We start from the raw sequence: 57,671 nt of genomic DNA, 5'->3' as shown, positions 1-57,671 counted from the left end.
CCCCGCGGGTCCGGGGCGGGTGGCCGGCGGCGTACGGGCCTGGGGCCCACTGCCCGGCAGGACGGGTGCAGCGCCCGGCCGCGCCGCCGCCGGGGGAGCGGCGGACGGGTCCCCGCCGGGCCGGTACGCACGGAGCCCCCGTACGGCCTCCCGGCGCCGGGCCGGCGGAGGTCGTACGGGGGCTCTGTGAGGGCCGGGTCAGTCCTTCGGGGCGGCCGCGCAGTCCGCGCAGGTGCCGAAGATCTCGACCGTGTGGGCCACGTTCACGAAACCGTGCTGCGCCGCGATCGCGTCCGCCCACTCCTCGACCGCCGGGCCCTCCACCTCGACGGCCTTGCCGCAGCTGCGGCACACCAGGTGGTGGTGGTGCTCGCCGGTCGAGCAGCGCCGGTAGACGGCCTCGCCGTCGCTGGTGCGCAGCACGTCCACCTCGCCCGCCTCCGCGAGCGACTGCAGCGTGCGGTAGACCGTGGTCAGCCCCACCGAGTCGCCGCGGTGCTTGAGCATGTCATGCAGCTCCTGCGCACTGCGGAACTCGTCCACCTCGTTCAGCGCCGCCGCCACGGCGGCGCGCTGCCGGGTCGACCGGCCGCGTACGCCGGATCCTGCCGTCGCCACAGGTGTCTCCTTGCCCTCGGCCCGCTCGTTCACTTCGGTCGTACGTCGGGCCATTCTGCCAGGCCCGGCGCAGGGGCCCGCCGGGCGTGCATCAGACCCGCACTTCGTCCGCCTCCCCGGCCGCCCGGGGCGCCGGGTGCACCGCGGCCTCGGCCGCTCTGGCCCGGCGCCGGGCCAGCGGCGCGGCGAGGGCGGTGAACAGGACGAAGACGCCGAGCGCCAGCAGCACGATCGTCGCCCCGGGCGGCACGTCCTGGTAGTACGTGGTCACCGTGCCGGTCAGGGTGACCCCCACGCCGATCAGCACCGCCACCGCGAACGTCGCCCGGAAGCTCCGCGTGAGCTGCTGCGCCGCCGCGACCGGCACCACCATCAGGGCGCTGACCAGCAGCAGGCCGACCACCCGCATGGCGACCGTCACGGTCACCGCGGCGGTCACGGCCACCAGGAGGTTCAGCGCCCGCACCGGCAGGCCGGTGACCCGGGCGAACTCCTCGTCCTGGCTGACCGCGAAGAGCTGGCGCCGCAGCCCCAGCGACACGGCGACGACGAACGCGGCCAGCAGGCAGATCGCGACGACGTCCTCGTCCGAGACCGTCGACAGGGAGCCGAAGAGGTACGTGACCAGCTTCGCGTTGGAGCCCGCGTCGGAGAGGCTCATCAGCATCACGCCGCCCGCCATGCCGCCGTAGAACAGCAGGGCGAGGGCGATGTCGCCGCGCGTCCTGCCGTACATCCGGATCAGCTCCATCAGCACGGCGCCGGCGATGGAGACCAGCGCGGCCGTCCACACCGGGTTCGCGGACATCAGGAAGCCGAGGCCGACGCCGGTGAGCGCGATGTGGCCGATTCCGTCGCCCATCAGGGCCTGCCGGCGCTGGACGAGGTGGATGCCGACGGCGGGCGCGGTGACACCGACCAGCAGGGCGGCGATCAGGGCCCGCTGCATGAAGGCGTGGTCGAGGAATTCCATGGTCAGGTCAGCAGTCCCGTGCGGAGCGGCTCGCCGGCCGCGTGCGGATGGACGTGGTCGTGGCCGGGCAGGGCGTGCTGCCCGACGGCTTCCGGAGGCGGCCCGTCGTGGACGACGCAGCCGTCCCTGAGCACCACTGCGCGGTCGATCAGCGGCTCCAGCGGGCCCAGCTCGTGCAGCACGAGCAGCACCGTGGTGCCCTGGGAGACCTGCTCGCGCAGGGTGGCGGCGAGAACCTCCTGGCTGGCCAGGTCGACCCCCGCCATGGGCTCGTCCATGATCAGCAGCTCGGGCTCGGAGGCGAGGGCCCGGGCGATCAGCACCCGCTGGTGCTGGCCGCCGGACAGCGCGGACACGGAGTCCTTGGCGCGGTCGGCGAGGCCGACGAGCTCGATGGCCCGCTCGACGGCGGCCCGGTCGGCGCGGGAGGGCCAGCGCAGCCCCGTGCGGGACAGCCGGCCGGCGGCCACCACCTCGCGGACGGTCGCGGGCACCCCGCTGGCCGCGGTGGTGCGCTGCGGCACGTACCCGACGCGGGCCCAGTCGCGGAACCGGCGCAGCTCCGTGCCGAACAGCGAGACCCGGCCGCCGGTGAGCGGCACCTGGCCGATCACGGCGCGGACGGCGGTCGACTTGCCCGAGCCGTTGGCGCCGAGCAGCGACACGACCTCGCCGCGCCGTACGGCGAAGTCGACTCCGCGCAGGACGGGACGGGAACCGAGGGCCGCGGTGGCGGCCTCGACGGATATGACGGTCGGCTCGCTGTTCACCGTGCCTCCAGGGGGTTGCCGGGGGAGCGCGTCACTTCGCGCCGAGCGCCTTCTGCAGCGCGGCGAGGTTGGCTTCCATGACCTCGAAGTAGTCAGCGCCCTTGGACTTCTCGGTGATTCCCTCCAGGGGGTCGAGGACGTCCGTCTTCAGCCCGGTGTCCTTGGCGAGGGTCTTGGCCGTCTTGTCGCTGGCGAGCGTCTCGAAGAAGACGGTGGTCACCTTGTCGCGCTTGGCGACCTCCTGGAGCTCCTTGATGCGGGCCGGGGTCGGCTCGGACTCGGGGTCGAGCCCGGCGATGCCCTCCTGCTTCAGGCCGTAGCGCTCCGCGAGGTACCCGAAGGCGGAGTGGGTGGTGATGAAGGTCTTGGTGTCGGTGTTCTTCAGCCCGGCGGTGAACGTCGCGTCGAGCGCCTTCAGCTTCTTCACCAGGGCGTCGGCGTTCTTCTTGTAGTCGGCCGCGTGGTCGGGGTCGGCCTTGCCGAGGGTCTCGCCGACGCCTTCGGCGACCTCGGCGTACTTCAGCGGGTCCAGCCAGATGTGCGGGTCGGTGCCGGCCTCGGTCTCGTGGCTGTGCCCCTCGGCCTCGCCCTTGTGCTCGTCGGAGTGGCCCTCGGCCTCGTGGCCGTGTCCGTCGGCCTCGGCCGCGTGCCCGTCGGAGTGGGCCTCGCCCTCGTGGCCGTGCTCGCTGTGCGCCTCGCCCTCGTGGCCGTGCCCCTCGGCCTCGCCCTTGTGCTCGTCGGAGTGGGAGCCGCCGTGGTCGTGGCCGTCGCCCCCGGTGCCGTGCACGTGCAGCTCGGTGAGGGTGGCGGCGTCCACGGTGTGCTTGACGCCCGCTTCCTTGATCGCGTCGTCGACGGCGGGCTGGACCCCCGTGAGGTGCAGCACGTAGCCGGCGCTCTCCAGCTCGACCCGCTGGCGGGCGGTGATCGTCTGGTCGTGGGGGTCGGTGCCCGGCTCGGTGAGCGTGCTGACCGCGACGTGCTCGCCGCCGACCTGCTCGGCCAGGAACCGCATCGGGTAGAAGGACGTGACGACGTCCAGTTTGCCGTCCTTGTTCTGCTCGCCCGCGGCGGAGGAGCCGCTGCAGGCGGAGAGCGTGACCAGGGCGAGGGCGGCGGCCCCGGTGGCGGTGGCGGCGGATATGGAGCGTCGTACGTTCATGACACTCATTTTCAACTTTGCTGGAAACGATTGTCAACAAACGGGTCAAGTGGCCCGCACCACCCACCGATTTGATCCCGGGGCCGTACGCGCCGCTAATGTGAGGCATTCGCTTCGTCGTCGTCGTAATGAAGAGAGCACCGTGGCCGCCGACAAGATCGACACCATCGTCAGCCTCAGCAAGCGCCGTGGCTTCGTCTACCCCTGCAGCGAGATCTACGGCGGTCAGCGTGCCGCCTGGGACTACGGGCCGCTCGGCGTCGAGCTGAAGGAGAACATCAAGCGCCAGTGGTGGCGCTACATGGTCACGTCCCGCGAGGACGTCGTCGGCATCGACTCGTCGGTGATCCTGGCCTCCGAGGTGTGGGAGGCGTCCGGTCACGTCGCCACCTTCACCGACCCGCTCACCGAATGCACCTCCTGCCACAAGCGCTTCCGCGCGGACCACCTGGAGGAGGCGTACGAGGAGAAGCACGGCCGCCTGCCCGAGAACGGCCTCGCCGACCTGAACTGCCCGAACTGTGGCAACAAGGGCATGTTCACCGAGCCCAAGCAGTTCTCCGGCCTCCTCTCCACCCACCTCGGCCCCACCCAGGACTCCGGCTCCGTCGCCTACCTGCGCCCGGAGACCGCGCAGGGCATCTTCACCAACTTCGCCCAGGTGCAGCAGACGTCGCGCAAGAAGCCGCCGTTCGGCATCGCGCAGACGGGCAAGTCCTTCCGGAACGAGATCACTCCGGGCAACTTCATCTTCCGCACCCGCGAGTTCGAGCAGATGGAGATGGAGTTCTTCGTCAAGCCGGGCGAGGACGAGCAGTGGCACGAGTACTGGATGGAGCAGCGCTGGAACTGGTACACGGGCCTGGGTCTCCGTGAGGAGAACATGCGCTGGTACGAGCACCCGAAGGAGAAGCTCTCCCACTACTCGAAGCGCACCGCCGACATCGAGTACCGCTTCCGGTTCGGCGGCAGCGAGTGGGGCGAGCTGGAGGGTGTCGCCAACCGCACCGACTACGACCTGAACGCGCACTCCCGCGCCTCCGGCCAGGACCTGTCGTACTTCGACCAGGAGGCCGGCGAGCGCTGGACCCCCTACGTGATCGAGCCGGCCGCCGGTGTCGGCCGCGCCATGCTGGCCTTCCTGCTGGACGCGTACGTCGAGGACGAGGCGCCCAACGCCAAGGGCAAGCTGGAGAAGCGCACCTCGCTGCGGCTCGACCCGCGCCTGTCGCCGGTGAAGGTCGCGGTCCTGCCGCTGTCCCGCAACCCGGAGCTGTCCCCGAAGGCCAAGGGCCTCGCCGCCGACCTGCGCAAGCACTGGAACATCGACTTCGACGACGCGGGCGCCATCGGCCGCCGCTACCGCCGCCAGGACGAGATCGGCACGCCGTTCTGCGTGACCGTCGACTTCGACACCCTGGAGGACAACGCGGTCACCGTCCGCGAGCGTGACTCCATGAAGCAGGAGCGCGTCTCCCTCGACCAGGTCGAGGGCTACCTCGCCTCCCGCCTGATCGGCTGCTGACGCGCCGCAGGCGTACGGCTCAGGCCCCCGGTTCAGGAAGCGGAACCGGGGGCCTCGCCGTATGCCGGTCCCGCGGGGACGCCCGGTTCCGCAGGACCGGAAAAACGGATGCCTGCCGGTCGCTGCACCGGTAGCGTGCGGCGCGTGTACTCCTTCCTCCCGATCTACGAGTGAGAGTGCGCCGGGCCGCCTGAGCCCGTGACGCCCCACCTGATGTGTCCAGGACCACTTCTCACCCCGAAGGGAGACCCCGCCATGGCCAAGAACCGCAACAACCTGCTCGGCGTGGGCGGGCAGCGCAAGAAGCTGTCCCGCGCGCAGCGGCAGGACGGCGGCACCGCGTCCGCCGCGGACCGCAGGGCCGCTGACGAACAGCGGCAGGAACTGCTGAGGAAGATGCGCGAGCGCGCGGCGCAGGACTGACGCGCGGCCGCGCCGGCGGCAGGGCGAGGGGCGGGGACCGCGGCGGTCCCCGCCCCTCGCGGCGTTCCCGGCGCCACGGCGGCACTCCGAGCCCGCGGCCATGCACGCGACCACCCGCCGACCGCGGCCCGGTGCCCGGCGGCCCGCTTGCTGCCCGGAGCGCGGGCCACGGACGGACTGCCTGATGCCCGCGGCCTGGTGCGTGTGGGACGGGCTGCCTGCCCGGTGCGGCCCGTCGCCGGCCTTGCCGGTGCCGCCCGCCGTACCCATGCCCATGGCCGGCCCGGCCTGCCCGGTGCGTGTGGACCACCTGCGGACTGCCTGATGCCCGCTGCCGCCCGCCTGGTACGCCCTGCGCGCCGCCCGCCCCGCCGCGGGTCCGCCCCGCCGTGTCTGCCGCGTACCGCCCGCGGCTCCGCGCTGTCCTCCACCGGCCGCCGGGCTCCGCCGGGGATACGCGACAATGGGGCAATGACCGCGTTCAGCCCCTTCGCTCCCTTGTCGATCGGTCCGCACACCGTGCAGCCGCCGGTGGTGCTCGCCCCCATGGCCGGCATCACGAACGCCCCGTTCCGCACGCTCTGCCGCGAGTTCAGCGGCGGCAAGGGGCTGTTCGTGAGCGAGATGATCACGACCCGGGCGCTGGTCGAGCGCAACGAGAAGACCATGCAGCTCATCCACTTCGACGCGAGTGAGACGCCGCGCTCGATCCAGCTCTACGGGGTGGATCCGGTCACCGTCGGCAAGGCGGTGCGCATGATCGTCGATGAGGACCTCGCGGACCACATCGACCTGAACTTCGGCTGCCCGGTCCCGAAGGTGACCCGCAAGGGCGGCGGGTCCGCCCTCCCGTACAAGCGGCCGCTGCTGCGGGCGATCCTGCACGAGGCCGTCTCCAACGCCGGGGACCTCCCGGTCACCATGAAGATGCGCAAGGGCATCGACGACGACCACACCACGTACCTCGACGCCGGGCGGATCGCCGTCGAGGAGGGCGTGACCGCGATCGCCCTGCACGGGCGCACCGCCGCCCAGCACTACGGCGGCACGGCCGACTGGGACGCCATCGCGCGGCTCAAGGAGCACGTGCCCGAGATCCCCGTGCTCGGCAACGGCGACATCTGGTCGGCGCAGGACGCCCTGCGCATGATGCGGCAGACCGGCTGCGACGGGGTCGTCGTCGGGCGCGGCTGCCTGGGCAGGCCCTGGCTCTTCGGGGACCTCGTGGCGGCGTTCGAGGGGACCGGCGCGGCGGCCGCGCCGACGCTGCGGGAGGTCGCGGACGTCATGGTGCGCCACGCACGGCTGCTGGGGGAGTGGATCGGTGACGAGTCGCGCGGTGTCATCGACTTCCGCAAGCACGTGGCCTGGTACCTGAAGGGCTTCGCGGTCGGTTCCGAGATGCGCAAGCGGCTCGCGGTCACCTCGTCCCTGGACGAGCTGCGCGCTCAGTTGAGCGGGCTAGACCTGGACCAGCCCTGGCCGGCCGGCGCGGACGGCCCGCGGGGGCGGACCTCGGGGAACAACCGCGTCGTCCTGCCGGACGGCTGGCTGAAGGACCCGTACGACTGCGCGGCCGTGGGTTCCGACGCGGAACTGGACACCTCGGGCGGCTGACCAGGGGCGGAAGGGGCTCGCCGGGACGTTCCGGCGGGCCCCTTCCGCGCGTCCGGATCGTGGGATCCGGTGGCGGACGGCGGCGTGATTCTCGCCACCTCTGATAGGGGTTGCGCTCAGATGAGCGTGTTTAGGGCGGCTGTACTTCTCTAAGGATGGCACTGAGTGCCACCTCTTCGAGCGTTCAAGAAGTGAACGCATACGGTTCCTAGTCGCTCATGTGAGCGGGATGTTCGCTCTTCTGTGAGATCCACTCTTCAAGGGGTGAATCCTCGGGCGCTCACGGCGCAACGTCGCCGTAACTTTCAATCTGTTGGCGGACGAGTGGTTAAGGCCCCATGACGGGTAGGTGTACCTCCACAGACGCCTTCGATCTGGGTATGTTCCTCGCCGTCAGGGCAGCCACCGCGTCTCCGAGGAGTCGAGACCCGTGTCGGAAATCAAAGATCAGAAGTTCGTCTACGACTTCACCGAGGGCAACAAGGACCTCAAGGACCTTCTCGGTGGTAAAGGCGCCAACCTCGCCGAGATGACCAACCTCGGTCTCCCGGTGCCACCCGGCTTCACGATCACCACCGAGGCGTGCAAGGTCTACCTGGAGAGCGGCGCCGAGCCGCCCGCCCTGCGCGACGAGGTGAGCGCCCACCTCGCCGCCCTCGAGGAGGCGATGGGCAAGAAGCTCGGCCAGGCCGACAACCCCCTCCTCGTCTCCGTCCGCTCCGGCGCCAAGTTCTCCATGCCGGGCATGATGGACACCGTCCTCAACATCGGCCTGTCCGACGCGTCCGTGGAGGGCCTCGCCCGGCAGTCCGGCGACGAGCGGTTCGCCTGGGACTCGTACCGCCGCCTCATCCAGATGTTCGGCAAGACCGTGCTGGGCGTCGAGGGCGAACTCTTCGAGGAGGCGCTCGACGAGGCGAAGAAGGCCAAGAAGGTCACGGTCGACACCGACCTGGAGCCCGCCGACCTGAAGAAGCTCGTCCGCACGTTCAAGAAGATCGTCAAGAACGAGGCGGGCCGCGACTTCCCGCAGGACCCGCGCGAGCAGATGGACCTCGCCATCAAGGCGGTCTTCGACTCCTGGAACGGCGACCGCGCCAAGCTGTACCGCCGCCAGGAGCGCATCCCGCACGACCTCGGCACCGCCGTCAACGTGTGCACCATGGTCTTCGGCAACCTCGGACCGGACTCCGGCACCGGCGTCGCCTTCACCCGCGACCCCGCCTCCGGCCACCAGGGCGTGTACGGCGACTACCTGCAGAACGCGCAGGGCGAGGACGTCGTGGCCGGCATCCGCAACACCGTCCCGCTCGCCGAGCTGGAGTCCATCGACAAGACGTCGTACGACCGGCTCATGGCGATCATGGAGAAGCTGGAGAACCACTACAGGGACCTCTGCGACATCGAGTTCACGATCGAGCGCGGTCAGCTGTGGATGCTCCAGACCCGGGTCGGCAAGCGCACCGCCGGGGCCGCCTTCCGGATCGCCACCCAGCTCGTCGACCAGGGCCTCATCGACGAGGCCGAGGCGCTCCAGCGGGTCACGGGCGCGCAGCTCGCCCAGCTCATGTTCCCGCGCTTCGACGAGAAGGCGACCGTCGAGAAGGTCGCCCGCGGCATCGCCGCCTCCCCGGGCGCGGCCGTCGGCAAGGCCGTCTTCGACTCGTACACCGCCGTCAAGTGGTCCCGCTCCGGTGAGAAGGTCATCCTCATCCGTCGCGAGACGAACCCGGACGACCTGGACGGCATGATCGCCGCCGAGGGCATCCTCACCTCCCGCGGCGGCAAGACCTCGCACGCCGCCGTCGTCGCCCGCGGCATGGGCAAGACCTGCGTCTGCGGCGCCGAGGAGCTGGAGGTCGACACCAAGCGCCGGCGCATGACGGTGCCCGGCGGGCACGTCGTCGAGGAGGGCGACGTCATCTCCATCGACGGCTCCACCGGCAAGGTCTACCTGGGAGAGGTACCCGTCGTACCGTCGCCGGTGGTCGAGTACTTCGAGGGCCGCATGCACGCCGGCGCCGACGACGCCGACGAACTCGTCCAGTCGGTGCACCGCATGATGGCCTACGCCGACCGCCGCCGCCGACTGCGGGTGCGCGCCAACGCCGACAACGCCGAGGACGCGCTGCGCGCCCGCCGGTTCGGCGCCCAGGGCATCGGCCTGTGCCGCACCGAGCACATGTTCCTCGGCGAGCGCCGCCAGTACGTCGAGCGGCTCATCCTCGCCGACACGGACGCCGAGCGCGAGGACGCCCTGAAGGCGCTGCTGCCGCTGCAGAAGGGCGACTTCGTCGAGCTCTTCGAGGCGATGGACGGCCTGCCGGTCACCGTCCGCCTCCTGGACCCGCCGCTGCACGAGTTCCTGCCCGACATCACCGAGCTCTCGGTGCGCGTCGCCCTCGCGGAGTCCCGCAAGGAGCCGCACGAGAACGAGCTGCGCCTGCTGCAGGCCGTGCACCGGCTGCACGAGCAGAACCCGATGCTGGGCCTGCGCGGGGTCCGCCTCGGACTGGTCATCCCCGGCCTGTTCACCATGCAGGTGCGGGCCATCGCGGAGGCCGCGGCCGAGCGGATCGACGCCAAGGGCGACCCGCGCGTCGAGATCATGATCCCGCTGGTCGGCACGGTGCAGGAGCTGGAACTGGTCCGCGAGGAGGCCGAGCAGGTCATCGCGGAGGTCGCGCAGTCCAGTGGCGTCGAGCTGGACCTGGCGCTCGGCACCATGATCGAGCTGCCGCGTGCCGCCGTGACCGCCGGGCAGATCGCGGAGGCCGCCGAGTTCTTCTCGTTCGGCACGAACGACCTCACGCAGACCGTGTGGGGCTTCTCCCGGGACGACGTGGAGGCCAGCTTCTTCACCGCGTACCTGGAGAAGGGCATCTTCGGCGTCAGCCCGTTCGAGACCATCGACAAGGACGGTGTGGGCTCCCTGGTCCGCCACGCCGTGGAGGCCGGCCGGGCCACCCGCCCCGACATCAAGCTCGGCGTCTGCGGCGAGCACGGCGGCGACCCGGAGTCGGTGCACTTCTTCCACGAGGTCGGCCTCGACTACGTCTCCTGCTCGCCGTTCCGGATCCCGGTGGCGCGCCTGGAGGCGGGCCGCGCCGCGGCGCAGTCCGCCGGCAGCGACAGCCGCTGACGCGGGCCCGGCGGCCGCCCGCACCCGCGGGCGGCCGGCCGGTCCCTCCCGAACAGCCACCCCGGCCGTCCCCTACGGCCGCCATCCGGGCCGTCCCGTACGGCCACCCCCGGCCGTCCCGACAGGGCGGCCGCCACACCCGGCCGTCTCGTACGGCCCTCCCCGGCCGTCCGCTCCCGCTGGACGGCCGGCCCCCGGCTGCCGGGGCCGCCGCCTGTCTCCGACCAGTACCGATCGGCGGCGGTCCCGGCGCACCACCACGCGCCGCCCGCGTCACCGGGCGGCAACCTGCCCAGGCCGCCGGGGCCGCCGTCTGTCACCCGACCCTCACCGATCGGCGGCGGCCCCGGTACACCGAGACGGGGCGGACACCTTGTGCGGAGGTGTCCGCCCCGTACTGTTTCGTCCGGTGCGTGGAATGGAGGTTCCGGGTGAATTACGGGCGGTTGAATTCTCGCAAGTTGAAGTCCGGACTTTTTACGGGCCGGTGACTTCGCGTCAATTCTCCGCCTTGTACCCGCAAACGCAGGGCGGAGCGCGGCCACCGGATCCCCACCCGCCGACCGCGCCCCATTACCCCTGCCAGACAGGAGAGCCGCAACCTTTCAGGCCCGCCGCCGGGCGTGAGAAGCCCCCCACGGTCTTCGACACGCCACCTCGGTCCTGAAGGTTTCCTGTCCGACGGCGTACAGCTTTTCGGTTCGGGGCCACCCGTGGCCATAGGTTTCAAGTGTGGCTGAAATGCCGTGGTAACAACCTGTGATGGCATGCATACTCATCGGTGGGGGGTGATTGCGGATGCAACAGGTGGGGGTTCAGTGCTTCGTATACATTTCACCGGTGCGGATCTCGCCGGGGTCCGGATGGCCGCCCGGCCCGACGTCCTGTGGGAAACGGTTCTCAGCTTTCACCGATTGCGGGACCGCCGCGGCGCGCTGGTCTACGGGGAATGGCGGGCCCAAACCCGCACGCGGCTGAACGGCGAAACGCGGCTGCTGGGCGCGCTCGTGCCGGCCCGGGGCTATTTCCCCGACTTCCTGACGCCGCCGGAGGGCCTGCACGGACTCGACCCGGCCCTGGAGGCGCTGCGGGCGACACCGCAGGAGCGGATGGGCGCCGAGCTGGAGCTGCTGGCCGCGGAGCGCCCCGCGGCGGCCCCGCTGCCGTCCTGGACGGCGGGGCTCGGCGAGGGCCGCCCGGAGTCCTTCAGCCGCCTCCTCGGGGCCCTGCGCGGCTACCACCGGGCCGCCATCGAGCCGTACTGGACGTACATCCAGTCCCGGGTGGAGGCGGACCGCGCCGTGCGCGGCCGGGCGCTCCTCGACGGCGGCGCCGAGGAGCTGCTGGCGTCGCTGCCGCCGATGCTGCGGTGGCGGGCGCCCGTCCTGGAGGCGGACTACCCGGTCGACCGGGACCTGCACCTCGACGGGCGCGGGCTGCTGCTCCAGCCGTCGTACTTCTGCCGCGGCAGCGCCGTGACGTACCGCGACCCGGGGCTGCCGCCGGTCCTCGTCTACCCGGTGACCCACACGGACGCGCCGGCCGCGCACGCGGAACCGGACGGGTCGCTGGGCCGGCTGGTGGGCCACACCCGCTCGGCGGTCCTGAAGGCCATCGGGCACGGCGGGACGACGAGCGAGCTGGCCCGCCGGGCAGGGGTGTCCCTGGCCTCGGCGAGCCAGCACGCCGGTGTGCTGCGCGACGCCGGGCTCGTCGTCACGCTGCGCCAGGGAAGCTCCGTGCTGCACACGCTGACGCCGTTGGGCGCCGCCCTGCTGCACGGCGGCGCCCGGCCGGAGGTGCGGGAGCGGCCCCGCAGGCGGGGCTACGCCCGGAACGGCCCCGTCACCTCGTAGGTGATGCCGCCGGACGAGCTGCCGCTCGTGCCGCGCTGGCTGGAGAAGTACAGCCGCTTGCCGTCGGGCGAGAAGGCGGGCCCGCAGATCTCGGAGCTCGACTGGCCGTTGATCCGCAGGAACGGCGCCACCACGTCGTCCGGCGTGATCACGCAGATCTCCATGTTGCCGCCGTCCTCGGCGACGTACAGGTCGCCCGAGGACGCACCGGTGATGTTGTCCACACCGGTCAGCGGGGCGGTGCCGCTCACCAGCGAGTCGTCGTACGCCAGCTCGTAGGTGCCGGCGGCGACGTTCAGCTGCCAGACGCGGTTGTCGCCCTTGGTCGTGAACCAGACGGTGTCGTTGGCGTAGTGGCAGCCCTCGCCGCCGTTGAACCTCTTCGCACCCGAGACCTGCTTGCGCGTGGCGGTGGGGTAGCCGTCCGGGTCGGGCACCGTCGCCCAGGTGAAGCTGCCGGAGGTGGCCGAGCCCGCCTTGAGCACCTGGAGGGTGCCGGAGGACAGGTCGCCCCAGGTGTTCGGCACGAACCGGTAGAAGCAGCCGTCCGACATGTCCTCCGTGAGGTAGACCACCTTCCGGACCGGGTCGGCGGCGGCCGCCTCGTGGTTGAACCTGCCCATGGCGGGGCGCCGCACCGCGGCCTTCACGCCCCACGGGTCGGTCTCGTAGACGTAGCCGGTGGTGACCTCCTCGCAGGACAGCCAGGTGTTCCACGGCGTCTTGCCGCCCGCGCAGTTGCGGTTGGTGTTCGACAGGATCCGGTAGGCGCCGGTGATGTTGCCCGAGGAGTCGAACCGGACGGCGCCCGCGCCGCCCGTGCTGGAGATCTCGGAGTTGGAGACGTAGATCCAGCCGGTGCCGTCCGCGAAGCAGGCCCCGCCGTCGGGGGCGCTGTGCCAGGTGTACGAGGTGCCCGCGACCTTCTGGCCGGACCGGGCGACGACCCGGCTGGTGAAGCCGGCGGGGAGCTGGATGCCGTTGGCGTCGGCCGCGCCGAGCGGGCCGTACGGGCCGGTGCCGGGCTGGGCGGGGGCCGCGTAGGCCGCGCCCTGCATCAGGGTGTAACCGAAGGCCATGGCGGTGCCACCGGCGACCGCTCCGCGCAGGAAGCTGCGACGTTCCACGAGATCACTCCAGAGGAATCGTGACCGCCCCGTCGCTCGCTTCGGCGACGGGGTCGCGCGCTGCGGGAACTTACGAGTGCCGGATTGACGGTGCATCAACAAGCGGTGAAGCGGAAGAAGCGTGCGGCGGTCGGCTGCGCCGCGGCGGGGCGGCCGCTGCTCAGGGGGCCCGGGGGAGTGGTGGGACGACCCGTGCCGGCACTCCTCGTACGCCGCGGCGGGACCCGCCGCCCGGGGCGGCCGAAAAAAATCTGGCGGGCGCCGATGAGTTCCGGCGGGCCCGCCGGTCCACCCTTCCGTAAGCGCCACCACGGCACACCGAAGGGACCGCAACCCGCCATGACCGCACAGATGATCTTCGTGAACCTGCCGGTGAAGGACCTGGACGCCAGCAAGGCGTTCTGGACGAAGCTGGGCTACTCCTTCAACCCGGAGTTCACCGACGAGAACGCCGCCTGCCTGGTCTTCAGCGACACGATCTTCGCGATGCTGCTGACCGAGCCCTTCTACCGGTCGTTCACGGAGAAGGAGATCGCCGACGCCGCCACCACCACCGAGACCATGATCGCGCTCAGCGCGGAGAGCCGCGCGCAGGTGGACGAGCTCGTCGACACCGCCCTGGCCCACGGCGGCTCGCCGGGCAACGCCACCCAGGAGTACGGCGATTGGATGTACAGCCGCTCCTTCCAGGACCCGGACCACCACATCTGGGAGATCGCCTGGATGGACGTCGAGAAGATGCGGGCGCAGGCCGGACCGCAGGCCGCGCAGGGCTGACGGCCACCGGGCCGCCCCGGGCGGCCGACGACGACGGGGTCCGTGCCACCACGGACCCCGCGTCGACGTTCCCCCGCCCGGCGCGGACTCAGGCGGTCCGCACCGGGTAGACGGCCACCGCCACCTCGTCGTCGTCGAGGCACCGCCCCGTCTCCAGGTCGAAGCGCTGCTTCAGCAGCGGCGACGCCACGAACGTCCGCCCCGCCGCCGTGCCGATCAGCCCCCGGGCCAGCACCTGCGCGCCGGTGAACGGGTCGCGGTTGTCGATCGCGTACAGCCGCCCCGACCGGTCCCGGAACAGCGCCGCCTGGCGGCCGTCCGGCAGCAGCGCCGCCATGCCCCGGCCGGGCGTCAGCACCTCCGGGTCGCAGACCGGCAGCCACTCGCCGCCGCCGGGGGAGAGTTCCAGCTTCATCGCGCGCTGACCCCTTCCAGGGTGAGGATCGTCAGGTTCGGCTTCATCTGGTCCCGCTCCGGCACGAACTGCACCGTCGGGTCCGGGGTCTCGGGGGCGTTCACGAAGGACACGAACCGGCGCAGCCGCTCGGGGTCGTTGAGCGTCTCCGCCCACTCGTCGCGGAAGTTCGCCACGTGCCGGGCCATCAGCTCGTCCAGCTCCTCGCCGATCCCCAGCGAGTCCTCCACCACGACCTGCCGCACGTGGTCGAAGCCGATCCGCTCGATCCACGGCGCCGTGCGCTCCAGCCGCTCCGCCGTGCGGACGTAGTACATGAGGAACCGGTCGATCAGCCGGACCAGCTCGGCGTCCGACAGATCCTTCGCCAGCAGGTCCGCGTGGCGCGGGTTCGCGCCGCCGTTGCCGCCCACGTACAGGTTCCAGCCGTTGGCCGTGGCGATGATGCCGAAGTCCTTGCTCTGCGCCTCCGCGCACTCCCGCTGGCAGCCGGACACCCCCGACTTCAGCTTGTGCGGCGCCCGCAGGCCCCGGTAGCGCAGCTCCAGGTCGATCGCCATCCGCACCGAGTCCTGCACGCCGTACCGGCACCAGGTCTGGCCCACGCAGGACTTCACGGTCCGCAGCGCCTTGCCGTAGGCGTGCCCCGACTCGAAGCCCGCGTCGACCAGCCGCGCCCAGATGCCCGGGAGCTGCTCGACCCGCGCCCCGAACATGTCGATCCGCTGCGCTCCGGTGATCTTCATGTAGAGGCCGTGGTCCTTGGCGACCTCGCCGAGGACGATCAGCTTCTCCGGGGTGATCTCACCGCCGGGGATGCGCGGCACGATCGAGTACGAGCCGTTCTTCTGGATGTTGGCGAGGAAGTGGTCGTTGGTGTCCTGGAGCGCCGCCTGCTCCCCGTCCAGGATGTAGCCGTTCGACAGGGACGCCAGGATCGAGGCCACGGTGGGCTTGCAGACCTCGCAGCCCTCGCCGCCGCGGGCCTCCTCGCGGCCGTAGCGGTCGAGGAGTTCGGCGTACGAGGTGATGCGCAGCACCTGCACGATCTCGTACAGCTCCTGCCGGGTCCTGGCGAAGCAGGTGCACAGGCCGCCGTCGCCGCTCTTGGGCAGCAGCTTCTCGATGACCTTCACGCAGCTGCCGCAGCCCGTGCCCGCCTTGGTGCACTTCTTCACCTCGGGCAGCGTGGTGTGCTCGCAGATCGCGCCCTTGGTGACGTTGTGGCACGAGCAGATCACTGCCTCGTCCGGCAGCGCCTCCGGGCCCAGCGCGGCCGGGGCGCCCGCGCCCGCGGGCAGCACCAGCTGCTCGGGCGACACCGGCGGCACGGTCCCGGTCAGCGGCCGCAGCATCCCGTACTGCTCGGCGTCGCCGACCAGGACGCCGCCCAGCAGCGTGCCGTCCGCCGCGACCACCAGCTTCTTGTAGATGCCGGACCGCGAGTCGGAGTAGACCACGTCGAGGCAGCCCTCCGCGGTGCCGTGCGCGTCACCGAACGACGCCACGTCCACGCCCAGCAGCTTCAGCTTCGTCGAGGTGTCCGCCCCGGTGAACGACGCCTCCCGCTCCACGACGGTGTCGGCGGCCGCCAGCGCCATCTCGTAGCCGGGCGCCACCAGGCCGTACACCCGGCCGTCCGCCGCGAGGGCGCACTCGCCGATCGCGAACACGGCCGGATCGGACGTGCGGCACCGCTCGTCGACGACGATGCCGCCGCGCTCCCCGACCTCCAGGCCGCACTCCCGGGCCAGCTGGTCGCGGGGGCGGACGCCCGCCGAGAACACCACCAGGTCCGTGGCCAGCTCCGAGCCGTCCGACAGCTTCATGCCGGTCACGGCGCCGTCCTCGCCGGCGACGACCTCCTGGGTGCCGACGCCCGTGTGGACGGACAGGCCCATGCCCTCGATGGTGCGCAGCAGGGCGGCGCCGCCGCCCTCGTCCACCTGCACCGGCATCAGCCGGGGGGCGAACTCCACCACGTGCGTGCGCAGGCCCAGGCCCTTCAGCGCGCCCGCCGCCTCCAGGCCCAGCAGGCCGCCGCCCACCACGGCACCGGTCGCGGCGCCCTTCGCGTACTCCTCGATGGCGAGGAGGTCCTCGATGGTCCGGTAGACGAAGCAGCCCGTCGCGTCCTTGCCGGGCACCGGCGGCACGAACGGGTACGACCCGGTGGCCAGGACCAGGGTGTCGTACGGGAACACCGCGCCCGAGCGGGCGGTCACCGTGCGCGCCGCCCGGTCGATCGCCACCGCGGGGTCGCCGGTGTGCAGCTCGATGCCGTGCTCGGCCATGAACCCCTCGGGCACCATGGACAGCTCGTCGGGCGTCGTGCCGGAGAAGTACGAGGTGAGGTGGACCCGGTCGTAGGCGGGCCGCGGCTCCTCGCACAGCACGACCACCCGCGACCGCGCGGTCACCCCGCGCTCGGCGAGGGCCTCCAGGAAGCGCTGGCCGACCATGCCGTGGCCGACGAGGACGAGGGTGGGCGTGTTCGCAGCCCCGGGCGTGTGCGGCATGTCAGGAGCCTCCGTCGTGGGTGAGCAGATGCAGCAGGGGAGCGTCCGGGAGGGCTTCGTCGCCCTCCCACGCCCGGGCGAGCGTGCCGACCGCGGCGAGGTCGCCGAGCAGGACGCCGCCGACGAGACGGTCCCCGCGGACGACGACCTTCCGGTACGCCCCGCGGGTCGCGTCGGCCAGCCGCACGGTGTCGTCGCCCGGCTGCGGCACGGCCTCGCCGAACGCCGCGAGTTCCAGGGCGTCCAGGCTGAGCCGGGTCAGGGCGCGCGTGCCCCGGTAGCGGGCGGAGCCCCCGGACAGGAGGTCCGCCAGGACGTCGGCCTGCTCCAGAGCCGCACCGGCCAGCCCGTAGAGCCGCCCGTCGTGCTCGGCGCAGTCGCCGATGGCGTGGATGTACGGATCGGAGGTGCGCAGTTCGTCGTCCACGACGATGCCGCGCCGCACGTCCAGCCCCGCCTCCAGGGCGAGGCCCACGCGCGGCCGCACCCCGCAGGCCAGCACGACCAGGTCCGCGTCCAGCACGAACCCGTCGGCCAGCTCGACCGCGGTGACGGCGCCGTCCGCGGTCCTCAGGCCGCGCACCCGGCACTCGGTGTGGACCTCCACGCCGAGGTCGGCCAGGTGCGAGCGGAGCAGCCCGGACGCCTCCGCGTCGAGCTGGCGCTCCATCAGGTGCTCGCCCTGCTGGGCCAGCACCACCTCGGCGCCCCGGGCCGTCAGGGCCCTGGCCGCGGACACCCCGAGCAGCCCGCCGCCGATGACGACGGCCCGCGCGCCGCGGCGCGCCAGCGCGTCGAGCGCCAGGCAGTCGTCCAGCGTGCGGAAGGCGTACACCCCGGCGGGCAGCCTGCCGTTCCCGGCCAGTCCCCGCAGCGGGGGCAGCACCGGGTTCGAGCCGGTGGCCAGGACCAGCCGGTCGTATGCGACCCGGGTCCCGTCGCCGCAGTGCACCTCGCGGGCCTCCCGGTCGATGCCGGTGACCCGCACACCGCGGCGCACCGGCTCGCCCTGCGGTGAGGGGAGGGCGATGACCTCGGGCCCGTACCGGCCGGCCAGGACGTCCGCGAGCAGCACCCGGTTGTACGGGGCGTGCGGCTCCTCGCCGAGCAGGGTGACGGGCAGCCGCTCGGCGAGGCGTGCCCCCGCCGTGCCGCCGCCGACGACCACGATCCGTGTACTCATGTCCGGCAGCCTGCGTCGGCGGTGTTACCCGACGGGATCCCGATTGTTTCGCGGGAGGAAAGCTGACCTCAGCGGGGCCGGTCCGGGGACGTGAGGAGCCGCCGCGCGACCGCGTCCCGCTCCCGGACCGCCCGATCCGGCCGTCCGGGGACGGCGCCCGCGGCTGTAACCGATGGACGACGAGTCCGGCCCTTACATAAGATCATGGTCATGCCCGACATACCGCTGACCGTCCTCGTGCTGCTGTGCCTGGCCGCGCTCGTGGCCGGCTGGATCGACGCCGTGGTCGGCGGCGGCGGCCTGCTGCTCATCCCCGCCCTGCTGCTGGGCATGCCGCAGGCGCCCGCGGCCCAGGTGCTCGGCACCAACAAGGCCGTGGCGATCGTCGGCACGACCGGCGCGGCCGTCACCTACGTCCGGAGGGCGCCCGTGCGGGTGGGCAGGGCCCTGCAGATCGGCCTGGCGGCGCTCGCCGGTTCGATGGGCGGCGCCTTCTTCGCGGCCGGCATCAGCAGCGACGTGCTCCGCCCGGTCATCCTCGTCGTGCTGCTGGGCGTGGCCGCCTTCGTGCTGCTGCGCCCGTCCTTCGGCACCGGGCAGCCGCCCGCCGGGCCGGTCCGCCGGGCCAGGGTGGTGACCGCGATCGTCCTCGTCGGCGGCGGCATCGGCTTCTACGACGGGCTGTTCGGCCCCGGGACCGGGACGTTCCTGGTGCTGGCCCTGACCGCCGTCCTGCACCTGGACCTCGTGACGGCCTCCGCCACCGCCAAGATCGTGAACGTGTGCACCAACGCCGGCGCCCTCGCCATGTTCGCCTACCAGGGCAACGTGCTGTGGCAGCTGGCGGCCCTCATGGCGGCCTTCAACCTGGCGGGCGCCACCCTGGGCGCCAGGATGGCCCTGAGCAAGGGCGCGGAGTTCGTCCGCGGGGTCCTGCTGGTGGTGGTGCTCTCCCTCGTCGCGAAGCTGGCGTTCGACCAGTGGGCGTGAGCCGCGGCGCCAGGGGGGAGGCCGTCCCCGGGGCGGTGACGCGGCCGGCGCACCCCTCCGGCCGCCGTGGGAGCACGCCCGGCGCCGTACGGGGCCGAGGCGCGCGGACCACGCCCGCGGGCGGGCGCTAACGGGCGCCGATCAGATGGGCGTACGCCACCACGTTGCCCTGGTAGCCGGTCTCCGGGGCGTAGTCGCCCCCGCAGGTGATCACGCGCAGCTCCGCCCGGTCGGCCCGGCCGTACACCTTGGCGTCGGGGAAGGCGTCGTTGTCGTACACCTCCACCGCGTCGACGGTGAAGACGGCGGTGCGCCCGTCGACCCGCGGCACCTCGATCCGGTCGCCCTTCCGCAGGGAGCCCAGTGCGTAGAAGACGGCGGGCCCCTGGGCGTTGTCGACGTGCCCCGCCATGATCGCCGTGCCCTCGGCGCCGGGCGGGGCGCCGTCCCGGTACCAGCCCGCCACGTTGCTGTTCCCCGGCGGCGGCACCTCCAGGCTGCCGTCCGGCGCCAGACCGAGCCGGACCACGGGCGCGTCGACGCCGATCCGCGGGATCCTGATCCGGACGGGCGCCGACGGCGGGAGCGGGTCGGCTGCCGCGGTGGTGTGCCAGCCGGGGCCCGCGGCGAACGCCTCCGCGGCGGACGGCGCCGGCGGGGTCGCGTGCTCGGAGCCGCTCTGCACCAGCCACAACCCGAGGAACGCGGCGGCGGCCAGGCCCCAGCCCTTGTTGCTCCTGGCCTGGCGGTCGGCGGTGGAGCCGCTCATACGGGTGCCCTCCGGCGTCCTGCGGGGGTACGGGTACGGGCCGCGCGGTGCGGGGACGCGCACGGCGGCGGTGTGCGGTACGGGCCGGCGTACGGGGCCGCCGAACGGGGCGCGCCGTACGCGGGATCTCCCCGCCCCAGCCGCGGTCTCGGGGCCACGCGGCGGGGGCGGGGAGGTTCGGGGGACGGGGCGGGCGGCACGGACCGGCGGGCCGTCGCGCGGCGGCCGGGACCGCGTGCCCGCGCGCGCCCGTCAGCCGTCGCCGGCGGTCCGGCGGCGCAGCATCCACAGGCCGCCGCCCGCCGCCGCGGCCAGCAGGGCGGCGCCCGCCGCGATCCGCGCGGGGTCGGAGCCGACGCTGCCGCCCACGCCGGTCTTCACGTGCCCGTGCGGCATGTCGTGCTCGGGCGCACGCGTCGGCTGGTGGCCGCCGCCGTGCTTGGCCTCCACCACCAGGTCGCCGGCAGCGGTCTTGCCGTTGTCGCAGGCCACACCGATGCCGTAGGTGCCGGGCTTGGCGTGCTCGGGCACCGTGAACCGGCCCTCGGCGAGTTCCTTGTGCGCGCCGGGCCGCAGCTTGAAGTCCCCGGCGCCCAGTGACTGGGCGTCGCCGATACCGTGGCCGTCCGGCCCGCACGCCCGGGTGCTCACGGTGACCGTGGTGCCGGGGGCGGCCGTCGCCGGGTTCACCTCCAGGGCGGCGGAGTCACCGGCGTGCGCCGCCGGCGCGGCCAGGGCGCCGAGGCAGAGCACCGCGAGTGCGGTACCGGTCAGCGGGCGGGACGTGCAGCGCATGGGGGTCCTCCGGGCAGGCGCGGCGGGGCTTCGTGCCTCCGAGCAAAGACGGCCCGGCCGCCGCGCGCTCGCTGATGCGCTGTCAGGAACCATCGCGCCGGACACAACGTCCCAGCTCAGGGCAGCCAGAGGCACCCGCGGGCGCACGCTGGCGAACGGGTGACACGATCACCGCACCGAGGAGGGGACCTGATGCGCCGCACACACACGACCGTCCGACGCGCGATACGGGAAGGGGTACGGAGGGTGCTGCCCGGCCCCGCCCGGGACGTGCCCGGAGCACCGTCCGGCACCGGGACCGCGCCCCGGGGGCCGGGCACGGCGGGCCCCCGTACGCGGGCGGCGCCCCGGAAGGCCCCGGCGGACCGGAAGGCCCCGGCGGACCGGTCGGCCCCGGCACCCACAGGGACCGCGGCGGGCCGGGGCCGGAGGGTACCGGCGGGCCGGAGGGCTCCGGCGCCCGGCGAGGCCCCGTCGTAGGGGAGGGCTCCGGTGCCCCGGAACCGGAGGGCGGCTCGCCTGACAGCCCAGGCTCCCCGGGAGCCCAGGCGCCCCAGACGCCCCAGGCGGCCCAGGCGGACCGGAGGGCTCCGCGGGCGGAGCGCCCCGGCGGCTGCGGCTGCTGCCCGGCACCCGGCGGGGCCGGCGCCGGCTGGTGCAGGCCGCCATGCTGGCGGCCGTGGCGGCGCTCGCCCCCGCCACCTGGATGCACGCCGCCGCCGAACCCCGGCTGCGCACCACCGCCGACGTGCCCGCCCAGGACGTCGCCGTCGTCTTCGGCGCCGGGCTGTGGAAGGGCCGCCCGACCCCGTACCTGGCGCACCGGCTCGACACGGCCGCGGAGCTGTACCGCACCGGCAAGGTGAAGGTCGTCCTCGTCACCGGCGACAACTCGCGCGCCGAGTACGACGAGCCGGACGCGATGCGCGCGTACCTCGTCGAGCGCGGGGTGCCGGACGGGCGCATCGTCAGCGACTATGCAGGGTTCGACAGCTGGGACTCCTGCGTGCGGGCGAAGAAGATCTTCGGCGTCGACCGCGCCGTCCTCGTGACGCAGGGCTTCCACGTCCGGCGTGCGGTCACCCTCTGCCAGGCGGCGGGCGTCGAGTCGTACGGCGTCGGGGTCGCGGAACCGCACGACGCCGTCTGGTACTACGGGGGCGTCCGCGAACTCGCCGCCGCCGGGAAGGCCGCCCTCGACGTGGCCTTCCGGCCGGACCCGACGTTCCTGGGGCGCGAGGAGACCGGCGTCCAGGAGGCACTGGCCTCCGCGGGAGCACCCCGCACGGGCCCGCCCGCCGGCTCACCGGACCGGGCCCCGCGCCCGGAGCGCGACGTACCCCGTGCGTAATACGGGGTGACCGCGGCCGTAACACGCGCGTCGCACGCTCGGTGCCATGCTCGCCGCCGCCGCAACCTCCCCCTCCACCACCGCCACCCACTGCCCGTACTGCGCCCTGCAGTGCGGGATGAACCTCCGGCCCGCCCAGGACCCGCAGGGCGGAGTCGAGGTCGTGGAGCGTACGGACTTCCCCGTCAACCGGGGTGCCCTGTGCGGCAAGGGGCGCACCGCGCCCGCCGTGCTCTCCTCCCGCGTCCGGCTCACCGGGCCGCTGATCCGGAACCACGCCACAGGCGCGCTCGAACCGGCCACGTGGGAGGAGGCGCTGCGGGCCGTCGCCGACGGACTGCGGCGCACCCGGGAGACGTACGGACCCGACGGGGTCGGGGTGTTCGGCGGCGGCGGGCTCACCAACGAGAAGGCGTACAGCCTCGGCAAGTTCGCCCGCCTCGTCCTCGGCACCTCGCAGATCGACTACAACGGCCGCTTCTGCATGTCGTCGGCGGCCGCCGCGCACACCAGGGCGTTCGGCGTCGACCGGGGCCTGCCCTTCCCGCTGGAGGACGTGCCGCGCAGCGGCTGCGTCATCCTGGTCGGCTCCAACATCGCCGAGACCATGCCCCCGGCGCTGCGCTACCTCACCGAGCTGAAGGACAACGGCGGCAAGCTCGTCGTCATCGACCCGCGCCGCACCCGCACCGCCGAGCAGGCCGACCTGCACCTGGCGCCCCGGCCGGGCACCGACCTGGCCCTCGCGCTCGGACTGCTGCACCTCGTCGTCGCCGAGGGCCGGGTCGACGAGGAGTACGTGCGGGAGCGCACCTCCGGCTGGGAGGACGCCCGCGCCGCCGCCATGTCCCACTGGCCCGCGATGGTCGAGCGGCTCACCGGCGTGCCGGTGCCGCAACTGCGCGAGACGGTGCGGATGTTCTGCGACGCCGACAGCGCCATGGTGCTCACCGCCCGCGGACCCGAGCAGCAGGCCAAGGGCACCGACACCGTGGGCGCCTGGATCAACCTGTGCCTGGCCACCGGCCGGCCCGGCCGCCCGCACTCCGGATACGGCTGCCTCACCGGCCAGGGCAACGGCCAGGGCGGCCGCGAGCACGGGCAGAAAGCCGACCAGCTCCCCGGCTACCGCAAGCTCGACGACCCGGCGGCCCGCGCCCACGTCGCCGCCGTGTGGGGCGTCGACCCGGACGTCCTGCCCGGCCCCGGCCGCAGCGCCTACGAACTGCTCGACGCGCTCGGCCGGGACGTGAAGGCGCTGCTCGTCATGGGCTCCAACCCGGTCGTCTCCGCGCCGCGCGCCGGACACGTCGAGGAACGGCTGAAGTCCCTCGACTTCCTCGCCGTCGCCGACGTCGTGCTCTCCGAGACCGCCGCGCTCGCCGACGTGGTGCTGCCCGTGACGCAGTGGGCGGAGGAGACCGGCACGATGACGAACCTGGAGGGCCGCGTGCTGCTGCGCCGCCGCGCCCTCACCCCGCCCGAAGGCGTCCGCAGCGACCTGGAGGTCATGCACGAGCTCGCCGGGCGACTCGGCTGGGAGAAGGGCTTCCCCACCGACCCGGAGGAGGTGTTCGACGAACTGCGCCGCGCCTCGGCGGGCGGCCTCGCCGACTACTCCGGCATCAGCTACCGGCGCATCGCCGAGGAGGACGGCGTCTTCTGGCCCTGCCCCGACCCCGGCCACCCCGGCACCCCGCGGCTCTTCCTCGACCGGTTCGCCACCCCCGACGGCCGCGCCCGGTTCGTGCCCGTCACCCACCGGCCGGCGGGGGAGGAACCCGACGACGCCTACCCGGTCATCCTGACGACCGGCCGCGTGGTCTCCCACTACCAGTCGGGCGCCCAGACCCGGCGGGTCGCGGAGCTGAACGCCGCAGCACCCGAGCCGTTCGTCGAGCTGCACCCGCGGCTCGCCGAGCGGGTCGGCGTGGCGGACGGCGAACCCGTCGCCGTGGTGTCGCGGCGCGGCCGGGCGGTCGCCCCGGCCCGGCTGACCGCGGCGATCCGGCCCGACACGGTGTTCATGCCGTTCCACTGGTACGGCGAGGGGCGCGCCAACACGCTCACGAACCCGGCCCTCGACCCCACGTCGAAGATGCCGGAGTTCAAGGTGTGCGCGGTCCGCCTGGAACGGGTCGCGCCGCCGCCCCGGCCCCGGCGGACGGCTGAGCCAGTCGCCGCCCGCCAGCGGCGGCCCCACGGCGGTGCGGGCCGCCGCCACGTACACCCACGCCCGGACCTCCGCCCCGTCCCGCACGCGGACGGCGGCGCACACCACCCGCTCGTACAGGTTGCGCGGATCCCCCGGGCCCAGGCGGCCCTCCAGCCGGTCCAGCGCGTCGAGCAGCGCGCGGTACCCGCCGGGCGCCGACCACACGAGGTCCCCGGCCACCTCGCCCGTACCGCCGAGCCGCAGGTACGGGTAGCCGGGCCCGTCGTACAGCAGGGCGCCCGGCAGCCTGGCGGCTCCTCGGCGGACGTGCGGCCCGCCAGGAACCTGCCGTGGTTGCGCCCACCCGGCCGCAGCGTCCCGTACACGAAGAACGGCAGCTCGACGGCGGGGTCTCCCGCCGGGTGAGGCGACCCGGCCGCCACCACCGCCGTGCGGTGCGGCGGTCCGGCCCCGGGGCCATCCGCGCGGTACGGCACTCCTGCCGACGGCTCCCCTTCACGGCGCGGCGGTTCGGCCTCCGCCGTGCCCGAGCGACGCGGCGGCCCGGCCGCCTGCCTTCCTCCCGGGTACGGCGGTTCGGCCGCCGCCCCGCCCGCACGGTGCGTCGGCCCGGTCGTCGCCCGTCCTCCGCGGTACGGCACTCCTGCCGCCGGCTCCCCTTCACGGCGCGGCGGTTCGGCCGCCCGTCCGCGTCGGTGCGGCGCTTCGGCCACCGGTCCACCCCGCGGGCCGGGGCGCGGCCGCCGGGCCCGGCCGTGCGGCGCGGCCGCTCGGTCACCGGGTCTCCCGCGCGATCCACGCCAGGTAGTCCGCGCTGCCGCGCTGCACCGGCGTCGCGATGATCTCCGGTGTGTCGTACGGGTGGTGCTCCCGCAGGTACGCCTCCAGCGCGGCGTAGCGGTCGTCGGCCGTCTTGAACAGCACCTGCCACTCCCGGGCGGTCTCGACCGCGCCCTCCCACCGGTAGACGGACGTCACGGGCGCCGAGACCTGCGCGCACGCCGCGAGCCGCGCCTCCACGGCGCCGCGCGCCAACTCCTCGGCGTTCGCCGCGCTGTCGGTGGTGGTCAGGACGGTCAGGGCCGGCGTCATGTCGTCACTCTCCTCGCCTCTCCCTCCCAGCATCACATCCGCGGCCCGAGCCGGTCACGTCCGCGCTTCGAGCCGCCGGCCAGCGGAGCACGAGCCGCCTTCGAGAGCCGGGCCCCATGCTGACGTACGTCGCCGGACATCGGGCGGCGAAGACGCACTCCGAGAGGAGGTAACGCCATGATCCGCAAGCCGGTTCGCCGCGGTGTGAGCTCCCGCAAGTCCGTCATCAGCTGATCCGTCACCGCGCCGGCCGGGCCGGCACTTCCGGGTGCCGGCCCGTGACCTGCCCGTGCGACTCACGAGAGGAGGAAAGGCCATGGTGCGCAAGCCGGTTCGTCGGGGCGTCAGCTCCCGCAAGGCGGCCTTCTGATCATGAACCACTGATCAGAGTCCCGCGCGTGGCGGGCACGGCGGACTCCGCGGTGCCCGCCACGCCGCTTTCCCGTCAGGTCCCTGCACACGAGTGCGCCCCCACCACACCCATATGAGGAGCCAGACATGGAACTGACCGACCGCGTCGTGCGGATCGAGTACGTGCCGGAGGCCGGACTCCTGGCCGCCGACGTGACGGGCCGCATCCACCTGCTCGACGGGGACCTGCGGGTCGTCAGGTCGTCGCCGGCGCCCACGGGCACCGTGGTCGCAGGACACGCCCCCGTCTACACGGTCACCGCCTCCGGGCCGTGGGTGGTCGGCCGGGACAAGCGGGGCACGCTGCTGCGGTGGCGGCTGGACACCCTGGACCTCGTCGACGTCCTCGACGCGGACCACACCGCCGACCACGCGGAGCTGATGGAGGGCGAGGAGCCCTCCCCGGTGATGAGCCGCGGCATCACGGTCCACCGGGGCAAGGTCTACGTCAACAACGGCTACCGGCAGATGGCCGTCCTCGACCTGGAGACGTTCGCCGTCGAGCGCGTCGAGCCGTCGTTCGCCGAGCACGTGCCCCTGGAGTGGTTCTGCCAGGACCACCCGGACGTGGACGCCGCCTCCGACAAGGCCGGCCGGGTCTTCCTCGGCGACCTGGAGAGCCTCGACTTCCCCACCGTGGTGCGCGCCGACGGCGGCAACATCCACCGCATCCTCTACGACCCGCTGCACCACCGGTTCTGGGCCACCCAGGACGACGGGACCGACGAGAACGACAACATCGCCAACGGCGTCCTCACCCTCGACGCCCAGGGCACCATCACCCACCAGGTGCTGCTGGCCCGCGACGACGTCGAGTTCCTCGCCTTCTCCCCGGACCACCGCACCGTCTACGTCGGCGGTTTCGACGGTGTCCTGCACCTGCTGGACAACACCGCCCCGGAGCCCAGGATCGCCGACACCGTCACCGGCTTCTCCCACCAGCTCACCGACTTCACCGTCGGCGACGACGGCACGCTCTACACCCTGACGCAGGACGGCGACATCCGCCGGCTCAGCGCCGACGGCCGCGAGGTCCTCGCCCGCGCCCCCTTCCGCCGCCAGTGCGTGTGGGACATCCGGCAGTCCGCCGACGACCCGGCGGAGCTGTACGCCGCGACCGACGACGGCGTCGCCGTGCTGTCCGTCGCCACCGACCCGGTCGGCGAGCCCCGCGTCGCCGTGCGCGACCACCTGGAGCACGGCATGGGCTTCACCCGCCGCGTGGTGCCGCTGCCGGGCGGCTGGGCCGGTGTCACCCGCGACCGGTGGGTGTTCCGCGCGACCCGCACCGGCGAGGTGCTGTGGCGCCACCGCGTGCCCGCCCTCCCCCACACCGTCTCCGGGTCACCCGACCACAGCCGGCTGCTGGCCTGCCACAACGACGGCGTGGACGAGATCGACGCCGCCACCGGCGAGGTCGTCGCGCGCCTCGACATCGGGCGGGCGTCCGCGTGGGCCGGCTGCTACCTGCCGGGCGGGGAGCGGGTCGTCGCCTCCAGCACCGGGCTCGTCACCGCCTTCGCCGCCGACCGGCAGGAGGTGCTGTGGGAGCTGGACACCACCGAGTACCCCAAGCGCATGTGGGCGGAGGACGCCGACACGCTCATCGTCAGCGGCGAGAACGGCCTGAAGCGGATCTCCGTCACCGAGCGGAAGGTCACCCACCGCTGGACCGAGCTCCTCGACAACACCGTCGAGAACGGCGTGCTGCTGCCCGACCGGGTGTACGCCGTGTCCTACGGCGCCCAGCTCGGCGTCTACGAGCGGGAGTCCACCGAGATCCTGGGCCTCGTCGAGGACCTGCCGGACTTCGCCAAGGCCGTCGCCGCGGTGCCGTTCGAGGACGGCCACGTGCTCCTCGTCGGCGGCCGGGGCGGCTGGATCCGGGTGTTCCGCACGGGCGGCGAGGCCGGCAAGGCCCCGCTGACCCGCGTCCGGGACCTGCTCCTGCCCCGGCAGAGGACCACGCCGTGACCGGTGGGGACGGCGGGACGGCCGCCACGGAGGCCCGGCCGTCCCCCTGGCGGGACCGGAGGTTCCGGATCTTCGCCGTCGGCAACGTCGTCAACAACATCGGTGAGGCCGTCTACACGGTGGCCCTCCCGCTGTTCGTCTACGAGCGCACCGGCTCGCTCGCAGTGATGGCGATGCTGGCCGTGCTCACCCCCGCCACGCTGCTGCTGGCCCCGCTGCTCGGAGCCGTCGTCGACCGGTACGGCGCCCGGGTGCTGGTGGTGCCCGGGCTGCTGGTCCAGGCGGCCGCCGCCATCGCCCTGAACCTCACCGGACTCGCCGAGGACGCCCCCGTCTGGCCGCTGTTCGTCTTCGGCGCGCTCGTGCAGATCGGCGGCGCCGGCTACCGGATGGGCTGGATGACCGGCGTGGCCCACATGTTCCCCGACAACCCGGTCCGCTCCCGGGCGAGCCTCGGCAGCCTCTACACCGTCACCAACGTCGTCGGGCCGCTCCTGGTCAGCCTCGCCCTGCTGTGGGTCGGCTACGCCGGGCTGCTCTGGTTCAACGTGCTGACGTTCTTCGCGCCCATCGCCGTGTGGCTCATGGGGATCCACCCCCCGCGCCGGGCGGCCCCCGGCAGCGGGGGCGTGGTGCGGGGACTGGTGGACGGCGGGCGGGTCATGCTCGCCACGCCCGTGCTGCTGCACGCGATCCTCGTGTTCGTCCCCATGCTGCTGGTCGGCACCACCGGCACGATGACCCTGTCGCTGTTCCGGCTCCAGGACGACTGGCAGCTGTCGCCGCAGAGCGTGGGCCTGGTGCTGGTGGCGGTGCGGATCGCCGGCGTCCTCGGGACGGTCCTGGTGTCCGAGCGCAAGACCTTCCCGTTCCGCGCGATCGTGCTCGTCGGCACGGTCGGCATGGGCGTGGCACTGCTGCTGATGGCGTCCGGTTCGCTGGTCGTCTTCGTCGGCGCGATGGTCGTCATGTTCGGGTTCCAGAGCGCGCTCAGCGTCGCCAGCGACCTGATGGTCTTCCAGTTCGTGCCGGCCGACGCCCTGGGCCGCGTGGGCGGCATCGTCGACCTCGTCCTGGGCCTGCCCGTCCTGGCCGGCCCGCTCGTCGTGCCCGCGCTCGCCGACCTGCTCGGCGGCTCCGCCACCTTCGCCGTCTTCGGCTGCGTCCAGCTCGCCGGCCTGCTGTGGCTGTGGCGCACCTGGCGGCAGTGGGCGCCGAAAGCCCCGCAGACCCCGTCACGAGAGGAGGCCGTCACGCCATGAGCGACGGCATGAGCCGGGCGCGCACCCCGCACCCGGCCGACGAAGAGGCGGCAGGCGGCCCGCGCCCCGGCCGCGGCCCCGCCGAGGGCCCCGCCCCGGCAGGCCCGCCGGTCCGCACCGGGACCGCCGCCCCGCCCGGAAGCCCGGCCGCCGCGGCCCCGCCGCCGGTCCCGCTCCGGCCGCCGCCGGTCCCGCTCCGGCCGCCGCCGCGGCCCCCGCCACCGGGGCCGACGCCCCGTCTGCCGCGGCCCCCGCCGCCGGTGCGGCCGCCGCCGCGGCACCGGCCGCCGGGTCCCCGGAGACCGCTGCCGCGGACGGCGCCGTAACCGTCCGCGCCCGCGTTCCCGTCACCCTGCACCGGGCCGGCGGCCGCACCGCGGAACTGCTGAGCTTCGCCGGGCTGCCCGACGGCAAGGAGCACGTGGCGGTGGTGGTGGCCGGCGCCCGCCGCGGCACCCCCCTCGTCCGGCTGCACAGCGAGTGCCTGACGGGCGACGTCTTCGGCTCGGCGCGCTGCGACTGCGGCCCCCAGCTGGAAGAGGCGCTGCTCGCCGTCGCCGACGAGGGCGGCGCGGTGCTGTACCTGCGCCAGGAGGGCCGGGGCATCGGGCTGTACAACAAGCTCGACGCGTACGTCCTCCAGGACGACGGCAACGACACCTTCCAGGCCAACCGGCTCCTGGGCCGGGGCGAGGACGAACGCGACTACACCGCGGCCGCCGCCATGCTCCGGGCGATCGGGCTGCCCCGCATCCGCCTGCTGACCAACAACCCCGACAAGGCCCGGCAGTTGCGCGACCTCGGCATCGACGTGGCGCAGACCGTCCCCACCGGGGTCTACCTGACCGGTGAGAACGGCCGCTACCTGGACGCCAAGGCCCGGCACGCCGGTCACACCCTGCCCCTGACGAACGACTTGGAGGCGTCTCTCCTATGATCCGCCACAACGGACCCATCAGCGGCGTCGCGGCTTTCGACGGACGCCTCGTGGCCACCGCCGGATACGACAACCAGCTCGTGCTGTGGGACGCCGGCACCCGCCGCGCGCTCGCCCGCGCCGTCCACGACCACCTCGCCAACCAGGTCGCCTTCAGCCCGGACGGGCGGCACCTCGTCAGCTCGTCGAGCGACTACACCGCCCGCCTGTGGTCGGTGCCGGACCTCAAGCTGCTGGCCGTGCTGTCCGACCAGCAGGACGACGTGGAGATGTCGGCCTTCCACCCCTCGAAGGACCTCATCGCGACGGCGTCCCGCGACCACCGGGTCAGGGTCTACGACTTCACCGGCGCGCTGCTGCACACCTTCACCGGCCACACCGCCGACGTGATCTCCGTGGAGTGGGCCGCGGGCGGCGACGCCGACGAGCTCGTGTCCTCCAGCGACGACGGCACCGTCAAGCGCTGGTCCCTGCGCACCGGCGGCCTCGTCGACGACATCGACCTGGGCGGCATCGAGACGGATACCATCGCCGTGGCGCCCGACGGAGTCGTGTACGCCGGCAACGACGAGGGCGAGATCGTCGTCCTCTCCGAAGGCGGCACCGCCACCCACCACGCCCATGACGCGGGCATCAAGCGGCTGGTGCTGGACGCCGCCCAGGGCCTGCTGGTCAGCCTCAGCTACGACCGCACGCTGCGCATCTGGGACGTGAGCGGCGAGCCCCGGCCGGTGGCCTCCGCGGCGTTCCCCGCCGACGTGTGGCCGCGGTCCTGCGCCTTCCTCGACGGCGACACCCTGGCGTTCGCCACGTTCGGCTCGTCGTACGCGGTCTACCGCATCGCGGACGGCGTGTGGGAGCTCGACCACGTCGAGCCGACGCACGGCGTCAACGCCGTCACCGCGCACGAGGGCCGCACCCTCACCATCGGCGACGCCGGCATCCTGCGCACCGACGGCAGCCCGACCGCCGAGACGGGCAGCCTGTGCAACTTCCTCACCCCGGTCGGCGGGCGGGTCTTCAGCGGCGGGCAGCTGGGCACGGTCTTCGACGCGCTGACCGGCGAGGCCCTGCACCAGCACCGCTCGCCCCTCAACTGCGGGGCCGCCTTCACCCGCGACGGCGTGCCGCACGTGGTGGTCGGCGCCTACACCGGCGAGGGCCTGGTGTTCTCGGTCCACCCGGACGGCACCGTCAAGCACGAGGCGACGCTGCCGCTGCACACCGGCGCCGTGAAGGGCGTCGCCGTCTCCGGTGACCTCATCTTCGCCGTGTGCGCGGACGCGGCCGCCTCCTGGTTCTCCGTACGGGACTTCACCGAACTGCACCGCGTCGAGGCCGCCCACGACCGGATCGCCAACGGCTGCGCGCCGCTGCCCGGCGGCCGCTTCGCCAGCGTCAGCCGGGACCGCCGGCTGCGGCTGTGGGACGGCCCCGAGGCCGCGGTGCACCCCACGCCGCACGACCACTCGGTGAAGTGCGTCAGCACCTCGCCCGACGGCCGCTACGTCGCGACCGGGTCCTACAGCGGGGCGGTCTGCGTCTTCGACACCCGCACCGGCACGTGGCCGGTGGCGCTGCGGCCCACCACGGCCGGCGTCTCCTCGCTGTGCCACGACCCCGCGAGGGGCGTCTTCCTGGCCGGCTCGTACGACGGCCGGGTCTACGACGTGCCGGTGCCGGCGGCCGGCGACGCCGACGGGAGCGGGGAGGCCCGGCCGTGAGCAGAGGCGCAGCCGAGGGCGGCGGCGGTGCGGTCGGCGGCGGGACGGCCGGGAGCGGCACGGCGGCCGGACGGGACGGGGCGGCGGCACCGCCGGGAGGGCGGGTGCGCCCGCCGGCCCGGGGCAGCCGGCCAAGACGAACCCGAACCTGGTGACCGACCGGGCGGCGATGGGGCTGCCGGACTCCTTCGTCCGCCGCGAGTCCGACCCCGTCGTCCGCCACCGCGAGCTCCTCGCCGAGGACCCCGAGACGCTGGCCGTGATCGTCTCGTCCCCGCAGGAGGGCCAGTGCCGCCGCCACGCCGCGGGCACGGTGCTGAGCCTGGTGGGCGACCCCCGCATCCGCGTCCTCGACCCGGAGATGCTCGACATCCCGGCGGCGCGGGTGACGCTCGGCCTGCCGCCGGAGCGGGTGGCCGAGGTGACCGACCGCTGGAGCCACGTCGGCGTCGTCGAGGAGTGGATCGCGAAGGAGAGCCCGCCCTACGAGGCGGACATCGCGGCCTTCCGCATCGCCCGCTACCCGGTCACCAATGACGAGTACCGCGCGTTCCTCGAAGACACCCACGAGACCTGGCTGCCCCGGTCGTGGCCGTTCGGCGTCTTTCCGTGGGCGCTGTCCAACCACCCGGTGTGGGGCGTGCCGCCCGAGGCCGCCGACGCGTACGCGGCGTGGCTGTCGCGGCGCACCGGCCGGCGCTTCCGGCTGCCGACCGAGGCCGAGTGGGAGTACGCGGCCTCGGGCGGCGACGGGCGCGAGTTCCCCTGGGGCGAGACCTTCCGGCCGGAGTGCGCCAACACCGTGGAGGGCGGCCCGCTGACGACCACGCCGGTGGGCGTCTACGCGCCGGGCCGCAGCCCGTTCGGCCTCGACGACGTGGCGGGCAACGTGGAGGAGTTCGTCGCCGACGAGTACCGGCCCTACCCAGGGGGCGCCCCCGCGGCCGACGACCTGCTGAAGGCCCACGGCTCCTACCGGGTGGCGCGCGGCGGCAGCTTCACCCGCTACGGCGACCTGACCCGGTGCCGCAGGCGGCACGGCTGGTACGACAAGGCCATCTACGCCATCGGCTTCCGGCTGGCCGAGACGCCCTGACGCCCCGACCGCCTCATGCCGCCGCCCGGTTCCGGCCGAACAGGGCGGCGGCCAGGGCGATGCCGAGCGCGGCGCCGAGCAACTGGGCGGCGACGAAGCCCGGGAGGGACGCCGGGGCGATCCCGGTGAAGGAGTCGGTGAGGGAACGGCCCACCGTGGCGGCGGGGTTGGCGAACGACCCGGACGACGTGCACCAGATCGCGGCGGCGATGTACGCGGCGACCGCGAGCGGCGCCAGCCGGGCCCGGCCGCTGCGGTCGAGCCCCACGACCAGCACGACCATGCCGGCGGTGGCGAGGATCTCGCCCATCAGCAGGTGCTCGGCGCCCCGCACCTGCGTGGCCCACCCGCCGGGCGCCCGCCCGTACATGGCCTCCGCGAGCAGCGCCCCGGCGACGGCCCCGACGAGCTGCGCGGAGACGTACGAGACCACCTCGCGCACCGGCAGCGCGGCCCCGGAGCGGCGCCGCGCCCACCAGGCGCAGAGCGTGACGACCGGGTTGAGGTGGCCGCCGGAGACGGGCCCCAGCAGCGCGATGAGCAGGCCGAGCGCCGTCGCGGAAGCGAGCGAGTTGGCCAGCAGCCGCACCCCGACGTCCTCGCTCAGCCCGCCCGCCTGGATGCCGGAGCCGACGACGGCGGCCACGAGCGCGGCCGTGCCGACGAGCTCGGCGAGCACCCGCCGGGGCAACCCGGTGGTCGCGATGGTCCCTCCCAACGAACCCTCCCGTACTCCACTGCCCTCGTGCCGCGCCCAGGCATCGACGTCGCAACGGAAAATATATTCCACGTTTCGGAATGTCGTGACCGGGTAGAAGTGGCCATCCTCGGGGCGCGGCCCCGGGCCGTCCGACCGCCCCGTACCTGGCAGCCCCCTCGCCCGCGGCGTGAGCCGGGCCCAAAACCGCCGTCACCCCCGCGCAACACCCCGGCAACGTGCCCGCGTCAGGATCGACGCACGATCCCCGCCCACCCCACCCCCGACCGGACGGAGGCGCAGGCCCCCCATGAGCCCACTGCACCGGCCTGCCGGCCCGCCCGCACTGATCGCCGTCGCGCACGGCAGCCGCGACCCGCGGGCCGTGCCCACCGTGACCGCGCTCCTCGACCGGGTCCGCGCACTGCGGCCCGGCCTGACCGTGCGGCTCGGCCACATCGAGCTGAACGAACCCCTGCTCACCGACACCCTGGACGCCCTGCCCGACGGCTCCGACGCGGTCCTCGTCCCGCTCCTCTTCGCGCCCGGCCACCACGTCACCCACGACCTGCCGCAGGCCGCCGCCGCCGCGGCGCCGCGGATACGCGCCCGGGTCGCCGCCCCGCTCGGTGCCCACCCGCTCGTCGTCGACGCGCTGAGGGACCGCCTCACCGAGGCCGGCTGGCGGCCCCCGCCCGCCGCGGGCGGGGTCGTCCTCGCCGCCGCCGGGTCCCGCCACCCGGGCTCCGCGGCCGTCACCCGCCGCCTCGCCGCGCGGCTGAGCCTCCGCCTCGACGGCGTCCCGGTCCTCGCCGCGTACGCCTCCGCCGCCGCGCCCACCGTGCCCGAAGCCGTCCGGGAACTGGCCGCCCGGGGCCGTACCGACATCGCCGTGGCCTCCTGCTTCACCGCGCCCGGCCTGTTCGCCACCCGCAGCGCCGCCGCGGCGCCCGGCCCCGCCGCCGCCCCCATCGGCCCGCACCCGGCCCTCGCCCGGCTCGTCCTGCGGCGCTACGACGAGGCCGCGGGCCGCGCGACGGCTCCCGTCCCGGAGGCGTACGCGTCCGCCTGACCCGCCGCACGCTTCACTGTCACCCCGCGGGGTTACCTTCCAAGCATGGACGGCATGGAAGGCACGACCCACACCAACCCCCGACCCCCACCAACCCCGCGACACCCACCACCCCAGGGACCCCCACCGGCCCCGCGACACCCACCACCCCAGGGACCCCCACCGGCCCCGCGACCCGTGCGGCCGCTGCCCCGCACGCGTACCCGGCGGACGACGGCGGCTACGACCCCGCGGCGACCGAGCGCTGGGCACCGGAGCCCGACAAGCGCCCCGGCCGCACCGCCTTCCAGCGGGACCGCGCCCGCGTCCTGCACTCCGCCGCGCTGCGCCGCCTCGCGGGGAAGACGCAGGTCGTCACCCCCGGCACCAGGAGCCCCGCCTGGGACGCCAGCCCCCGCACCCGGCTCACCCACTCCCTCGAATGCGCCCAGGTCGGCCGCGAGCTCGGCGCCGCGCTCGGCTGCGACCCCGACCTCGTCGAGGCCGCCTGCCTGTCCCACGACATGGGCCACCCGCCGTTCGGGCACAACGGCGAGCAGGCGCTCAACGAGTTCGCCGAGGACTGCGGCGGCTTCGAGGGCAACGCCCAGTCGCTGCGCCTGCTCACCCGGATCGAGCCCAAGCGGTTCGTGCCGGACCCCGCGACCGGGGAGCCGGTCAGCGTCGGGCTCAACCTCACCCGCGCCGCCCTCGACGCCGCCACCAAGTACCCGTGGCCGCGCGGCGCCCACCCCACCGACCCGCACTCCCCGAAGTTCGGGGTCTACGACGACGACCTGCCCGTCTTCCAGTGGGTCCGCCAGAGCGCCCCCGCCGGACGTGTCTGCTTCGAGGCCCAGGTCATGGACTGGTCCGACGACGTGGCGTACTCCGTGCACGACTTCGAGGACGGCCTGCACGCCGGCCACATCGACCCGAACCTCCTCCTCGCGGAGCCCGAGCGGGCCGACATCTGGGCCTGCGCCATCGGCCGGTACGTACCGTCCGGCACCGACCCGCAGGAACTCGCCGAGGCCCTCGACCGGCTCATCGACCAGGAGTGGTGGCCGCACGGCTACGACGGCACCGCCATGGCCCAGGCCCGGCTGAAGGACGCCACCAGCCAGCTCATCGGCCGGTTCTGCCTCGCCGCCGAGACCGCCACCCGCCAGGCGTACGGCCCCGGCCGCCTCACCCGCTACGGCGCCCGGCTCGTCGTGCCCCGCGAGACCCGCAACGAATGCGCCGTCCTCAAGGCCGTCGCCGACCGGTACGTCATGCAGCGCGCCGAGCAGGAGGCGCTCCGCGCCGACCAGCGCGTCGTCATCGCGGAACTCGCCGACGCGCTCACCCGCCGCGCCCCCGAGGGCCTCGACCCGCAGTTCCGCGCCCTGTTCGACGCCGCGCCCGACGAGCGCGCACGCACCCGCGTCGTCATCGACCAGATCGCGTCGCTCACCGACGCCGCCGCCCGCGCCCTGCACGCCCGGCTCACCGCGCCACACGCCCGGTAGCCCCCGCTCCCGGACATGTCCCTCTTCCCTGACCACCCGCCGTGCGGGACCCTCCTGAGGGCGCCACGGCCGCCGCGGCCACGACCGCGACGGCGGCACCGCGGCGTAGCGTGGACAGGGACGTTCCGTGCATTCCGGGTAGGAGGCAACAAGTGGTCGACGCAGATGAGACCTTCGTCATCGTCGGCGGGGGGCTGGCCGGCGCCAAGGCGGCGGAGACCCTCCGGGCCGAGGGGTTCGCCGGCCGCGTCATCCTCATCGGTGACGAACGCGACCACCCGTACGAACGCCCGCCGCTCTCCAAGGGCTACCTGACCGGCAAGGACCCGCGCGACAGCGCCTTCGTCCACCCGCCCGCCTGGTACGCGCAGGCCGACATCGAACTCCACCTCGGCCAGCCGGTCACCGCCGTCGACCGCGACCACAAGGCCGTCCGCCTCGCCGACGGCACGACCATCCACTACGACAAGCTGCTGCTCGCCACCGGCGCCGCACCGCGCCCCCTCGACGTCCCCGGCAGCGACCTCACCGGCGTCCACCAGCTGCGCCGCCTCTCCCACGCCGACCGGCTGCAGGGGGTCCTCGCGGCCCTCGGCCGGGACAACGGCCACCTCGTCGTCGCCGGGGCCGGCTGGATCGGCCTGGAGGTCGCCGCCGCCGCCCGCGGCTACGGCGCCGAGGTGACCGTCGTGGAGCCCGAGCCCACCCCGCTCCACCAGGCCGTCGGCCCCGAGCTCGGCCAGGTCTTCGCCGACCTGCACGCCGAGCACGGCGTCCGCTTCCGGTTCGGCACCCGGCTCACCGAGATCACCGGCCAGGACGGCATGGTGCTCGCCGCCCGCACCGACGACGGCGAGGAGCACCCCGCGCACGCCGTGCTCGCCGCGGTCGGCGCCGTCCCCAACACCGCCCTCGCCGAGACCGCCGGCCTGGCGCTCGTGGACCGCGCCCACGGCGGCGGCATCGCCGTCGACGCCTCCCTGCGCACCTCCGACCCGGACATCTTCGCCGCCGGCGACGCGGCCGCCGCCCACCACCCGCTCTTCGGCGTCCGGCTCCGCGTCGAGCACTGGGCCAACGCCCTCAACGGCGGGCCGGCCGCCGCCCGGGCCATGCTCGGCCAGGACGTGTCCTACGACCGGGTCCCGTACTTCTTCACCGACCAGTACGACCTGGGCATGGAGTACTCCGGCTGGGCACCCCCCGGCTCCTACGACCAGGTCGTCCTGCGCGGCGACGTCGCCAAGCGGCAGTTCGTCGCGTTCTGGCTGAAGGACCGGCGGGTCCTCGCCGGGATGAACGTGAACGTGTGGGACGTCACAGAACCCGTCCAGGACCTCATCAGGTCCCGCCGGCCCGTGGACCCCGACGCCCTCGCCGACCCCGGAACCCCGCTCGATGCCGTCCCGCACCGGCCGGAGCAGGACTGAGCGCCCGCCCCACCCGTTCGGGTCCCCGTAGAATCACCGCGTGGCAGGCAGGATCAACGATGACGACGTGAAGGCGGTACGGGACGCCGTGCCCATCGACGCCGTCGTGTCCGAGTACCTCCAGCTGCGCAACGCCGGCGGCGGCAACCTCAAGGGCCTGTGCCCCTTCCACGACGAGAAGTCCCCCTCCTTCCAGGTCAGCCCCAGCAAGGGTCTCTTCCACTGCTTCGGCTGCCAGGAGGGCGGGGACACCATCGCCTTCGTGATGAAGATCGACCACCTCTCCTTCTCGGAGACGGTCGAGCGGCTCGCCGCCCGCGCCGGGATCACCCTCCGCTACGAGGAGGGCGGCTACAACCCCGTCCAGCAGCGCGGCGAGCGCATCCGCCTCATCGAGGCCCACAAGGCAGCCGCCCGGTACTACGCGGAGCAGCTCGACGGCGCGGAAGCCGAGGTGGGGCGCCGCTTCCTCGCCGAGCGCGGCTTCGACCAGGCCGCCGCCCGGCACTTCGGCGTCGGCTACAGCCCCGCCGGCTGGGACCACCTCACCCGCTACCTGCGCGGCCAGGGCTTCTCCGACAAGGAACTGCTCCTCTCCGGCCTCGCCCAGGAGAGCCGCGGCGGCAAACCCATCGACCGGTTCCGGGGCCGCCTCATGTGGCCCATCCGGGACGTCGGCGGCGACGTCGTCGGCTTCGGCGCCCGCCGGCTCCGCGACGACGACACCGGACCCAAGTACCTCAACACGCCCGAGACGCCGATCTACCGCAAGTCGCAGGTCCTCTACGGCATCGACCAGGCCAAGAAGGAGATCGCCAAGACCAGCCGCGCCGTCGTCGTGGAGGGCTACACCGATGTCATGGCCTGCCACCTCGCCGGGGTCACCACCGCCATCGCCACCTGCGGGACCGCCTTCGGCGGCGACCACATCAAGATCCTCCGCCGGCTCCTCATGGACAACGGCTCGGCGCGGGTGATCTTCACCTTCGACGGCGACGCGGCCGGCCAGAAGGCCGCGCTGCGGGCCTTCGAGGACGACCAGAAGTTCGCCGCGGAGACGTACATCGCCATCGCCCCGGACGGCATGGACCCCTGCGAACTGCGGCTCGCCAAGGGCGACGAGGCGGTACGGGAGCTGGCGGAGCCCCGCGTCCCGCTGTTCGAGTTCGCGCTGCGCCAGATCGTGAACCGGTACGACCTGGACACCCCGGCCGGCCGCGCCGCCGCCCTCGACGAGGCGGCCCCCATCGTGGCCCGCATCAAGAACATCGCCTCACAGCACGAGGTGGCCGTCGAACTCGCCGGCATGCTCGGCATCCTCGACACCCAGTTCGTCGTCAAGCGCGTCGCCCAACTGGCCCGCTGGTCCCGCGACAAGGGCGGGAGGCCGCCGCAGCCGACCGGAGGACCCCGGCAGGCGGGCGGGCCCCGGCAGGCCGCGCACCCCCCGCAGGGGCAGTCCGTCACCGGCCCGCCGCTGAACCTGCGCAGCCCCGCCCACCGCACGGAGCGGGAGCTGCTGAAGCTCGCCCTCCAGTACCCGGCGCTGGTGTCGCCGGCGTTCGACGCGTACGGCGCCGACGAGTTCACCGCCCCGCCCTACACCGCGGTCCGCCAGACCATCGCCGAGGCAGGCGGCGCCGCCCAGGGCGTCGACGACACCCCCGGCTACCTGGCCCGGGTCCGCGAGGCCGCTCCCGACGACCGCGTGCGCGCGATGGTGACGGAGCTGGCCGTCGAGGCCGTCCTCGCCCGCACCGTCGACGAGGCCTACGCCGGCGAGCAGTTGGTGCAGGTCCGCCTCCGCGCCGTGGACCGCCGCATCCTGGAGGTGCAGAGCTCGCTGACCCGGCTCGGCTCCCACGCCGACCCGCAGCACCTGGCCGGCGTGCAGAACGAACTGTGGGTCCTCCAGCAGTACGCCCAGTCCCTGCGCACCCACGGCGCCTCGGCGCTGTAGCCGGACCCGGCCGGGCGCCGGCGGGCGCGCGCCGTCACGCGACGGTCGCAAAAAGTGGGCGCACAACCCTCGTGGCGGCGATGTGTCGTACCCCACACTGGGGGCGGTTCCTGAGACCGCCGCCCCCGGGAGGTCGCCCCCGTGCAGACCCAGACCGTGAGCTCCGTGGCCGTCACCGTGCCGAAGCAGCCCGACGCGGCGGACGACCTGCCCGACGGCATCCCCGCCGCCTTACCCGGCGCACTCGCCCTGGACCCGAGGCCTGCCGCGCCCCCGCAGGCGGGGGACGCCCCGGCCCCGGCGTTCACCACGGTGCCGGCGGAGACCGCGGGCACGACGGAGGCCGCGGACCCGGCGGGGGTCCCGGACGCGGGGAGTCCCCGGCCCGCGGGGCCCTGGAACGGGCGGTCGCCCCCGACCCGGCGGAGATCCCCCCGGCCCACGGTGAGGCCCCTGACGCGGGGGTGGGCCTCGGCCCGGCTCTGGGTGAGACCCCTGACGTGGGGGAGGCCCTCGGCCCGGCGGACCTGGCCCCGGCCCCTGGTGAGGCCCGTGACGTGGGGGAGGCCCTCGCCCCGGCGGGGGCCGTGGAGGCAGAGGAGGACGTGGACCCGGCAGAGGCCCTGGGACAGGCGGACGCCCCCGACCCGGCGGACGCCCCCGACCCGGCGGACGCTCCGCAGAGCCGGACCGCGGTCGGCGGCGGTACGGGCGGCGGCCCCTCCTCCGACCTGCTCCGCCAGTACCTGCGGGAGATCGGCCGCGTCCCGCTGCTGTCCGCCGAGGAGGAGGTGGAGCTGGCCCGCCGCGTGGAGGCCGGGCTCTTCGCCGAGGAGAAGCTGGCCCGCACCCCCGACCTGGACTCGCGGCTCGCCGGCGACCTGGACGCGCTGGTCGTGCTCGGCCGCATGGCCAAGCGCCGCCTCATCGAGGCGAACCTGCGCCTGGTCGTCTCCGTCGCCAAGCGGTACGTGGGCCGCGGCCTGACCATGCTCGACCTCGTGCAGGAGGGCAACCTGGGGCTGATCCGGGCCGTCGAGAAGTTCGACTACACCCGCGGCTACAAGTTCTCCACCTACGCCACCTGGTGGATCCGCCAGGCCATGTCGCGGGCCCTGGCCGACCAGGCCCGCACCATCCGCGTCCCCGTCCACGTCGTCGAGCTGATCAACCGGGTCGTCCGCACGCAGCGCCGCCTCCTCCAGGAACGCGGCGAGGAGCCCACCACCGACGAGGTCGCCGCCCTCCTCGACCTGCCGCCCGAGCGGATCACCGAGGTACTGCGGCTGGCGCAGGAACCGATCTCCCTGCACGCCCCCGTCGGCGAGGAGGAGGACGTCGCGCTCGGCGACCTCATCGAGGACGGCGACGCGGCATCCCCCGCGGAGTCCGCCGCGTTCCTGCTGCTCCGCCAGCACCTGGACGCCGTGCTGTCCACGCTGGGCGAGCGCGAACGCAAGGTCGTCCAGCTGCGCTACGGCCTCGCCGACGGCCGGCCCCGCACCCTGGAGGAGATCGGCTGCCTCTTCGGTGTGACGCGCGAGCGCATCCGCCAGATCGAGTCGAAGACCCTCGGCAAGCTGCGGGACCACGCCTTCGCGGAGCAGCTGCGCGGCTACCTCGACTGAGCGCACCCGCTAACGCGCAGCCTCCTTCCCCGTGCCAGAACGGCCGAGGGTCGCAGGGAGCCCCAGGCCCGAGGCCGGCCCCGGCGCGATGCCGAGCGGCAGGCGGTCCGAGGCCGCGCCCAGGACGATCCCCGCCGAGACCCCCATCGGCAGTGCCACGGTGAAACCCCACTGCCGCTCGCCCCCGGAATCGTCCGGACGTCCCTCGGCCGCAGCAGAGCCGCTGCCGTTGTCGCTCATGTCCTCCCCTGCCGTCGTCGGATCGGGCCCCTGGCCCGAGGGACTCAGTCGACCTCGGCCACCGCCTGCGCGAACTGCGCCGCGTACAGGCGCGCATACGCCCCCTCGGCCGCCAGCAGCTCTGCGTGCGTACCCTGCTCGACTATGGAGCCGTCCTCCATCACCAGGATGACGTCCGCGTCCCGGATCGTGGAGAGCCGGTGTGCGATGACGAAGCTGGTGCGGCCGTGGGCGAGCCGGGCCATCGCCTTCTGGATCAGGACCTCGGTCCGCGTGTCCACGGAACTCGTCGCCTCGTCCAGGACCAGGATCACCGGGTCCGAGAGGAAGGCCCGCGCAATGGTGATCAACTGCTTCTCGCCGGCGCTGACCCCCGCCCCGTCGTCGATGACCGTGTCGTACCCGTCGGGCAGGGTGCGTATGAACCGGTCGGCGTGCGCCGCCCTGGCCGCCGCCTCGACCTCCTCCCGGGTCACCTCGCGGCCGGGGGCCGCGCCGTAGGCGATGTTCTCCGCGATCGTGCCGCCGAACAGCCATGTGTCCTGCAGGACCATGCCGATCGACGACCGCAGCTCCTCCCGGGACATCCGGGCCACGTCGACCCCGTCGAGGAGGATCCGGCCGCCCGTCACCTCGTAGAACCGCATCAGCAGGTTGACGAGCGTGGTCTTGCCCGCCCCCGTCGGCCCCACGACGGCCACCGTCTGACCCGGCGCCACCTCCAGCGACAGCCCCTCGATCAGCGGCCGGTCCGGCTCGTAGCGGAACGACACCTTCTCCAGCGCCACCGCGCCGCGCACCTCCGCCGGCCGCTCCAGGGCCGGGGACCCGGGCTGCTCCTGCGCGTCGAGCAGCTCGAAGACCCGCTCCGCGGACGCGACACCGGACTGCACCAGGTTCGCCATCGACGCGACCTGCGTCAGCGGCATCGAGAACTGCCGCGAGTACTGGATGAACGCCTGGACGTCACCGATGGACAGGGCCCCCGACGCCACCCGCAGCCCGCCGACCACCGCCACCAGCACATAGTTGATGTTCGACACGAAGAACATCAGCGGCTGCATCAGCCCGCTGTTGAACTGCGCCCGGAAGCCCGCCTCGTACAGCGCGTCGTTGTGCTCGCGGAACTCCGCGGCGGCCTCCTCCTGCCGCCCGAACACCTTCACCAGCGTGTGCCCGGTGAACATCTCCTCCACATGGCCGCTGACCTTGCCGGTGGCCTGCCACTGCGCCACGAACTGCGGCTGCGACCGCTTGCCGACCCGGGCCGCGACGACCACCGACAACGGCACGGTGACCAGCGCGACCAGCGCCAGCAGCGGTGATATCCAGAACATCATCACCAGCACGCCGATGATGGTGAGCAGCGAGTTGATCAACTGGCCCAGCGTCTGCTGCAGGGTCTGCCCGATGTTGTCGATGTCGTTCGTCGTCCGGCTCAGCACCTCGCCGCGCTGGGCCTGGTCGAAGTACGACAGCGGCAGCCGCTCCAGCTTCGCCTGCACGTCCTCCCGCATCCGCTGCACCGTGCGGTTGATCACCCGGACCGACAGCCGCGTCGACACCAGCATCAGCAGCCCGGCCGCCACGTACACGACGAGCACGAGCAGCAGGATGTCCCGCACGGCCCCGAAGTCGATGCCCTGCCCGGGCACGAAGTCCACCGCCGCCAGCATGTCCGCCAGGCCGTCGTCGCCGCGGGCCCGCAGCGCCTCCAGCGCCTGCTCCTTGCTCGCGCCGTCGGGCATCTCCCGGCCGACCACGCCGGCGAACACGAGGTCCGTGGCGCGGCCCAGCACCCAGGGCCCCACCACCGACAGCGCGACGCTCGCCACCACCGCGAGGATCAGCACCCACAGCGTGGCCTTCTCCGGCGCGAACCGCCGCAGCAGCCGTTTGCCCGAGCCCTTGAAGTCCATGGACCGCTGGTCGGGGCCGCCTCCGGCCATCATCATCCGTCCGCCAGGACCGGCCATCAGACAGCCTCCGCCTCGGTCAGCTGGGAGAGGACGATCTCCCGGTACGTCTCACTGGTCTCCATCAGCTCGTGGTGGCGTCCCGCCCCCACTACCCGGCCCTCGTCGAGGACGAGGATGCGGTCGGCGTCCCGGATGGTCGACACCCGCTGCGCCACGATCACCACGGTCGCCTCGGCCGTCTCCCGCGCGAGCGCGGCCCTCAGCCGCGCGTCCGTCTCGTAGTCGAGCGCCGAGAACGAGTCGTCGAACAGGTAGATCTCGGGCCGCTGCACCAGCGTCCGCGCGATCGCGAGGCGCTGCCGCTGGCCCCCCGACACGTTCGTGCCGCCCTGCGAGACCGGGGCGTCCAGCCCGCCTTCGAGGCGCCGGACGAAGTCGGCCGCCTGCGCCACCTCCAGCGCGTGCCACAACTCCTCGTCGGTCGCGTCGGGCCGCCCGTACCGCAGGTTCGTGGCGACCGTCCCGGAGAACAGGTACGGCTTCTGCGGGACCAGGCCGACCGTCCTGGCCGTCAGCGCGGGATCGAGCCGCCGCACGTCCACACCGTCGACGAGCACCTCGCCGCTCGTCACGTCGAACAGCCGCGGCACCAGGCCGAGCAGTGTCGACTTCCCGCTGCCCGTCGAGCCGATGACCGCCGTGGTCTCGCCGGGCCTGGCGACCAGGTCGACCTCCCGCAGCACCGGCTCCTCGGCACCGGGGTGGCGGAAGCCCGCCCCCCGTATCTCCAGGTGCCCGCGGCGGCCGAGCTCCCGCACCGGCTCGGCCGGCGGCAGCACGCTGGGCTCCGTGCGCAGCACGTCCTCGATGCGCTCGGCGCACACCTCCGCACGCGGCACCATCATGAACATGAAGGTGGCCATCATCACGGCCATCACGATCTGCATCAGATACGCGAGGAACGCCGTCAGCGCCCCGATCTGCATCCCCCCGCTGTCGATCCGGTGGGCGCCGAACCAGACGACCGCCACACTGGACACGTTCACCACGGTCATCACCGTCGGGAACATCAGCGCCATCAGCCGCCCCGCGCCCATCGACACGTCGGTCAGCCGGTCGTTGGCGTCCCGGAAGCGCTCCTTCTCGTACGCGTCGCGCACGAAGGCGCGGATGACGCGGTTGCCGGTGATCTGCTCGCGCAGCACCCGGTTCACGTCGTCGAGCCGGTCCTGCATCGACCGGAACAGCGGCCGCATGCGCCGCACGATCAGGGTCACCGCGATGCCCAGCACCGGTACCACCGCCAGCAGTACCGCCGACAGCGGTACGTCCTGCCCCAGGGCCAGGACGATCCCGCCGACGCACATGATCGGCGCCGACACCACCAGGGTGAACGCCATCAGGACCAGCATCTGGACCTGCTGCACGTCATTCGTGGTGCGGGTGATCAGCGAGGGTGCCCCGAAGTGGCCGACCTCCCGCGCGGAGAACGACTGCACGCGCGCGTACAGTGCCGCCCGCACGTCCCGGCCGAGTGCCGCGGCCGTCCGCGCGCCGAAGTAGACGGCGCCGACGTTGCCCGCGACCTGGACCAGGGACACGGCGATCATCAGCGCGCCGAACCGCAGGATGTGGCCGGTGTCGCCTCGCACGACGCCGTGGTCGATGATGTCGGCGTTCAGCGTCGGCAGGTACAGGGTCGCGCATGTCTGCACCAGCTGGAGCGCCACCAGCAGAGCGATGGGCCGCTTGTACGGCCCGAGATGGTTGCGGAGTAGTTGAAGGAGCACGGTCTCACTATCGCCCGTACCCCTGACAGCGACGAGCGCGTTTTCCACAGGCGGCACGGCCGGTCATACAAATGCCGCCGGCCGCCCACCCGAGGCCGCCGCCTCGCCCGCGCCGCCGCGCCCTTCCCGCATCCCCGCGCCGCTGCCGCCCCGACGCGGGTGCCACCGGGCTGCACCGCCGCCCACCCCGACGCGCGGGCCGCCGGCCTGCCGTGACGCGGGTACCGCCCGTCCGCCGGGATACCGGCGCCGCCCGCCCGCCCCGACGCGGGTGCCGCCCGCCCCCGTGCGCCTCTACGGGGCGAACGCCCCCGGGTGGATCTGGTCGCGGGTCGCCGCGTACTGCTGGCGCACCGCCTGCCCCACCGGCCCGTCGTCGCCCGGCTCGAAGACCTGCGCCGCCGCACCCTGCCACGCCGGGGGCGCCTGGGGCGACAGCGCGCCCTGCGCCACGCCCAGCGCCCACGCCGCCTGCCGGGCCGCCCCCAGCGCCGCGTAGTCCGCCGGCTGCGGCACCACCACCTGCGCCCCGAAGACCGCCGGCGCGACGGCCTGCACCGCGGGCAGCTCCGCGGCCGCGCCGAGCAGGAAGACCCGGCGCACCTCCACCCCGCGGCCGCGCAGCACGTCCATCGCGTCCGCGAGGGAGCACAGCATGCCTTCGAACGCCGCGCGCGCCAGGTGCTCCGGCTTCATCGACTCGCGCCGCAGACCGCTGAGCGTGCCCGCGGTGTGCGGCAGCGGCGGGGTGCGCTCGCCCTCCAGATAGGGCAGCAGCACCAGGCCCGACGCGCCCGGTGTCGACTTCAGCGCCAGCGCCGACAGCTCCTCCAGGCCCTCCAGACCCAGCATCTCCGCCGTGCCGCGCAGCACCCGCACCGCGTTGGCGGTGTGCACCACCGGCAGGTGCGTCCCGGCTGCGTCCGCCAGGGAGGTGATCAGGCCGGCCGGGTCCGCCAGGGCCTCGTGGTGCACCGCCATCACCGAACCCGACGCCCCCAGCGACACCACCGCGTCGCCGATGCCGAGCCCCAGGCCCAGCGCCGCCGCCATGGTCTCCCCGGTGCCCGCCGAGATCAGCAGGCCTTCGGGCGTCATGCCCGCCGCCTCGGCCGGGCCCAGCACCTCGGGCAGCGCCACCTGGTGCCCGAGCGCGAGCTCGACCAGGTCGGGCCGGTACGCCTCGGAGGCCGCCGACCAGTAGCCCGTGCCCGAAGCGCCTCCGCGGTCCGTGGTCCGCCGCGCGGGGCGCCCCAGCAGCTGCCACACCAGCCAGTCGTGCGCCTGGAGCACCCCGGCCGTCCGCCGGGCCGCCTCCGGCTCCGTCCTGGCCAGCCAGCGGAGCTTCGCCACCGGCTGCGCCGCCTGCGGCACGCAGCCCACGGCCTGCGCCCACGCCTGCCGGCCGCCCAGGGCCTCCACCAGGTCCGCGGCCGCCACCTGCGCCCGCTTGTCGTTGCTGACGAGGGCGGCCCGCACCGGTGCGCCGTCGTGGTCCAGCGGCACGACGCAGTGCGCCTGCGTGGACACCCCGATGGCCTGCACGCCCTCCAGCAGGCCGCCGGTGGCCGCCTCACCGAGCGACAGCAGCCACGCCTGCGGGTCCACCTCGGTGGCCTTGGGGTCGACGGGGTGCGCCGCGTACCCCTGCCGCAGTACCGCGCCCGTGTCCGTGTCGCAGACCACGATGCGCGTGAAACCCGACGAACTGTCCAACCCGGCGACTATCCCCATGACGGAGATTCTGCCGCACGCGGCCGGATGTCCCGCCCGCCTCCCGAGGGCCGGGCGGCGTCAGGTGTTGCTCGTGCCCCACTCGTCGTCGGTGCCCTGGCCGCGCTCGCGCAGGGACCGCACCCGCTCCGCCATCCCCTCCGGCATGCGGTCCCCGACCTTCTCGCTCACCACGTGGTACGCCCGGCCCGCCACCTCCCGGCCGGTCTGGGCGGCCGACTCGGCGGCGTTGCGCACGGCCGGGTTCTCGGACACCCGCCGCGCGGACGTCACCAGCTTCTCGTAGCGCTCCCGGCCGGCCCTGGTTCCCAGGACGTACCCGATGGCGAGTCCCACGACGAACGTGAGCTTGTACCGCATGGCTGCCACCCTTCCGTAGTGTCGGTGCGCACCGCTGCCGCAGGCGGCCGGAAGTCGCCCCGGCAGGCCAGGGGGGAACCGATTGGCGGAGCACCCCCCTGCTTGCGCTAATGTATGTGTCGCAGCGAGCGAGCGCCCCCCGGAACGCACCGGGTGGGTACGTTCGGTGCAACGCAGCAATCCCCTGTAGCTCAATTGGCAGAGCAGCCGGCTGTTAACCGGCAGGTTACTGGTTCGAGTCCAGTCGGGGGAGCGCGATCCCCTGTAGCTCAATTGGCAGAGCATTCGGCTGTTAACCGGAGGGTTGCTGGTTCGAGTCCAGCCGGGGGAGCGGTGATGAGAGAGGGCCCTCCCGAGGGCTCTCTCTTTTTGCGTTGTCCGGCGGCTCTCCCGGCCCCGCGGGATTCCCGGTCCGCTCCGGAACCGCGCGGGCCCCGTGATCGTCCTCATGGGCGTGCGCGGCCGACCAGCCGGAGCAGGAGATCGTATGAGCGGCTATGCTGCGGCAGACGGCGCGCACAAATGTGCGCGACGCGCCGCACGGGGCGGTAGCTCAGCCGGTTAGAGCAGCGGACTCATAATCCGTCGGCCGTGGGTTCGAGTCCCACCCGCCCCACCACAGCAGAAACGCCCTGACCTGCGGGAACGCCCCTGGAGGGGTGTTTCCGTGTGCAGTGGTCGCCTCGCATCGGTACAGCGGAACGGGCGCCCCCGGCTTGTGTCACAGGGGTCGTACCTTCTTGACCTGCGGTTTTGAGTGGAGCGTGGGTGTGGAACCGCGACGATGATCCCACGGCGACCCCACAACTCCTGCGTGTGACACGCCGCACATCACGCCGAATATCTGCGCTCCTTGTTGCCTGCTGCTCGGTCCTCCTGCCTGTTGCGACGCCCGTTCCACCACCGCCACGTCCGAAGAGGTCCCGAACCGGAGACCAGCGCGCGCCGGCGGGCCTGCCGCTGGTGCCGAGGGAACCCTCGACGCGGATCGCGGCGGGTCGGGTGGTGGGGTGTACCGGGCCCAGGCCACGAGTGCCTGAGCCCGCTCATCGGATGGGGTCAGGGCGCGGAGCAGTGCTTGTACCGCAGGTACGGCCAGGTCTTCGGGCCGACCGGTCCGTCCTCGACGAGGCCTGCTCCTGGGGCTTTTCGGGCCTGTGCCGGGGTAGGCGATCAGTACCGCCGACCGGACCGGCGGCGAGAAGACCGAGGCCGAGCTTCCATCGGCTCGAGCGCAGGACGACAGTCGTCAGTTCTTGCTCTGAGCCCTGGCCAGACGGCGGGCCTTCGCGCGGCGCTCCGGTGAGGCCGGGTCCTCCACCGCGCCGGGACGCGGGCCGTTGTGGTGCACGGCGCGGCCGCGGAAGGCCCCCGTGAGCTGCGTGAAGGCCTTCGCGTCCGGCCCGACGTCGATCTGGAAATGACCCGCGGCGGCGGGGGAGAGGTCCGCACCCCAGCGCACCACACCACCGCAGTCGGCCAGGATGTCGCGGACCACCGCCTCCTGATGCGGCCACAGACCGTCACCCGCCCCGAGCAGCGCGATCGCACTGCCGGACAGGTGGTTCGACTCGTACGCGGCCCGAACGGCGCGGTCGCTGCGGTGCCCCAGGACGTCCTTGGAACTGTGCAGCGGCACCACCTCGTAGTGCCAGCGTCTCGCGACATGCAGCAGCACCGCCGACGCCTCACGGTGCAGACGGACGGTGGCGGGGGAGCCCTCGATACGGAACGAGTCGATGGCATCCGGGTCGATGACCCAGCCGTTGTCGCTGCGCCGCGCGCTCCACGTGCCGTCGGCCGCGACCGCGGACCCGGTGAGCACGCCGCCCAGCGCGGCGCCCGCGCCCAGGGCGCCGGCGGACAGGAGGACGGATCGTCGTGTCAGTGTCATGTCATATGCCCTTCTCGGCGTCGGCGCGCTCCGCGAGCTCGAACGCGTAGGCGAGAACGAAGCCGGTCAGCAGGTCCGAGGCGATGTTGGCCGGACGGTCCTCCCCGCCGAGGCTCCAGCCACCACTCAGGAACCAGGAGCCCCCTCGCACTTCGATGTCCGAGTCCACGCCGAGGAGCATGTTCCTGGCGAGGGTCTGCGCTCTCCCGATGTCGCTGCTGAAACGATCCCTGAAGAACTGCGTGTAGCGCCGCTGGCAGACCCGGTCGCCGGCTGCCGGACTGTCGGTGCCGTAGTAACGGGCGAACGCTGTGGGGAGATTGATCTCCTCCGTCCTGATGAGCCGCATGATGTTGAACGCGTCGGTGTCCTGGACCCAGTCGTCGTTCGAGAACTTGGATACGGTGTCACGCCGTCCCAGGTAGTCCTGGGCGTACAGCATGGGGTTCGGGTACTGCTCCTTGACCGTCCGCCATCCTTCGTAGAACGACGCGAGGTCACCGGCCCAGCCGCCCATGTCCCCCACCGTCACGCGGTCGGCGGTCCCCGGAGACCTCAGGCACATCTCCAGGGTCGCCATCAGGTGCTCCGTACCGATGGGGGCCCCGGTCACCGGATCGGTGAAGTGCTTCTTGCCGGCGAGGGTGATCCCCTGCGCCGCCAGGTGCTCGATCCAGCCCTCGTCGATTCCTGATTCCAGGATCACGCGCCAGGCGAGGTTGCTGTACTTCTCCTGCCGGAAGAACACGCAGACGAGCCGGTACGGGTCGACTGCCGGGTTGTACTCCAGGGCCTCCGTGAACAGGCGCTGGATGAGGTCGATGAAGTCCTGTGCGGCGGAGCGGGCGGGATTGAGCACGGACGTGCCGGGGTCGGAGAAGCGGCGCCACACGTTCCGGTCGATCTCCCAGGCTTCGCCGAAACTTCCGCTGCCGTAGCTGAACGTGCCGTTGCGGATCTGGTTGAACGACCAGTTCGCGGGCAGCGGGTAGCCGAGGTTGCCGGAGAACCCCCAGGACAGGCCGGAGACGAACGACCAGGTGGCTCCGACGCGGCGGGTGACCGTGCTGCACACGTTCCGGGAGCCGTAGATGCCGTAGGTGTAGCGGTTCTTCCGGCCCAGGGCCGCGCGTACGCCGCGGAAGTAGTCGATGACCGCGTCCATGTCCGCCCCGGTGGCGTCGAAGTCCACGGCGAAATAGATGCAGGTGCCGCGGCCGAACCCGAACTCCCGCGCCCTCTTCTCGGCCACGTCGCCTTGCTCGAAACCCTTGTCGTACGTGAAGTTCCAGTTGTACTTGGCGTTCCACTGGAAGATCGGGTACACCTTCAGGCCGCCGCGGAGGATGTCGCTCAGCTCGGCACTGGTGAGCGCCTTCCCCAGGTAGTCCTTGTGTTCAGGGGGGAGGTGTTCGTCGAGGTAACGGCCCACGATCTGGAACCCGGCACGGCTGAGCGCCTGTGCGCGGGCGAAGGTGAGCGGTTCCGCCTCGTCGCACGCGGTGGTCGCGCGCAACTCGTTGCCGGTGGAGACCAGGAGCTGCGCCCAGGTGTCGAAGTTCGACTTGCCGGTCACGGAGAGCTGGCTGAACTTCTGGAAGGCCCGGACGAAGCTCTCCGTCTTGTCGATGTACTCGCGGCGGATCGCCGTCGTGGTCTCGCCCTCGCCCTCGACGACCGGCGAGTTGAACACGCACAGGGCCGTGAACAGATGGACCAGGTCTCCGCTGCTGCCCACGCTCAGGGTGGGCTGCTCCTTGAGCTTCGCCTTGGTGTTCGCGCCGAAGTACCCGCCGATCTCCGGGCGGGGAATGCCGATCTCGAACTGGAGGGCCTTCATCACGGCCTGCTGCACATCACGCGAGTAGAAGCCGTCGCATGGACTGAGGTCCATGGTGGTGATGTCCTCGCCGTACACGTAGTTCAGGTTGAGATGCTGCTGGAACGACCGGATCTCGGTGGTGCCGCCGGGGACACGCCGGAACTGGTCCATCCGCAGGAGCGCCTTGATGAACTGCACAAGGAGCCTGGTAGGGATGTTGGACATGGTGGCGGCCGAGGACAGCCCGGCGTCACCGATCAGGTCGTTCATCGAGTCGGTGGTCGTCGAGGTCCATCGACTTGCCGGTGAAGCGCCGGGGTACCCCTTGCACCACAGGGCGTAGTTGACGATGCGGACGATGTTGGCGTTGGACTCGGAGGGACGGATACCGCCGCGTGCCTCAAGGGCGCTGAACGTGCCCGGACCGAAGTTCCGTACGGTCGGGGAGATGCCCAGCTCGTGCTGGAGGCCCTGAGTGAGGCTGAGGACCGTCTCCCATCCGGTGCTGCCGTCCTCGGCGCAGCGCACATAGCCCTGGGCCACGCCGCTGTAGGTCTTGTTCACCCATTCCTGAGCCGCGAGCACATTGGGATCTTCCATGTGCTGACTGTCACCGAGGAGGGGGCCCGGGGTACCTCGAATAATCCAGGGTCACTTCGGGCTCGCTTGGGGCGATCCTGTGTCCGGCAAACGCAACCGGCTGGTCCGATCCGCTGGTTTGATTCGAGGGGGATCCATGAACAACAGAGCCTGGAAACTGGGGCTCGTCGCCCTGAGCGCGGCGATGGCTGCTGTCCTTCCCGCGAGCTCCGCGCAGGCGGCCTACGCGAGCAACTCCGGCTTCTACGGGACCAACTTCGTCGACGGCGGAGGCGTCCTCACCGACGACTTCGGCGACCACTTCAAGGAGCTCGGCAACTCGCTGTGCGTCGGCTGCGGGGAGTCGTCGGGCACGGACATCGTCCTGCTCTGGCAGACCATCCTGGTTGCCGAGCACTACCTGGACTTCCACGATGCCGACGGGTACTTCGGGCCCAAGACCAAGGAGGCCACCATCAAGTGGCAGCGGGCGGCCGGGCTCAGCGCCGACGGCATGGTCGGGGACGACACCTGGAGCAAGGCGGACGACCGGCTCGTCTGGGTCGGCAGCAACACCGTGCGGTACAAGAGCTCCGGCCTCTTCGGGTTCGTGGAACTCCACCGGGGAGACACCGCCAAGTACCGGGACGGCGGCGCCTACCACTTGCACAAGGTCATGCAGGGCGACGGCGTCCATGTCTACGAGAGCACGGGCACCCGCATCTTCCACCGGGTCAAGACCATCAGCTACTAGCGTTCCGCGCGCAGCGCGCGCCATGTCCCCGGGCCTACGAGTCCGTCCGCGTCCAGGCCCGCCCGCTTCTGGAAGGTGATGACGGCTCCGTGAGTCATGGGGCCGAAGTCGCCGTCCACTTCCCCGACTTCGGTGACGCCGTGCAGGTACCGCAGCAGACACTGGAGTTCACGGACCTGGCTGCCGCCGTCGCCGCGCTTGATGGTGAAGTCCCAGGTGCCGTTCTCGCCCGCGGTGTAGCCGCGGCCGTACTTCTTGTCCTCGTACACCGCGGGCTTCTCGCAGGTGGGTGGTGCGGACGCGGTGGCCGGGGGCTTGTCCCAGAGGGCGTAGGCCGCGGTCGCGGCGCTCAGCAGGGCCGCCGCCACGAGCGCGCTGACGAGTGTAGGGCGGCGCCGGGGGCGAAGGCGCGGCAAGCGGGGCGAGCGGCCGGCGCCCGCGGCGTCCTCCACACGGCGCAGCAGCTCCTGTGCGGTGGGGCGTTCGGCGTGAGCGGCGGCCAGGCAGTCCCGGACGATCTCCCTCCAGGCGTCCGGGAGTTCGGGAGACAGGCGGAGCTCCTCGGTGCCGCGCGCGTAGCGCGTCGCCGCGTCGCAGCGGGCCTCCGTGGTGCTGCCCGGGAGCGGGAAGGTGCCGGTCAGGACGGTGTGCGCCAGGACGCCGAAGGCCCATATGTCCGCCGACGGGCGGATACGGGTTCCCCGCTCGTCCATCTCCGGCCGGAGAAGTTCCGGCGGGGTGTAGTCGGGGGTCGCGAACGGAGGCGCGTACGCATGCGTGCCCTTGAGTTCGGCGGCCATGTTGAAGTCGGCCAGCCTCGCCGAAGAGTCCTTCATCAGCAGGACGTTGGCCGGCTTCAGGTCGCCGTGCACCCAGCCCGCGTGGTGCAACTGGTGCAGGCCCTCGCAGATCTGCGCGAGCAGCGCCGGTCCCGCGTCCGGCTTCGGTGCCTGATCGAGTACGGCGTCCAGGGAGCCCTCGGCCCGTTCCAGTACGAGGACGGTGGCGCCGTCGAGCTCCGGGTGGCCGGGGTCGTCCACGGTCAGGGTGTCGTACATCCGGATCAGGCGCGGCGCGCGCAGCCTGCTCAGCAACTCCACCTCCCGCTCGGCCAGTTCCCGCAGGTGATGCAGCTGACGCGGGGTGCGCGTGCCGGTCGGCAGGAACTTCAGCGCCACCTGGTCGGGCAGCCCCTCAGCCGGGGAGCCGGTGCGCCGGGCCGCGTAGACCGTGGAGAACGCGCCGGACGCCAGCGGTGCACGGACCTCCCAGCACCCGACCGTGTAGCCCTTGGGGACGGGCACCACGTAGGACCGCTCAGTCATCGGTCCACTTCGCTCACAGCCGGGGCGAGCACCACGAGGTCGCCCTCGTGTACGAGGTCGAAGCGGAGGGCAAGGGAGACCAAGGACTCCTTCTTGCCGTTGGTGCGCTTGCCCGGTTCCGCCGTGTCCGGGCCGGGGCGCAGGCGCAGCTTCACGCACAGGTAGTCGATGTTCCAGTAGACCGCGGAGCGGCTGGCCCCGGGCCAGACCGGCCGCAGGCGTTCCACCAGCTCCTCCACGCAGGGCAGTGGTGCGTGCGGTTCGCCGCGCAGGCGGGGTTCGCACAGTGCGGCGAGGACCGCGAAGTAGCGCTTCGTGCGGTCCAGGGCGAAGGACGGTGCGGTCAGCGTTCCCGCGAGTCCGTGGCGGTCCACGCTGCGGAACGCGTGATCGGGAGCCCAGACGTCGAAGGAGAGCAGGTCGCCCGCGGCGGGAAGCACCACCCGCGAGAACTCGAACGACACCGGCGCGTCCAGTCTGCCCGGCGCGACCTTGATGTGTTCGCCAGCGCCTTCCGGGTTCTCCACCACGTAGGTCTGGTTCTCGCTGAAGTTGCTCAGCAGCCAGAAGCGCTGGTGCGCCGTGATCTCGCCGGCGATCCGGGGCACTCCCTCGTGCGCAATGGCGAGACCGCCGCCGTCCTGGGCCGCTCGCCCGAAGGCGAGCCGTTCACCGCTGGAGATTCTGATCTGGTCGGCGGTCCGGTTCTCCGGATCTCCGTATGACGGTGGCACGACAATGACACTGTGCACGGACACGATCCTCCCCCGATTCATGCGGGCGTGACTCTCACCCTGGCCGGCCCACGAGCGGAAGACTAGGGATGCCAGAGAGCGCTCGCAAACCTCTCTGGACGCTGGGCGAGCCGGTGAAGCACTCCGGCACGATCAAAGTCGTTGCAGTACGACACGATCGTGTCGCTCGGGCGCCACGCGAAGACCGTCTCGGATGTCTGTCTCGACTTCCCGGCGGACGAGAACTCCGCCCCCGATCTCGCGATCCTGCGCGAGGACTCCCAGAGGGTGGGCAAGCGCTACAGCTTCGAGACGACCTGCTGATCGCGGAGGTGGTGTCCGTCTCCTCGGCCCGCAAGGACTACGACGACTGCACCGCCAAGTACGGCCGCTACTGCATCCCCGTCTACCTGGTGGTGGACCCGTACACGGCGGAAGTCGTCGTCCACACCCAGCCCACCGGATCCGGCTGCATCGCGGCACACACGCACAAGTACGGCATTGGAAAGCTCCCCATCGATCTCGCCGATGGGCGCACCTTCACCCTTGACCTGGACGAGCTGCCCCGACCTGAACCGGAGGTCGGCGCGCGCTGACGGGGCCGCCGTTGGCGGCCGGGAATGCGTCGGCGTCCTGTCGGCAGATGCATGACGTAGCGTGACCACCCGCCGGGTACGCCTGGTGGGTGTGCGGACGGCGGACCTGACGCGGCCTCGTGGCGATTCGGGGGCGGGCATCGGAAGCCTGTACGTGCAGCGGGCCCCGGACCTCCACTCGGAGGTCAGGGGCCCGCCGCACGCCGGCCGGTCCGTCGTCACTCGACGACGAGCCGCACGTCGATGTTGCCGCGCGTGGCCTTGGAGTACGGGCAGTACGCGTGGGTCTTCTCCAGCAGTTCGCGGCCCGGCTCGCCTTCCAGGTGGGCGGGCATCTCGGCGCGCAGGACGACCGCCAGGCCGAAGCCGCCGTCCTTCTCGTCCTTGCCGATGCTGACCTCGGCGGTGATCGAGACGTCCTTGACGTCGATCTTCTCCTGGCGCGCTATCGACCCCATCGCGCTGGCGAAGCACGCCGCGTAGCCCGCGGCGAAGAGCTGCTCCGGGTTCGTGCCCTGGCCGTTGCCGCCGAGGGCCTGCGGGAAGCCGAGCGGCAGGTCGATCTGGCCGTCGGAGCTGACGGCCCGGCCCTCGCGGCCGTTGGCGGTGGCGACGGCGGTGTACAGGGCGTTCATGTGTCCCGTCCTTCTTCTCTCGTCTCGTCCCGCCCGGCGGGGCGGCACTGCATCATTTATAGCCCGCAATTCAATTGTGCACAACTGAATCGGGTGTGAGGTAGATGGCCGTGTGGCGTTAGCCTGGAGGCATGGACGCGCCCGGCACCCCGCAGGACGAGGACTTCCTGCGCCTCGACCACCAGATCTGCTTCTCCCTGCACGCCGCCACCCGCGCCTTCAACGGCGTGTACCGCGTCGCGCTCAAGGACCTGGGACTGACCTACCCGCAGTACCTGGTGATGCTGGTCCTGTGGGAGCGGGGCGAACTCCCCGTCAAGCGCATCGGGGAGCTGCTGCGGCTGGACTCCGGCACGCTGTCGCCGCTGCTGAAGCGGCTGGAGGCGGCCGGCTACGTGGAGCGGCGGCGCAGCGCCGAGGACGAGCGGTCCGTGACCGTGCGCCCCACCGCCGAGGGCGCCGCCCTGAGGGAGCAGGCACGGCGGCTGCCCCGGCGCATGGCGGAGGTGACCGGCCTGTCCCTCACCGAGGTCCGCGACCTGCGCGACCGCCTCAACACGCTGACCGCGGCCCTGGACGGCGCGCTGCCGGGGGTGGCGCAGGGGCGGGAGCCGGGCGCGCAGGGGCGGGAGCCGGTCGAGTAGGGGCCGGGTGAGCAGGAGCAGCCCGGGGGCGGGGCGTCACACGATGCCCCGGACCACCCCCAGCTCCACCAGGTCCTGCGGGCGCAGGCGCAGCTGCTCCGCCGTGTGCGGGGCTTCCTGCGGCGGCCGCTTCAGTATGGCCGCGGCCGGCTCCGGGGCGATGACCGAGAAGTAGCTGTCCGGGGTGGCCCAGGTGTTGCCGGGGGCGGCGAGGGCGAGCGCGCCGCCCGAACCCCCCTCGCCGACCACCAGCGTCGTCACCGGCACCCGCACCTCCGCGACTGCGGCGAACAGCTCGGCGATCGCCGCTCCCGCGCCCGTGCGCTCCGCCTCCGTGCCGTTCGCGGCACCCGGCGTGTCGACCAGCGTCAGCACCGGCAGCCCCCACCGGTCCGCGAGCCGGACGACACGCGTCGCGGTGCGGTAGCCGGCGGGCCTGGTCGCGGTCCCGCACTGGGCGACGTAGGCGATGCCGTACCCGTCCCGCAGGCCCACCCCGCACCGCACCCCCGGGTCCGTACCGCCGCAGCGGTCGCCGACCAGGGGCAGCCGCCGGTCGAAGTACGCGTCCAGGTAGGCGTCCGCGCGCGGCCGCCCCGGCTCGCGGGCCCGCAGCACCGCCTCCCAGCCGGTCTCCGGCAGATCCGCGCGGCCCAGTGCGCCGGGCGGCGGCACGGGACCGGCCGCGGGGCGCGACAGGGCCGCCAGCCAGTGCCCCAGCACCGTGCGGAGCTCCGTCGCCGGCACCACGGCGTCCACCTGGCCCGCCGCGAGCTGCCCCTCCGCCGTGTACGCCGCCGGGTCCGCGTCCGGGGGCCGCACCCGTGAGCCGGCGAAACCGATCTGCGCCCCCGGCAGCGCCAGCAGGACGTCCGCGCCCGCGCCGACCGTCGCCCAGCCGCCGCCCGTCGCCGGGTCCCTCAACACCGTGACGTGCCCGACGCCCGCCTGGCGCAGCAGCACCGCCTCCCGCGCCACCCGCTGCAACTGCGTCAGCGCGACCATGCCCTCCTGCATCCGGCTGCCGCCCGTCGCCACCAGGGACACGAGCGGCACGCCCCGCTCCCGCGCCAGCCGGTAGGCGGCGCAGATCCGGTCCCCGGTGCCCTGCCCCAGCGAACCGCCCAGGAAGCCGAACTCGAAGGCCAGCAGCACGCAGACAAGCCCCGACACCTGCGCCTCGCCGTACACCACCGACTCGTCCTCGCCGGTGCGCCCGGCCGCCCGCGCCCGTGCTTCCCCGTACCCGTCCCAGCCGAGCGGGCCGTCCGGCGGGCGGGGACCCCCCGGTGCCGGCGGCCGCTGCTCGGTGAACGCTTCCGCGACCAAAGCGATCACCTGCCGGGCCGTCAGCCGCCCGGCTCGCTCCGCCCGCTCAGACACGGAGGGCCCGCTTCACGACCTTGCCCATGTCGTTGCGGGGCAGTGCGTCCAGCCTGCGGACCACCCGGGGACGCTTGTGCGGGGCGAGTTGGGCCGCGACGTGGTCGGCGAGCTCCCGGTCCGTCGGCGGAGCGGCGGGGTCCGCCGGGACGATCCAGGCCACGATCCGCTCGCCCAGGTCGGCGTCCGGCTCGCCGGTCACCGCGGCCTCCCTCACGCCCGGATGGTCCAGCAGCACGTTCTCGATCTCCCCGGCGCCGATCTTGTAGCCGCCGCTCTTGATGAGGTCGGTGGCGCG

General features: G+C 73.1%; 46 protein-coding genes, 3 tRNA genes and 2 pseudogenes (1 of these 51 only partly in view). 26 read left to right on the top strand and 25 right to left on the bottom strand.

The genetic code is table 11. The features are described from left to right. Positions 1–198: 198 nt before the first annotated feature. From L6E17_RS11210 to L6E17_RS11195, 4 genes are all read right to left on the bottom strand, one after another. Complete coding sequence (locus tag L6E17_RS11210) at positions 199–618, bottom strand: Fur family transcriptional regulator (RefSeq protein WP_236240629.1); 420 nt, start codon at positions 616–618, stop codon at positions 199–201. A gap of 91 nt (positions 619–709) precedes the next feature. Further along, positions 710–1,591 (bottom strand): metal ABC transporter permease, encoded by an 882-nt coding sequence (locus tag L6E17_RS11205; protein ID WP_236240628.1) that lies wholly within the window; start codon positions 1,589–1,591, stop codon positions 710–712. A 2-nt stretch (positions 1,592–1,593) separates the two neighbouring features. Beyond that, complete coding sequence (locus L6E17_RS11200) at positions 1,594–2,361, bottom strand: metal ABC transporter ATP-binding protein (protein WP_236240627.1); 768 nt, start codon at positions 2,359–2,361, stop codon at positions 1,594–1,596. A gap of 31 nt (positions 2,362–2,392) precedes the next feature. Next, positions 2,393–3,523 carry a metal ABC transporter substrate-binding protein gene (locus L6E17_RS11195; RefSeq protein ID WP_236240626.1) on the bottom strand — a complete coding sequence of 377 codons (1,131 nt, stop codon included), beginning with the start codon at positions 3,521–3,523 and terminating at the stop codon, positions 2,393–2,395. 142 nt (positions 3,524–3,665) lie between these two features. On the opposite strand from L6E17_RS11195, the gene L6E17_RS11190 reads away from it, so the two are divergent. From L6E17_RS11190 to L6E17_RS11170, 5 genes are all read left to right on the top strand, one after another. Next, positions 3,666–5,048: a glycine--tRNA ligase gene (locus tag L6E17_RS11190; protein WP_236240625.1), complete on the top strand. Its 1,383-nt coding sequence runs from the start codon at positions 3,666–3,668 to the stop codon at positions 5,046–5,048. Positions 5,049–5,303: 255 nt separating this feature from the next. Further along, a complete protein-coding gene (locus L6E17_RS11185) occupies positions 5,304–5,471 on the top strand; it encodes a DUF6243 family protein (RefSeq protein ID WP_236240624.1) in 168 nt (55 codons plus the stop codon). A gap of 471 nt (positions 5,472–5,942) precedes the next feature. Beyond that, positions 5,943–7,088, top strand: a complete 1,146-nt coding sequence (dusB, locus tag L6E17_RS11180; protein WP_236240623.1) for a tRNA dihydrouridine synthase DusB — start codon at positions 5,943–5,945, stop codon at positions 7,086–7,088. Positions 7,089–7,437: 349 nt separating this feature from the next. Beyond that, a complete protein-coding gene (ppdK, locus tag L6E17_RS11175; protein WP_374109036.1) occupies positions 7,438–10,230 on the top strand; it encodes a pyruvate, phosphate dikinase in 2,793 nt (930 codons plus the stop codon). A gap of 818 nt (positions 10,231–11,048) precedes the next feature. Next, on the top strand, positions 11,049–12,086 hold the full coding sequence (locus L6E17_RS11170) for a helix-turn-helix transcriptional regulator (RefSeq protein WP_236240621.1): 1,038 nt from the start codon (positions 11,049–11,051) through the stop codon (positions 12,084–12,086). Here the strand turns inward: L6E17_RS11170 and L6E17_RS11165 are convergent. After that, positions 12,056–13,213 carry an alkaline phosphatase PhoX gene (locus L6E17_RS11165; RefSeq protein ID WP_236240620.1) on the bottom strand — a complete coding sequence of 386 codons (1,158 nt, stop codon included), beginning with the start codon at positions 13,211–13,213 and terminating at the stop codon, positions 12,056–12,058. The genes L6E17_RS11170 and L6E17_RS11165 overlap by 31 nt on opposite strands. Positions 13,214–13,552: 339 nt before the next feature. On the opposite strand from L6E17_RS11165, the gene L6E17_RS11160 reads away from it, so the two are divergent. Next, the gene (locus tag L6E17_RS11160; RefSeq protein WP_236240619.1) at positions 13,553–13,990 is read left to right on the top strand and encodes a VOC family protein; all 438 of its coding nucleotides are present in this window, start codon (positions 13,553–13,555) and stop codon (positions 13,988–13,990) included. A gap of 88 nt (positions 13,991–14,078) precedes the next feature. Here L6E17_RS11160 and nirD read toward each other — a convergent pair whose 3' ends face one another. From nirD to L6E17_RS11145, 3 genes are read right to left on the bottom strand one after another with little or no spacing between them, the layout of a single operon-like run. Next, positions 14,079–14,405 (bottom strand): nitrite reductase small subunit NirD, encoded by a 327-nt coding sequence (gene nirD / locus L6E17_RS11155; protein WP_236240618.1) that lies wholly within the window; start codon positions 14,403–14,405, stop codon positions 14,079–14,081. Then, positions 14,402–16,924 (bottom strand): nitrite reductase large subunit NirB, encoded by a 2,523-nt coding sequence (gene nirB / locus L6E17_RS11150; protein ID WP_236240617.1) that lies wholly within the window; start codon positions 16,922–16,924, stop codon positions 14,402–14,404. The genes nirD and nirB overlap by 4 nt, the downstream gene beginning before the upstream one ends. A gap of 1 nt (position 16,925) precedes the next feature. Next, a complete protein-coding gene (locus tag L6E17_RS11145) occupies positions 16,926–18,107 on the bottom strand; it encodes an NAD(P)/FAD-dependent oxidoreductase (protein ID WP_236240616.1) in 1,182 nt (393 codons plus the stop codon). A 210-nt stretch (positions 18,108–18,317) separates the two neighbouring features. Between L6E17_RS11145 and L6E17_RS11140 the strand changes: the two genes are divergently transcribed. Beyond that, positions 18,318–19,097: a TSUP family transporter gene (locus tag L6E17_RS11140; protein ID WP_236240615.1), complete on the top strand. Its 780-nt coding sequence runs from the start codon at positions 18,318–18,320 to the stop codon at positions 19,095–19,097. Positions 19,098–19,224: 127 nt separating this feature from the next. On the opposite strand, the gene L6E17_RS11135 is transcribed toward L6E17_RS11140, so the two are convergent. Continuing rightward, the gene (locus L6E17_RS11135; RefSeq protein ID WP_236240614.1) at positions 19,225–19,866 is read right to left on the bottom strand and encodes a class F sortase; all 642 of its coding nucleotides are present in this window, start codon (positions 19,864–19,866) and stop codon (positions 19,225–19,227) included. A gap of 252 nt (positions 19,867–20,118) precedes the next feature. Continuing rightward, positions 20,119–20,661 carry a hypothetical protein gene (locus tag L6E17_RS11130; protein ID WP_236240613.1) on the bottom strand — a complete coding sequence of 181 codons (543 nt, stop codon included), beginning with the start codon at positions 20,659–20,661 and terminating at the stop codon, positions 20,119–20,121. A 667-nt stretch (positions 20,662–21,328) separates the two neighbouring features. Here L6E17_RS11130 and L6E17_RS11125 point away from each other — a divergent pair. Then, entirely contained in the window at positions 21,329–22,012 is a 684-nt protein-coding gene (locus L6E17_RS11125; protein WP_236240612.1) for an ElyC/SanA/YdcF family protein, read from the top strand. Between the two features lie 46 nt (positions 22,013–22,058). Next, positions 22,059–24,152 (top strand): annotated as a pseudogene (locus L6E17_RS11120) (molybdopterin oxidoreductase family protein); the annotation flags it as partial. Between the two features lie 90 nt (positions 24,153–24,242). Here the strand turns inward: L6E17_RS11120 and L6E17_RS31425 are convergent. Then, a pseudogene (locus L6E17_RS31425) lies at positions 24,243–24,458 on the bottom strand (gamma-glutamylcyclotransferase); the annotation flags it as partial. 504 nt (positions 24,459–24,962) lie between these two features. After that, complete coding sequence (cutA, locus tag L6E17_RS11110; protein WP_236240611.1) at positions 24,963–25,280, bottom strand: divalent-cation tolerance protein CutA; 318 nt, start codon at positions 25,278–25,280, stop codon at positions 24,963–24,965. Between the two features lie 498 nt (positions 25,281–25,778). On the opposite strand from cutA, the gene L6E17_RS11105 reads away from it, so the two are divergent. The 5 genes from L6E17_RS11105 (at position 25,779) to L6E17_RS11085 (ending at position 32,684) form a co-directional block, all read left to right on the top strand. Continuing rightward, positions 25,779–27,665 (top strand): WD40 repeat domain-containing protein, encoded by a 1,887-nt coding sequence (locus tag L6E17_RS11105; protein ID WP_236240610.1) that lies wholly within the window; start codon positions 25,779–25,781, stop codon positions 27,663–27,665. Next, positions 27,662–28,927: an MFS transporter gene (locus tag L6E17_RS11100; protein ID WP_236240609.1), complete on the top strand. Its 1,266-nt coding sequence runs from the start codon at positions 27,662–27,664 to the stop codon at positions 28,925–28,927. Before L6E17_RS11105 ends, L6E17_RS11100 begins: the two co-directional genes overlap by 4 nt. 352 nt (positions 28,928–29,279) lie before the next feature. Then, positions 29,280–29,864 carry a GTP cyclohydrolase II gene (ribA, locus tag L6E17_RS11095; protein WP_236240885.1) on the top strand — a complete coding sequence of 195 codons (585 nt, stop codon included), beginning with the start codon at positions 29,280–29,282 and terminating at the stop codon, positions 29,862–29,864. Beyond that, positions 29,861–31,588 (top strand): WD40 repeat domain-containing protein, encoded by a 1,728-nt coding sequence (locus L6E17_RS11090; protein ID WP_236240608.1) that lies wholly within the window; start codon positions 29,861–29,863, stop codon positions 31,586–31,588. Before ribA ends, L6E17_RS11090 begins: the two co-directional genes overlap by 4 nt. A 151-nt stretch (positions 31,589–31,739) precedes the next feature. After that, complete coding sequence (locus tag L6E17_RS11085; RefSeq protein WP_308315865.1) at positions 31,740–32,684, top strand: SUMF1/EgtB/PvdO family nonheme iron enzyme; 945 nt, start codon at positions 31,740–31,742, stop codon at positions 32,682–32,684. A 13-nt stretch (positions 32,685–32,697) separates the two neighbouring features. Here L6E17_RS11085 and L6E17_RS11080 read toward each other — a convergent pair whose 3' ends face one another. Further along, a complete protein-coding gene (locus L6E17_RS11080; protein WP_236240607.1) occupies positions 32,698–33,402 on the bottom strand; it encodes an aquaporin in 705 nt (234 codons plus the stop codon). Positions 33,403–33,691: 289 nt separating this feature from the next. Here L6E17_RS11080 and L6E17_RS11075 point away from each other — a divergent pair, with 289 nt between their 5' ends. From L6E17_RS11075 to L6E17_RS11055, 5 genes are all read left to right on the top strand, one after another. Further along, a complete protein-coding gene (locus L6E17_RS11075; RefSeq protein ID WP_236240606.1) occupies positions 33,692–34,453 on the top strand; it encodes a sirohydrochlorin chelatase in 762 nt (253 codons plus the stop codon). Continuing rightward, on the top strand, positions 34,450–35,946 hold the full coding sequence (locus tag L6E17_RS11070; RefSeq protein WP_374109046.1) for a deoxyguanosinetriphosphate triphosphohydrolase: 1,497 nt from the start codon (positions 34,450–34,452) through the stop codon (positions 35,944–35,946). Before L6E17_RS11075 ends, L6E17_RS11070 begins: the two co-directional genes overlap by 4 nt. 152 nt (positions 35,947–36,098) lie before the next feature. Further along, entirely contained in the window at positions 36,099–37,376 is a 1,278-nt protein-coding gene (locus L6E17_RS11065) for an FAD-dependent oxidoreductase (RefSeq protein ID WP_236240605.1), read from the top strand. Positions 37,377–37,416: 40 nt separating this feature from the next. Continuing rightward, positions 37,417–39,336, top strand: coding sequence for a DNA primase (gene dnaG, locus L6E17_RS11060; RefSeq protein ID WP_236240604.1), 1,920 nt, complete (start codon positions 37,417–37,419; stop codon positions 39,334–39,336). Between the two features lie 557 nt (positions 39,337–39,893). After that, the gene (locus tag L6E17_RS11055; RefSeq protein WP_236240883.1) at positions 39,894–40,964 is read left to right on the top strand and encodes an RNA polymerase sigma factor; all 1,071 of its coding nucleotides are present in this window, start codon (positions 39,894–39,896) and stop codon (positions 40,962–40,964) included. A gap of 9 nt (positions 40,965–40,973) precedes the next feature. On the opposite strand, the gene L6E17_RS11050 is transcribed toward L6E17_RS11055, so the two are convergent. The 5 genes from L6E17_RS11050 to L6E17_RS11030 all read right to left on the bottom strand — a co-directional run bounded on the left by L6E17_RS11050 (position 40,974) and on the right by L6E17_RS11030 (position 47,007). Continuing rightward, positions 40,974–41,204 carry a hypothetical protein gene (locus tag L6E17_RS11050; protein ID WP_236240603.1) on the bottom strand — a complete coding sequence of 77 codons (231 nt, stop codon included), beginning with the start codon at positions 41,202–41,204 and terminating at the stop codon, positions 40,974–40,976. 44 nt (positions 41,205–41,248) lie between these two features. Further along, entirely contained in the window at positions 41,249–43,180 is a 1,932-nt protein-coding gene (locus L6E17_RS11045) for an ABC transporter ATP-binding protein (RefSeq protein WP_236240602.1), read from the bottom strand. Then, on the bottom strand, positions 43,180–44,913 hold the full coding sequence (locus L6E17_RS11040; RefSeq protein WP_236240601.1) for an ABC transporter ATP-binding protein: 1,734 nt from the start codon (positions 44,911–44,913) through the stop codon (positions 43,180–43,182). The genes L6E17_RS11045 and L6E17_RS11040 overlap by 1 nt, the downstream gene beginning before the upstream one ends. A gap of 294 nt (positions 44,914–45,207) precedes the next feature. Beyond that, positions 45,208–46,647, bottom strand: coding sequence for an FGGY-family carbohydrate kinase (locus L6E17_RS11035; RefSeq protein ID WP_236240600.1), 1,440 nt, complete (start codon positions 46,645–46,647; stop codon positions 45,208–45,210). Between the two features lie 60 nt (positions 46,648–46,707). Next, entirely contained in the window at positions 46,708–47,007 is a 300-nt protein-coding gene (locus L6E17_RS11030; RefSeq protein WP_236240599.1) for a YtxH domain-containing protein, read from the bottom strand. A 180-nt stretch (positions 47,008–47,187) separates the two neighbouring features. On the opposite strand from L6E17_RS11030, the gene L6E17_RS11025 reads away from it, so the two are divergent. From L6E17_RS11025 to L6E17_RS11015, 3 genes are all read left to right on the top strand, one after another. Next, positions 47,188–47,260 (top strand) — tRNA-Asn (locus tag L6E17_RS11025). Positions 47,261–47,265: 5 nt separating this feature from the next. After that, positions 47,266–47,338 (top strand) — tRNA-Asn (locus L6E17_RS11020). A 211-nt stretch (positions 47,339–47,549) separates the two neighbouring features. After that, a tRNA-Ile gene (locus L6E17_RS11015) sits at positions 47,550–47,626 on the top strand. 630 nt (positions 47,627–48,256) lie between these two features. Here the strand turns inward: L6E17_RS11015 and L6E17_RS11010 are convergent. Together L6E17_RS11010 and L6E17_RS11005 are read right to left on the bottom strand one after the other, a co-directional pair. Next, complete coding sequence (locus L6E17_RS11010) at positions 48,257–48,901, bottom strand: hypothetical protein (protein WP_236240598.1); 645 nt, start codon at positions 48,899–48,901, stop codon at positions 48,257–48,259. 1 nt (position 48,902) lies between these two features. Further along, a complete protein-coding gene (locus L6E17_RS11005) occupies positions 48,903–51,323 on the bottom strand; it encodes a glycoside hydrolase domain-containing protein (RefSeq protein WP_236240597.1) in 2,421 nt (806 codons plus the stop codon). A gap of 136 nt (positions 51,324–51,459) precedes the next feature. Here L6E17_RS11005 and L6E17_RS11000 point away from each other — a divergent pair, with 136 nt between their 5' ends. Then, positions 51,460–52,056, top strand: coding sequence for a peptidoglycan-binding protein (locus L6E17_RS11000; RefSeq protein ID WP_236240596.1), 597 nt, complete (start codon positions 51,460–51,462; stop codon positions 52,054–52,056). Here L6E17_RS11000 and L6E17_RS10995 read toward each other — a convergent pair. Together L6E17_RS10995 and L6E17_RS10990 are read right to left on the bottom strand one after the other, a co-directional pair. Next, the gene (locus tag L6E17_RS10995) at positions 52,053–53,381 is read right to left on the bottom strand and encodes a protein kinase (RefSeq protein ID WP_236240595.1); all 1,329 of its coding nucleotides are present in this window, start codon (positions 53,379–53,381) and stop codon (positions 52,053–52,055) included. The two genes, L6E17_RS11000 and L6E17_RS10995, sit on opposite strands and share 4 nt — an antisense overlap. Further along, positions 53,378–54,133 (bottom strand): FHA domain-containing protein, encoded by a 756-nt coding sequence (locus L6E17_RS10990; protein ID WP_236240594.1) that lies wholly within the window; start codon positions 54,131–54,133, stop codon positions 53,378–53,380. Before L6E17_RS10990 ends, L6E17_RS10995 begins: the two co-directional genes overlap by 4 nt. Before the next feature lie 162 nt (positions 54,134–54,295). On the opposite strand from L6E17_RS10990, the gene L6E17_RS30945 reads away from it, so the two are divergent. Both L6E17_RS30945 and L6E17_RS30940 read left to right on the top strand, forming a co-directional pair. Next, the gene (locus L6E17_RS30945; RefSeq protein ID WP_236240593.1) at positions 54,296–54,439 is read left to right on the top strand and encodes a hypothetical protein; all 144 of its coding nucleotides are present in this window, start codon (positions 54,296–54,298) and stop codon (positions 54,437–54,439) included. Positions 54,440–54,450: 11 nt separating this feature from the next. Continuing rightward, on the top strand, positions 54,451–54,711 hold the full coding sequence (locus tag L6E17_RS30940; protein ID WP_236240592.1) for a Uma2 family endonuclease: 261 nt from the start codon (positions 54,451–54,453) through the stop codon (positions 54,709–54,711). A gap of 218 nt (positions 54,712–54,929) precedes the next feature. Here L6E17_RS30940 and L6E17_RS10975 read toward each other — a convergent pair whose 3' ends face one another. Next, positions 54,930–55,346 (bottom strand): organic hydroperoxide resistance protein, encoded by a 417-nt coding sequence (locus tag L6E17_RS10975; protein ID WP_236240591.1) that lies wholly within the window; start codon positions 55,344–55,346, stop codon positions 54,930–54,932. Positions 55,347–55,477: 131 nt separating this feature from the next. Between L6E17_RS10975 and L6E17_RS10970 the strand changes: the two genes are divergently transcribed. After that, on the top strand, positions 55,478–55,990 hold the full coding sequence (locus tag L6E17_RS10970; protein ID WP_236240590.1) for a MarR family winged helix-turn-helix transcriptional regulator: 513 nt from the start codon (positions 55,478–55,480) through the stop codon (positions 55,988–55,990). Between the two features lie 36 nt (positions 55,991–56,026). Here L6E17_RS10970 and L6E17_RS10965 read toward each other — a convergent pair whose 3' ends face one another. Continuing rightward, entirely contained in the window at positions 56,027–57,343 is a 1,317-nt protein-coding gene (locus L6E17_RS10965) for a carboxyl transferase domain-containing protein (RefSeq protein WP_236240882.1), read from the bottom strand. 22 nt (positions 57,344–57,365) lie between these two features. Continuing rightward, positions 57,366–57,671: the final stretch of an acyl-CoA synthetase gene (locus L6E17_RS10960; protein ID WP_236240589.1), read on the bottom strand. It continues 1,248 nt past the right edge of the window; the window shows 306 of its 1,554 coding nt (coding positions 1,249–1,554); its start codon lies beyond the right edge, outside the window — the gene reads right to left on this strand; it ends in the stop codon at positions 57,366–57,368.

The sequence above is a fragment of the Streptomyces sp. CC228A genome (assembly GCF_021390935.1).
Classification (GTDB): Bacteria; Actinomycetota; Actinomycetes; order Streptomycetales; family Streptomycetaceae; genus Streptomyces.
Note: the sequence above shows the minus strand (reverse complement) of the source record. Positions and strands in the feature narration are given on the sequence as shown.

Bases quoted from the DNA above. Each gene is read 5' to 3' on its own strand.
- L6E17_RS11205 (WP_236240628.1), bottom strand. From the start codon at position 1,591: ATGGAATTCCTCGACCACGCCTTCATGCAGCGGGCCCTGATCGCCGCC.
- L6E17_RS11195 (WP_236240626.1), bottom strand. From the start codon at position 3,523: ATGAACGTACGACGCTCCATATCCGCCGCCACCGCCACCGGGGCCGCC.
- L6E17_RS11185 (WP_236240624.1), top strand. From the start codon at position 5,304: ATGGCCAAGAACCGCAACAACCTGCTCGGCGTGGGCGGGCAGCGCAAG.
- dusB (WP_236240623.1), top strand. From the start codon at position 5,943: ATGACCGCGTTCAGCCCCTTCGCTCCCTTGTCGATCGGTCCGCACACC.
- L6E17_RS11160 (WP_236240619.1), top strand. From the start codon at position 13,553: ATGACCGCACAGATGATCTTCGTGAACCTGCCGGTGAAGGACCTGGAC.
- nirD (WP_236240618.1), bottom strand. From the start codon at position 14,405: ATGAAGCTGGAACTCTCCCCCGGCGGCGGCGAGTGGCTGCCGGTCTGC.
- nirB (WP_236240617.1), bottom strand. From the start codon at position 16,924: ATGCCGCACACGCCCGGGGCTGCGAACACGCCCACCCTCGTCCTCGTC.
- L6E17_RS11145 (WP_236240616.1), bottom strand. From the start codon at position 18,107: ATGAGTACACGGATCGTGGTCGTCGGCGGCGGCACGGCGGGGGCACGC.
- L6E17_RS11140 (WP_236240615.1), top strand. From the start codon at position 18,318: ATGCCCGACATACCGCTGACCGTCCTCGTGCTGCTGTGCCTGGCCGCG.
- L6E17_RS11135 (WP_236240614.1), bottom strand. From the start codon at position 19,866: ATGAGCGGCTCCACCGCCGACCGCCAGGCCAGGAGCAACAAGGGCTGG.
- L6E17_RS11130 (WP_236240613.1), bottom strand. From the start codon at position 20,661: ATGCGCTGCACGTCCCGCCCGCTGACCGGTACCGCACTCGCGGTGCTC.
- L6E17_RS11125 (WP_236240612.1), top strand. From the start codon at position 21,329: ATGCTGGCGGCCGTGGCGGCGCTCGCCCCCGCCACCTGGATGCACGCC.
- cutA (WP_236240611.1), bottom strand. From the start codon at position 25,280: ATGACGCCGGCCCTGACCGTCCTGACCACCACCGACAGCGCGGCGAAC.
- L6E17_RS11105 (WP_236240610.1), top strand. From the start codon at position 25,779: ATGGAACTGACCGACCGCGTCGTGCGGATCGAGTACGTGCCGGAGGCC.
- L6E17_RS11090 (WP_236240608.1), top strand. From the start codon at position 29,861: ATGATCCGCCACAACGGACCCATCAGCGGCGTCGCGGCTTTCGACGGA.
- L6E17_RS11075 (WP_236240606.1), top strand. From the start codon at position 33,692: ATGAGCCCACTGCACCGGCCTGCCGGCCCGCCCGCACTGATCGCCGTC.
- L6E17_RS11050 (WP_236240603.1), bottom strand. From the start codon at position 41,204: ATGAGCGACAACGGCAGCGGCTCTGCTGCGGCCGAGGGACGTCCGGAC.
- L6E17_RS11045 (WP_236240602.1), bottom strand. From the start codon at position 43,180: ATGGCCGGTCCTGGCGGACGGATGATGATGGCCGGAGGCGGCCCCGAC.
- L6E17_RS11035 (WP_236240600.1), bottom strand. From the start codon at position 46,647: ATGGGGATAGTCGCCGGGTTGGACAGTTCGTCGGGTTTCACGCGCATC.
- L6E17_RS11030 (WP_236240599.1), bottom strand. From the start codon at position 47,007: ATGCGGTACAAGCTCACGTTCGTCGTGGGACTCGCCATCGGGTACGTC.
- L6E17_RS11010 (WP_236240598.1), bottom strand. From the start codon at position 48,901: ATGACACTGACACGACGATCCGTCCTCCTGTCCGCCGGCGCCCTGGGC.
- L6E17_RS11005 (WP_236240597.1), bottom strand. From the start codon at position 51,323: ATGGAAGATCCCAATGTGCTCGCGGCTCAGGAATGGGTGAACAAGACC.
- L6E17_RS11000 (WP_236240596.1), top strand. From the start codon at position 51,460: ATGAACAACAGAGCCTGGAAACTGGGGCTCGTCGCCCTGAGCGCGGCG.
- L6E17_RS10995 (WP_236240595.1), bottom strand. From the start codon at position 53,381: ATGACTGAGCGGTCCTACGTGGTGCCCGTCCCCAAGGGCTACACGGTC.
- L6E17_RS10975 (WP_236240591.1), bottom strand. From the start codon at position 55,346: ATGAACGCCCTGTACACCGCCGTCGCCACCGCCAACGGCCGCGAGGGC.
- L6E17_RS10970 (WP_236240590.1), top strand. From the start codon at position 55,478: ATGGACGCGCCCGGCACCCCGCAGGACGAGGACTTCCTGCGCCTCGAC.